We start from the raw sequence: 56920 nt of genomic DNA on the forward strand, positions 1-56920 counted from the left end.
AAGACGCGGCAGGAACAAGTAAGGAAGTGGGCAGATCTCATGGCCACCGGCGGGCAGTTCTGCTGGCCGCCAGCGGGCACTTTCGTGGCCGCCTATGGGCAGTTTTTCATGGCCGCTAACAGATGGTCATGGTGGGGGCGAAGAAGGGATCCCAGCGGTCCGGGAATGGCATGGATCTGCCCAGGGATCTAATGTTCTCGCGTTCCAGTCTCCGGGTGATGGCGTTGATGGTGGTTTCAAGTTTCCGGCTCATCCGGCGGTGGTTGTAGTAGAGGGCTGCGCTGCGGGAGCCCCAGTAGTTGATGACGTCGAAGGGGCGCGTGCCCGCGTTCAGGATTGCGGCGAAGCCCCTGCCCACGGGGGCAGGGAGCATGCTGATGAGATGAACCAGCGGAAGCAGTGCGCGGACGATCATGTAGCCGAAGACCATGTGGAAGAGCAGTTCTTCGTTGGTCCATTTGGTGCCGTTGCTTTTGCGGTGGAGGTCCGCCGTGGTGGCGTTCGTCAGCCAGGCATCAAGGTCGGTCCGGGCCCGGCGGTAGCCGGCTAGGATCTCTTCCTGTTTCGATTCCATCTCGTCCTCCACGGTAGCCGGCCGGCTGTTCCAGAAGCGGCAACGTGACGGTGGCCGGGCAGCCTGTACTGGTCAAACTACTCACCCGGGGGGGCGGGGGATTCAAAGGTCGCGTGCCCGGTGTCGATGCCGTGCTGGTGAATGGCCCGGACCTGAGGCCAGTCCGACGGTTCCATGGCCCGGACCGTCAGGGTCGCGCTCACAGGGCGACCAGGAGGTTTGCGACGTCCTCCAGCGCGCCCGGGGCGAGCGAGAAGTAGGCCCAGGTGCCGCGCTTCTCACGCAGCAGCAGGCCCGCCTCGACCAGGATTTTCAGGTGATGGGACACCGTGGGCTGGCTCAGGTCCAGGGGCTCGGTGAGGTCGCATACGCAGGTCGAACCGGACGATGAGGCCTTGATGATGGACAGCAGACGGAGCCGGCTCGGGTCCGCCAGCGCCTTGAAAACGAGGGCCTTCTGCTGTGCTTCTTCAGCGCTCAGCGCCGGCTTGTCAGCCGGCACGCAGCAGGCGGTGTCGGCCTTGGGCTCAAAAGTTTGCAGAGAGTTCATGCGTCCCATTATGCACACAGATTGACATTCATCGATATAACCGGGAATACTCGCATATCGATCCCCGTCAATTTATTGCGAGCTGCACAGGAGAACCGTGAGCAATCGGACCGATACCCCACCCCTACGCCGGGAAGAAGTTGCCGTCGTAGGTAAACTCTCCACTCTTGACCGCTTCCTGCCCGTATGGATCATCGCCGCCATGGCGCTTGGTCTGCTGCTTGGCAGCCTGATCCCCGGTCTGAACACTGCGCTGGAGGCCGTGAAAGTCGGCGAAGTGTCCCTGCCGATCGCCATCGGCCTTCTCGTGATGATGTATCCGGTCCTCGCCAAGGTCCGCTATGATCAGGCGCACCGGGTGCTGGCCGACCGGAAGCTGATGATCACCTCGCTGGTGATCAACTGGATCCTGGCTCCGGCGTTCATGTTCGCCCTCGCGTGGATCTTCATCCCGGACCTTCCCGAGTACCGCACGGGGCTGATCATTGTCGGCCTCGCCCGGTGCATCGCCATGGTCATGATCTGGAACGACCTTGCCTGTGGTGACCGCGAATCCGCGGCCGTGCTCGTGTTCATCAACTCCGTCTTCCAGGTGCTCGCGTTCGGCGCGCTTGGCTGGTTCTACCTCCAATGGCTGCCGTCCCTCCTGGGCCTGCCCACCACCAGCGCAGATTTCTCGTTCTGGGCCATCACCCTCTCGGTGTTGATCTTCCTGGGCATCCCGCTGCTGGCCGGTTTCCTGACCCGCACCGTTGGCGAGAAGGCCAAGGGGAGGGACTGGTACGAAAGCAAGCTCCTGCCCAGGCTTGGACCCTGGGCTCTCTACGGACTGCTGTTCACCATCACGCTCCTGTTTGCGCTGCAGGGCGGCACGATTACCTCCAGGCCGCTGGACGTGGTCCGCATTGCAGTACCTCTGCTGGTTTACTTCCTCGTGGTCTTCGGGGTGGGCATGGTCCTTGGCCGGCTATTGAACCTTGGTTATGCCAAGACGACGACGCTGGCGTTCACGGCGGCAGGGAACAACTTCGAGCTCGCCATCGCCGTCGCGATTGGCACCTTCGGCGTCACCTCCGGACAGGCCCTCGCCGGCGTCGTCGGGCCGCTGATCGAGGTTCCCGTCCTCGTGGCACTGGTTTACGCGGCGCTATGGGCCCGCAAGCGCTACTTCCCCAGCAGCATCGGAACGAACGCATAACCTCCGCAGGGACGCCCGGATTGACTGAACAAATTAGGTCAGTCAGAATTGAATCAATGAACATTGATCAAGAAGTGACGTTTCAGGCCAGGGTAGCCAAGCATGCCGCCCTGGCCGATCCTGCGCGGCTGCGCATCGTGGACCTGCTGACCCTGGGCGACCTATCGCCCAAGGAGCTGCAATCCGAGTTGGGAATGCCGTCCAACCTGCTCTCCCATCACCTGCGGACATTGGAAGAGGCCGGCCTGGCGGTGCGGCTGCGCTCCGAAGCCGACAAGCGTCGCAGTTACTTCAAGCTCGCGCCCGCGGCCCTGGATGGCCTGGTCCCGGGTCGCGAGCATGATGCGCGCCGGGTCCTGTTCGTCTGCACCCGCAACAGCGCACGTTCGCAGCTGGCCGCTGCACTCTGGCGCAATGTCAGTACCGTTCCCTCGGTGTCGGCGGGAACGCATCCCGCGGAGCACGTGGCCCAGGGCGCCGTTGAGGTAGCGCGCCGCAATGGCCTTGACCTGCGGGATGCCCTGCCCCGCCGTATTGACCAGGTGGCCCTCGATGAAGACCTGATAGTCACCGTTTGCGATAACGCCCACGAGGAACTTTCCGGACTGCGCGGGATTCACTGGTCGGTTCCGGATCCACTGCGGCTGAACAATGACCTCGCGTTCGAGGACGCCTTCGCCGACATTTCACGCCGCGTCCATGATCTGGCTCTCCGCGTGCGGGCAGCCTGACCCGATTCAAAATATTGACAAACATCAATTTATGCGCCGATACTCAGTACATCGATGAATATCAATGTCTTTCGGGTATTGGTTCGGCATGACCACCCAGACCAAGCAACTGATTCCAGGAGATAACCAGTGAGCACTGAAACCGCCAAGAAGCCCTCCGTTCTGTTCGTCTGCGTCCACAACGCCGGCCGCTCCCAGATGGCCGCCGCGTTCCTGACCACCCTCGGCAAGGGCCAGATCGAGGTCCGTTCCGCCGGGTCCCAGCCTGCCGACAAGATCAACCCCGCGGCCGTCGAGGCGATGGCCGAGGTCGGCATCGACATGTCCGCCGAGGTTCCCAAGGTCCTCACCACCGAGGCCGTGAAGGAATCCGACGTCGTCATCACCATGGGCTGCGGTGACGAATGCCCCTACTTCCCGGGCAAGCGCTACGAGGACTGGGTCCTGGAAGACCCGGCCGGCAAGGGCGTCGAATCGGTCCGCCCGATCCGCGACGAGATCAAGACCCGCATCGAGGGCCTGATCGACTCGCTCATCCCCGCCGCCAAGTAACCGGCCCCCGGACACCAGGAGCGACACCCGTGAGCACCAACAACGCACCGGCCACCGCCGAACAGCTGATCATCATCGGATCCGGGCCCGCCGGCTACACCGCCGCCATCTACGCCGCCCGTGCCGGCCTGAACCCCCTGGTCCTCGCCGGCTCCGTCACCGCCGGCGGGGCGCTGATGAACACCACCGAGGTCGAGAACTTCCCGGGCTTCCCCGGAGGCATCCAGGGCCCGGAACTGATGGACGGGCTGCAGGAGCAGGCAGAGAAGTTCGGCGCCAAGGTCGTCTTTGACGACGTCACCGAGGTCCAGCTGACCGGCCACCTCAAACGCGTGGTCACCGGGGGAGGGGAGACCTACGAGGCGCCCGCCGTCATCCTGGCCACCGGCTCCGCGTATAAGGAGCTCGGGTTGCCGGAGGAGAAGAAGTTCAGCGGCCATGGTGTGTCCTGGTGCGCGACCTGCGACGGGTTCTTTTTCCGTGACCAGGACATCATCGTCGTCGGCGGCGGTGACTCGGCGATGGAGGAGGCGATGTTCCTGACCCGGTTCGGCAAGTCCGTCACCGTCGTCGTGCGCAAGAACGAACTCCGCGCCTCCCGCATCATGGCCCAACGGGCCAAGGACAACCCCAAGATCAGCTTCGCCTGGAACTCCGCCGTCACCGCCATCCACGGCGACGGAAAGGTCACCGGCGTGACCCTGACCGACACCGTCACCGGTGGAACCCGGCACCAGGGGGCAACCGGGATCTTCGTGGCCATCGGCCACGTACCGCGCACCGAACTGCTCACCGGCCAGGTGGACCTGGACGACGACGGCTACATCAAGGTCGATGCACCGACCACGGTCACCAACCTGCCGGGTGTGTTCGCGTGCGGCGACGCCGTGGACCACCGCTATCGCCAGGCCATCACCGCGGCCGGCACCGGCTGCGCGGCAGCCCTGGACGCCGAACGCTACCTCGCCGCGCTGGAAGATGCCGACAGCATCGCCACCGCCCTGGTCGAGGAACCCCGTCACGCCTGAAACTCCCACCCCGGGGAGGAGGTGAGTACCCATGGTTACAGACACCGGCTGCTGCGGCGGCACTGACTGCGACGACCAGGACTGCTGCTAAGGCGCACCGCCCTGCCCGGCCCCTTTCCCCCTCTGGGCCGGGCAGGCACCTCACACCACAACCAAACTGCCACCAACGGAAATGAGGAACACCATGGCTGAGAAGAACACGCTGCCCGTCGCCGTGATCGGAGCAGGACCCGTCGGCCTCGCGGCCGCCGCGCACCTGCTCGAACGCGGCCTGGAACCCCTCATCTTCGAAGCCGGCCCCACGGCAGGCGCCGCCATCGAACAATGGCGCCACATCCGACTCTTCTCACCCTGGCGCTACAACACCGACGCCGCCGCCCTCCGCCTGCTCGAAGCCGAAGGCTGGATCGCCCCACGGCCCACCGCCCTGCCCTACGGTGGCGAACTCATCGACAACTACCTCGCCCCGCTGGCCGCGCTGTCTGAGATTTCCTCGCGTCTGCAGGTGGGTGCCCGCGTCACTGCCGTCACCCGGCAGGGCCTGGACAAAACCCATGTCCGGGACCGGGACACCACCCCCTTCACCGTCCGGGTTGAGCACTCCGACGGAGAAACCCGCGACCACACCGTCGCCGCCGTCATCGACGCCTCCGGCACGTGGTCCCGCCGCAACCCGCTGGGCACCTCCGGGCTGCCCGCCATCGGCGAAGACACCGCTGCGGGCCGGATCTCCGCCCCGCTGCCGGACGTGACAGGGCGGGACCGTGCAGCGTTCGCCGGGCGCCGGGTCTTGGTCGTCGGCGCAGGCCACTCCGCAGCGAACACCCTCATCAGCCTCGCCGACCTCACGAAAGACGAACCGGACACCCGCATCCTCTGGGCAGTCCGCGGCGCCACTGCCGAGAAGGTCTACGGCGGCGGCGACGCCGACGGGCTGCCCGCCCGCGGCCAGCTCGGCGGCCGCGTCCGGCGCCTCGTCGAAGCAGGCAAGATCGAACTGCACACCAGCTTCGGCATCGCCGCCCTCAAAACCCTCGACTCCGGCGTGATCGTCGAGGCCGTGGACGGCCGCACGATCGAAGCTGACGTCATCGTGCCGTGCACCGGCTTCCGCCCTGACCTGGACATCCTGCGCGAACTCCGGCTCAACCTGGACCCGGCCGTCGAAGCCCCGGTGGAGCTCGGCCCCCTGATCGACCCCGAATTCCACTCCTGCGGCACCGTCCCGCCCCATGGGGCGCGACTGCTGGCCCATCCCGACAAGGACTTCTACATTGTCGGGATGAAGTCCTACGGCCGGGCCCCCACCTTCCTGCTGGCCACCGGCTACGAACAGGTCCGCTCTGTCGTCGCCGCCCTGGCCGGGGACCACGACGCCGCCGATACCGTCCACCTCGAGCTGCCCGAGACCGGGGTCTGCTCCACGGACGCCGGCACCAGCTGCGACGTCCCCACAACCACCGCCAAGGCAACCGGAGGGGCAGCGGAGGAGAGCGGGTGCTGCGCTGCACCCGAACCGGTACTCGTCGGCTTTCCCACCGGGCTGGCCCACGGCCGTTCCGGAATCAACTGACCCCGCACCGAAAACAACTGGATTGCTGCCATGACTGAGAACCGTGAGACCAGCCTCGGGCTGCAGGACAACACCGAAATCCTGCACCGCATCAGCGCCCGCCTCGGCGAGAAATTCCATGGCATTTTCGCGGCCGAAACGGTGGAGCGGTATGTCTTCGAGTCCTACGCCGCGCTGGCCCGGACGGCAAAAATCAGCAGCTACCTGCCCGCCACGACCGAACACTTCGCCGGCGACCGGCTCGCCGCCCTTGCCAAGTCCAAGGGCGCCATCGCCTCCGAGGTACCCGAGGTTCTGTTCGTCTGCGTACAGAACGCCGGCCGGTCCCAGATGGCCGCCGCGCTGCTCACCGTCGAAGCGAAAGGAAGGATCCACGTCCGCTCGGCCGGTTCCCTCCCGGCGGCGGAGCTGGATCCCGCCGTCGTCGCAGTGATGTCCGAGATGGGCCTGGACCTGACCCGGAACTACCCCAAGCCCCTCACCGACGACGTCGTTAGGGCCTCGGACGTGGTCATCACGATGGGCTGCGGCGACTCCTGCCCCATCTACCCGGGCAAGCGCTACGAGGACTGGGACCTGCCGGACCCCGCAGAGCAGCCCCTCGACAGAGTCCGGGAAATCCGCGACCAGATCCACGACCGGGTTAAAACCCTGGTCGACTCACTCACAAAGGAAACAACGCACCCATGACCACCGAAACACCCGGCCAGCACAGGCCTGCAGTGCTCTTCGTCTGCAGCAAAAACGGCGGCAAATCCCAGCTCGCCGCCGGACTCATGCGCGACCTCGCCGGAGACACCATTGCCGTGTACTCCGCCGGCACCAAACCCGGCAAGGACCTCAACCCCCAGGCCGTGGAATCCTTGACCGAGCTCGGCATCGACATCACCGGTGAACACCCCAAACCGGTCACCGAGGAGGTCCTGGACACGGTCGACGCCGTCGTCGTCCTGGGCACCGAAGCGAAGCTCGAACCCCACGAGGGCACCCGGTTTGAAGTCTGGGAGACCGACGAGCCCTCCGAACGGGGCATTGAAGGCATGGAACGCATGCGCCTGGTCCGGGACGACATCAAGAACCGGGTCCAGAAGCTCTACACGGAGCTCACCGGGAACTAGGCGATGTCCGCCCAGGCGCCGGTACAGGAACTGGTCGCGGAGGGTGCACCCCGCGGCGGCCTGGCCGCGCTCTGCATCACGCAGACCACGGCCTGGGGTGTGCTCTACTACGCGCTGCTGGCGGCAGTCCGGCCCATCAGCGAGGACACCGGCTGGGACGCGGCCCTGGTCACCGCGGCGTTTTCTGCCGGGCTCGTGGTGTCCGCGGCCGCGGGAATCGCGGTCGGCCGAATCCTGGACAGGACCGGCCCCCGCCACCTGATGGCCGGCGGTTCGCTGCTCGGAGCCCTGGCATTGGTCCTGGTCAGTGCCGCACCCAACCTGCCCGTTTTCACGGCGGCGTGGCTGCTGGCCGGGACCGCGCAGGCAGCGGTGCTGTATCAGTCAGCCTTCACCGTGATCAGCCGCTGGTACGGCCCGGCCCGGGTCAGGCCGCTGACGATCCTGACCCTCGTCGCCGGTTTCGCGTCCACGATATTCGCCCCGCTCACGGCGGCGCTGTGCTCAACCTTTGGGTGGCGCGCTGCTTTCCTCATCCTCGCCGGCGTGCTGGTGCTGGTCACCGTTCCGCTGCACGCCCGCTGCCTGAACAGAGCATGGCGGCACGTTGAGCCGGGATTATCACCAGCTGGTGACAGGGCGCGTGTCCGGTCCATCCGGCGCAGCCCGGAATTCCTGGGACTGCAGGCACTCATGGTCCTGCTCAGCCTCGGCCTGTACACCGTGACGCTGAACATCATCCCGCTGCTCATGGAAAAAGGCGCCGACCACACCGCGGCCGCGGTCGGCCTCGGACTCGTCGGGGCAGGACAAGTAGCCGGACGCATGCTCTTCGCCGCCATTCCCGCCACGACGCGCATCATCGCCGTCAGCGGAACTGCCACCGGCGCCATCCTTCTCCTGGCTCTCCTGCCAGGACCGGCGCCCCTGCTGATCGCCGCCGGCATGCTCGCCGGTGCCGTCCGCGGCTGCCAGACACTGCTGCAGGCCACCCTCGTCGCCGACAGATGGGGAAGCACCAGCCTCGGGCTCCTGCAGGGCACGTTCGCCGCACCCCTCACCATCATCACCGCCCTCGCCCCCGCAGCAGGCTCCGCACTGGCCGGCCTGCTTGGCAGCTACACAGCCATGGCCTACGCCATGGCAGCCGCTGCAGGGATGGCCGCGGGCCTGACTGTCCTGGGTCCACTCCGCATCCGCCAAGGACAGCGACATGGACGATAAAGGATGGATCACCGGGCCCATCGTGCTGGGCGTCAAATGGACCTTTTCCCCCCACCTAATCCACACTGCGGCGGAGCTGGCGACCGCGCTGGGACGACATCTTATCTGTGCCTTCGTCGACCCGGCCGGTTACCTCACGGAATGGGAACCGGGTCCGTCCAGGACCGCGCAGTCCCTCGAACCAGCCCCTAATGAAGAGGCCCAATATCCGGCCGACGAACTGCGGCACCGCCTGGAATCACTCCTGGGGCCGCCCGGAAAGCAATGGTCCTTCCGTGTGCTCAACGGTGACGTTTCCAAGGCACTATGCCGCCTGGCCGAAAACACTGGAGCTTGCCTGCTGATCGTCGGAGCTGACCGCCAAGGACCACTGGGAAGGATGGACAGGATCCTCGAAGGGTCCATCTCAGGATCCTTGGCCCGCCGACAGAAACGTCCAGTCCTCATCGTTCCCAACGAAAAATAGCCAAACTCTGGCGGTCACGACGCCTGGCTTCTGGTCTTTCCCCGGACCGGGCGGCCAGGAAAAGGGGCGCCCCGGAAGTCCTCTTCCGGCGGACACAACTCGTCCTGGGCGGTTTATGCCCATTGCGGGCAGGTGGCGCCGTCCAAGCAACTCAACGCTGGCCGTTCAATGCCGCAGGGATCCTCACCTCGGACGGATGACTGTGACAGGTTTGAATGGCCCCGGTAGGACGGTTATCTCTGGCCCCACTTCATGACTCGCCGGGCACCTTGTGACGGTTATATGTGGCCCCACCTTCAACCTTGGATTCATCAGTGTATGGATGCGGCGGAAGGCTGGTCTGGATGGAGTCGAGAGTGGAGTTGTTCGCGCAGATCCGAAGGGATGCCCGGGTCGAGGGCCTCTCGGTCCGTGCACTAGCGGCTAGGCACAGGGTTCACCGAAGGACTGTGAGACAGGCTCTGGAATCTGCTTCCCCTCCCGAACGCAAACCACGACAAGGCGTGGCCTGGCGGTTGGAGCCGTTCAAGCCTGCGATCGATGCCATGCTGACCGAGGATACGACGGCGCCACGGAAGCAACGCCATACTGCCCGCCGGATTCTGGCCCGGCTCATTGAGGAGCGCGGGGCGGAGGAGTTGTCGTATTCGACCGTGCGTGACTATGTGCGGGTCCGTCGGGCTCAGATCGATGTGGAGGCCGGCCGCCGGGTTGAAGTATTCGTCCCGCAGGAGCATGCCCCGGGTGCGGAGGCGGAGGTGGATTTCGGTGAAGTCTGGGTGGTCCTGAATGGTGTGAAGACGAAGTGTCATATGTTCGTCTTCCGGTTATCCCATTCCGGCAAGGCGATCCACCGGATTTACCCGACACAGGCCCAGGAAGCGTTTCTGGAAGGCCACATCGCCGCCTTCCAAGTTTTGGGCGGCATCCCAACGAAGCACATCCGCTACGACAATCTCACCAGCGCGGTCAGTGCCGTGGTGTTCGGGCAGGGCCGGAACCGTGTGGAGAACGATCGGTGGGTGTTGTTCCGCTCGTTCTACCCGTTTACTGAACTACGACACGCGTTTGTGCTGGTTGACGCCTAGATTCTGGTTCGCTGACTACGGTCTGTCTTGTGATGAGCGAAGACGTGGACAGAGACCTGGCTCGACTGTCGGTGCCGCTGGTAGGGGCGGTTGAAAGCACAGGGGACCTGTGTCGGCCGTGTCGGCTAGTTGATGCCGGAGGCGCACCGATCGCGGCGGTATCGGCGTTCTTCGACGAGTTGCAGGCGGCAGGCAGATCGGCCTCGACGCTGCGTTCCTACGGGATGGACCTGCTGCGGTGGTTCCGCTTCCTCTGGGAGATCGACGTCGCCTGGAACCGGGCGAGCCGGGTCGAGGCCCGTGACTTCGCCCGCTGGATGCTGGTATCGGGCAAGCCGCAACGATCGCATTGGCGCAGGCCCGGCGAATCAGTGAAGCGCCGGGCGAAGCCGGTCCCGTATTCGCCCGCGGTCCGGGCACACACCGAGACGGTGCTGCGCCGGTTCTACGACTTCCACCTCGACACAGGAACCGGGCCACTGCTCAACCCGTTCCCGTTGGAGCGTCCACGGCGCGGGGGTCGTGCGCATGCCCATCACAATCCAATGGAGCCCCACCGAAACGAACGCAGCGGCCTGTTCCGGCCGCGACTTGCCTCGAGGATCCCGCGCAGCATTCCTGACGCGAAATTCAACGAGATCTTTGCGCGCCTGCCCTCACATCGGGATCGTGCGCTGGTTGCCTTCTATGTCTCCACCGGGGCCAGGGCCTCGGAGCTGTTGTCGGCCCTGCGCAGCGGTGTTGATCCGGGCCGGCAGGTGATCACAGTGATCCGGAAAGGCTCGGGGGCGAGTCAGGAGCTGCCGGCTTCAACTGACGCGTTCGTTTGGCTCCGGCTCTATGAGCTCGAGATGCAAGGACGCCTGCCGAAAGGGCGATCGATGCCGATCTGGTGGACGCTCCGGGAGCCCTATCGTCCCCTGACTTACCATGCGGCGCACCGAATGTTCGAGCGGGCGGTCCGTGCGGCAGGGAGCGATGCGACGCTCCACGGGCTGCGGCATACGGCGGCCTACCGGATGGCCGAAGACCCGAATCTGCCATTGACCGATGTCCAGTTCGTGCTCGGGCACGCGCTGCTGACGACCACGCAGATCTACCTCACTCCGCGCAAGCAGGAAGTAATCCGGCGGGTCTTGGAGCACCACGAGCAACAGACCCGCCAAGCCGAGCGCCGGGCAGTTCCAGCGCCGGCACCGGGCTATGCGCCCGAGACCCTGCAAATCCTGTTCGGAAGGTCATGACTATGACTGTCCTGGTCGTTGACGATCCCAAAGCTCACCGCAGTACCCAGCAGGTCACCGCACCACTGCTGAGCGAATCACTTCGGGCCCGGCCGACCGCCACGCGCTGGGCTGCAACGATGCTGGACCGGGACGCAGCGTTGACCCGCATGAGATCGCGACATGTAGAGGCGAGCGATCACATCAAGATCCCCCGTCAGGGCAGTCAATGGGTTCTGGACTGGCTTGACGAGCATCCGGGCGCGACGTGGCAGGAACGATGGTCGGCGACCGGCGTTGAAGCAGCAGGTCGGCCCTGGCGGCAGATTCCCCTGGCCTGGCTGCGAAACCTAGGCAGGGAGAGCCAATGGAATGACGAACAGTTCCTCCGCTCGCTCCACATCGTATTCGGCGCCGACCTGATCCGCCCCTCACTCTCCTGGCTCTGCATCGCGGCATTCGGGTCCGGGTCCTTGGCCCGGACTATGGCGGCCATGCGCGACCCTGCCGGATTCGCCGAACTCCGGGCCAAATGCACCGCCGACCCGAACGTCTCCCAGACTGCACTGACCCGCAACCTATACCGCGCCGCCGCGCTGGTCTCGGCCATGGGCGGGACGATCAGCGACATCACCCCCGGTGATGTCGTGGAAGTATTGGACGCCGAAGCCTCCACGCGCGGCACCACTATCGGCTCGACCGGCCTGTTCTACCGGCTGCTGCACGAGATGGGCTCCTTCGGACCCGACGCGCCAGCCACGTTGCGCCACTTGCGCGTCGCCGGACAGAAAACCCCCGAACAGATGATCGACCAGTACCAACTCTCTTCCGACCACATCCGCGGTCTCTTGATCGCTTACCTCAAGGAACGCCAGGCAAGCCTCGACTACAGTAGTCTGACCTCGATCACCTACCACTTGGCGGGGCTGTTCTGGGCCGATCTGGAACGCCATCACCCGGGCATTGACAGCCTCGACCTCCCCGCCGGCGTCGCCGCGGCCTGGAAGCGGAGACTGCGCACCATCACCCGTTCCGTCACCGACTCCGATGGCCGTAAACGTGATGCCGAAGTCGAGCGGGTCAGTTACCGCGAATGCCTGACTCCTGTCCGGGCGCTCTACCTCGACCTGGCTCAGTGGGCCGTCGAGGACCCGGCCCGCTGGGCGCACTGGGTCGCCCCTTGCCCGATCGGAAGGGAGGAGATCGACCGCCGGAAGGCCAAGCGCCACCTGAAGTCCCGCATGGACGCCCGCACGCGAGAACGCCTACCGGTCCTGCCAGTCCTGGTCGAGAGCGTGAACCGGCGCCGGAAGGAAGCCGCCGAACTGTTCGAATCAGCAACCCGGACGGCCCCGGGAGCGACGTTCACCGCGGCCGGTCAAAACCTGATGCGAGTGGCTCCATCCCGAGCGGCTGCCGTGAAGATCTGGGCAGTCGAACCCGACACCGGTCAGCGGCGCGATTTGGGTCGCGAGGAAGAACACGCGTTCTGGGCTTTCGCCGCCGTCGAGACCCTTCGGGCTACCGGGATCCGCGTCGAGGAACTCACCGAACTGTCCCACCACAGTCTGATCCAATACCGGCTGCCCACCACCGGAGAAATCGTTCCCTTGCTGCAGATCGCGCCGTCAAAGACCGATACCGAGCGGCTGCTGGTGGTCAGTCCCGAACTAGCCGACGTCCTCAGCCTGATCATCCGCCGCGTCCAGAACCCGAAGACCGGAGCCATTCCGCTGGTCGAAGCATACGACGACCACGAGCGAGTCTGGAGACCAGCGGCGCCTCTCCTTTTCCAGCGCCGCGTCGTGGGCGAGCACCGCGCGATGAGCGCGGGACTGATCCGCAAACTGCTCACCGCAGCCTTGGAACATTCCGGCCTGGTCAATCCCGTCACGGGAGAACCGCTGCACTTCACACCGCACGACTTTAGAAGGCTGTTCATCACCGAAGCCGTCCTCAGTGGGCTGCCGCCACACATCGCGCAGATCATTGCCGGCCACCGAGACATCAACGTCACCATGGGCTACAAGGCCGTCTACCCCACCGAGGCCATCGACGCCCACCTGGCATTCCTCGCCCGCAGACGGTCGCTACGGCCCAGCGAGGAATACCGCACCCCCACCGAAGAAGAATGGAAAGAGTTCCTCGGGCACTTCGAGAAACGCAAAGTCGCGGCCGGGACCTGCGGACGAGCGTTCGGAACACCTTGCATCCACGAGCACGCCTGCATCCGCTGCCCGATGCTTTGGCCCGACCCTGCCCAGCATGGCCGGCTCCTCGAGATCCGCGACAACCTCCTTGCCCGCATCGCCGAGGCTGAACGGGAAGGATGGATCGGCGAGATCGAAGGCCTGCAAGTCAGTCTCGCAGGAGCCGAAGACAAACTCGCCCAGGCTCAACGGCGCCGGACGGGCCAACCGACTGTCTCTCTCGGGTTGCCCTCCGCCAAGAAAATTTGATCATCACCGACAGCGCCAGCCATCCCTTTCGAGCGAGTTCAGAGAATACGGCTTCGATGCCTTCTACTGCCAGCCCGGCATCGCCGGAGCCCACGAGAAGGGCGGGGTCGAGGGCGAAGTGGGCTGGTTCCGCCGCAACCGGCTTTCCCCAATGCCTGTTGCTGAATGCCTGGGCGAGCTCAACGACCGGATCCGGGAGTGGGAAGCCTGGGACGACCGCCGGCGGATCAATGACCGGATCCGCACCATCGGCCAGGACTTCACCGACGAGCAGCCGTTCCTGGCTCCGCTGCCCGGAGAGGTTTTCGACCCGGGTCTGGTGCTGACGCCGCGGGTGGACCGGTCTTCGATGATCACGGTGCGGATGGTGAAGTATTCCGTCCCGGCCCGGCTCATCGGCAGAAGGGTCCGGGTGTCCTTGCGGGCATCTGAGGTCGTGGTGTTCGACGGCCGTGCCGTGGCCGCTAGGCATCAACGGATCGTGGCCAAGAACGGACAATCCGTGCAACTGGACCACTACCTGGAGGTCCTCAAGGCCAAACCCGGCGCGCTGCCCGGTTCCACCGCGCTGGCCAGGGCGCGGGAGTCCGGCGCGTTCACCAGCGCGCACGAGGCTTTCTGGGCTGCCTCCCGGCGCGTCAACGGCGATGCGGACGGGACCCGTGAACTCATCGATGTCCTGCTGCTCCACCGCTCCATGGACCCCGGCGACATCCAGGCGGGGATCGCCGCTGCCCTAGGAGTGGGTGCTGTCGGCGCCGACGTCGTCGCGGTCGAAGCCCGTAGACACGCCTCAAACATCCCCGCGGGTGGGCCCGGTTCGGATAGTCATCCCGGTGCTCATGTGGAAGTGAATGTGCAACGGGTTGTCAGTCTTACCCAGCGCCGTCTCATGGACCCCGCCGCGGTCATCGCAGGACTCCCGCCGGACACCCGGCCAATGCCCTCGATCAGCGCCTATGACGAGCTGCTGGCCAAACGCACCCATACCGAAGGAACAGTGTCGAAGGAGAACATCTCATGAGCCCCAGCGTCCCTGGAACAAGCATCACTCCGACCCTGCGCCGGCGGCGTGGCCTGACCGAGCAGGCGGCGGTCGCGGCCGTGGACCAGGCCTGCCGGCGGCTCCGGCTGCCAACGATCCGGGCCGTCCTGGACGAAGCCCTCACCGTCGCGGGGAAGGAACAACTGTCCTATCAGGGGTTCCTGGCGGAGCTGTTGCTGGCCGAGTGTGATGACCGGGACCGGCGCTCCTCCATCCGCAGGGTCAAAGCCGCGGGCTTCCCGCGGGATAAGTGGCTCGGGGATTTCGATTTCGACGCGAACCCAAATATTAACCCCGCCACGATCCACACGCTGGCCACCGGGGACTGGATCCGCAAAGGCGCGCCCCTCTGTCTCATCGGCGATTCCGGGACCGGTAAATCCCACCTGCTCATCGGGCTCGGCACCGCAGCGGCCGAGAAGGGCTACCGGGTCAAATACACCCTCGCCACCCGGCTCGTGAACGAACTCGTCGAGGCCTCTGATGAGAAAGTCTTGGCCAAGACCATTGCCCGCTACGGGCGCGTGGACTTGTTGTGTATTGACGAACTTGGCTATATGGAACTGGACCGGCGCGGTGCAGAGCTGTTGTTCCAGGTCCTCACCGAACGCGAAGAAAAGAACTCCGTGGCCATCGCCAGCAACGAGTCGTTCTCCGGCTGGACCAAGACATTTACGGATCCACGACTCTGTGCAGCCATCGTGGACCGTCTGACATTCAACGGCACCATCATCGAAACCGGCACTGACTCTTACCGACTCGCCCGCAGTCTCGCAACGGCCCAGGGCCAGTAAGCGCGGTCCAGGCCCTCCGTCCGAGAACGTGTCCTCGGGCTCGGAGAAGACGCGGAGCGGAGGTATCGTAGAACCCAGACCAGATATCGGATTTCGATATCTGTATTCGACATTGGGAGTGCGATGCGTGAATTGATGCGTGCAGCCGTGCGACTCCACATCCTCCACCACGCCGCCGAGGAAGACATCCACGGCGCCTGGATGTCCGAAGAGCTGGCCAACCACGGGTATTCCATTTCTCCCGGAACCCTGTATCCGACACTGCACCGGATGGAGCAGGACGGCCTGCTGGTCTCCCGCCAGGAAGTAGTCGGCGGCAGGCCCCGCCGCGTCTACCGGGCTACGACAGCAGGCCTTGACGCCCTGGCTGAAGGCCGCAGGTCCATTGCTGAACTCGCCGCCGAAGTCCTCCCCACGTCCCCGAAGGAGAACCCGTATGAGTAACCCTCAGGCCCTGGCCCGCCGGTTGGGAACATTCGACGCGTCCGTCATCGGTCTTGGCTCGATGATCGGCGCCGGTGTGTTCGCGGCATTCACCCCTGCAGCGGCCGCGGCAGGGTCCGGCCTGCTGGTTGGTCTGGTCGTCGCGGCCTTCGTGGCGTTCTGCAACGCCACATCCTCCTCCCAGCTCGCCGCCGTCTACCCGACCTCAGGCGGAACCTACGTCTACGGCCGTGAACGGCTCGGTCCCTGGTCCGGATTCCTGGCAGGGTGGGGATTCGTGATCGGCAAAACCGCCAGCGCCGCGGCCATGGCCATGACCTTCGCCGCCTACGCCGCCCCGGCAGGGTGGGAACGTCCCGTGGCCATCGCCGCCGTGATCGTTCTCGCCGCCGTGAACTACCACGGCGTAACAAGGACAGCCGGGCTGACCCGCATCCTCGTCGTCGCCGTGCTGGCAGCCCTCGCGATCGCCGTTGCGGCCTGCTGGGGAGGCTCCTCCCCGGACCCGGCAAGGATTCTCGGGGACGGGCTGCTGGCTCACGGCTGGTACGGGATCCTGCAATCCGCGGGGCTGTTGTTCTTCGCCTTCGCCGGCTACGCCAGAATCGCGACCATGGGCGAAGAAGTCCGTGACCCCAAACGCACCATCCCCCGCGCTATCGGTATCGCCCTGGGCATCACCATCATCGTCTACGCCGTCATTGCCGTCACCCTCCTGGCGACCATCGGCCCCGAAGGAGTGGCAACCAACCCCACACCCCTCGCCGCCGCGGTAGAAGCCGGGTCGATGTCATGGGCTGGCCCCGTAGTCCGGGCAGGAGCAGCTGTCGCGGCACTGGGCGCCCTGCTGGCCCTCATTGCCGGGCTGGGACGAACCAGCCTGGCCATGGCCCGCGAACACGACCTTCCGCACTGGCTCTCCGCCGTCCACCCCCGCTACAAAGTTCCCCACCGGGCCGAGACCACCCTGGCCGTGGTGATCTGCGCGATCATCTCCGTCGCCGACCTGCGAGGCGCGATCGGTTTCTCCTCGTTCGGCGTGCTGATCTACTACCTGGTCGCCAACATCGCCGCTTTCACGCAGCCGGACACGGACCGCCGTTATCCCAAAGCACTGCAAGTACTTGGCGCCGTGGCATGCGTTGCCCTGGTTACCACCCTCCCGCCGCTGTCTGTGGTGCTCGGCATCCTCATGTTCGCGGCAGGAATCATCCTGCGCCTGGTCAGGCTAAGCAGAAAATCCTGACCCGGACGGGGCCGGATATGGCCGCCCTAACGGGGCCAAAAATAGTTGACATACTCAGACGGATCCAGCTCCGGCCGGGCCCTGAGCACCCGTAAGGGGTGCCGGAAGGACCTGCCGGACCACGCAGTGTCGGCGGAGACTTCAACAACCACCGGTTCCACCAAAGTCAGTGCCACGGGTTCCTTGTCCCTGTTGAACCTGTCCAGGGCCGTACCTTTCACACTGGTTGGCCAAGGATGCTCGCCCTTCGGAGGGTGAAGCCACCGTGCCAGCTCCCTGCCCTCCCTCGCCTTAAGCGGCGTGGACCGGCCCACGATCCGCAGCTCGCCGTCCAGGACGAGGCCGGCAACGACCTCAGAGGGTTGGGTTATCGGCCCGATCACCGCGCCGCAAATGATTTCCACGGTTTCCCTGTGCTTGAGCTTCAACCAGGAGCGGACACCGGGCGTGTACGCCTGATTCGTGCTCTTGATGACCAGCCCCTCGATCCCGGTATGGGGCAGGTCTTCGAACCACTGCTCGGCAACACTATGGTCCGTGGTGGTGGGGGAGAGGGACAGCGGCGGCTCCCACCCGTTGGCCAGTTCTTCAAGGAGCGCCCGCCGCTGGGACAAGGGCAGGTCCCGCGCGTCATGACCCGCAACGGCCAGCACATCGAACGCCACGTAATTGGCCGGCGCTGCTGCCACCAGGCCGGGAAGAGTTTTTGGCCCGGCGCCCAGACGCTGCTGCAGTGCGTCGAAGTTAAGCCGGCCCTTGCTCCAGACCACGGCTTCGCCGTCGATCACGCATCCCGGAGGAACGGCCGCAGCCACCGCCGAACAAAGTTCGGGGAAGTACCCCGTCAGTTCCTTCCCCTGCCGGGACCACAGCGTGGCTCCGGCTTCATCCCGGACCGTGACGCACCTGTACCCGTCCCACTTGGGTTCAAAAAGCAGGTCCCCGTGTGCTGCATCTCGGCGGGGCATCTTGTCGATGGCGCGGGCCAGTGCAACTTTGACCGGCGGGGTAAGCCCTGCCGGTAGCCCGGCCCTGATTTCCATGGCCCTACGCTACGCAGGAGCTGGCTCAGATGTCAGTGATGGCCTCCAGCAGCCACTGCTCAGCGAGGGGTTCACGGCGCAGTTCAAAGGTCCGCAGCTGTGAATCCGACGTATGCCGGATTATCTCCCCTTGTGGATCGTATGGGCTGGTCAGGAGCTGGTGCTGGTGTGAGCCACGTTGGGCACGTCGGTGCTGTTGTAGCTACTTCCATCAGTTCCAGAGGTCTTGTGCTGTTCGTAGTGTGGCTTTTGTCCAGAAATGGCCGTTTTTCTTCACGGCGTGGTTGGGCGGTTAGAGGTTCACATGAGGAGGGCTTGAGCGCGCAGCTTCAATGACGTCGTTTGGTGATGGCGCTAGTTCATTGATTTTCATGACTTAGCTCCCACCCCGCTGTAAGGGTCGGTCAGTGTGGCGGACGTGCGAAAGCGCCTGCATGAATCGTCACACTAGTTCAGCTCCCGATTTCGGCGGCGGTCGCTTCCTGTGCCTTCTGATGGAACCACTCGATGTGCTCTTGCAGGAGTCGGGCTGCGAGCTCTCCTTCGTGTGACTGGACGGCGTCGAAGATGCCGTGATGCTGGTTTCGAAGTGTGGAGATTACGTCGGGCCAGGCGTCCATGGCGTCCATTGCGCCTTTAACGTAGCCAACAATGGCGCCGCTGAGTGATTCCATCATGGTTGCGACCACAGCGTTCCCTGCCAGGGAGCTCAGGGCGACATGGAACCTGGCGTCCAGTTCATGGAACGTTTCACGACTGATGCCGGGATTGTCCATGGCTTGCAGGAGCTGGGCTGCCTGTTCTAGGTCCTCGTCGCCTCCTGTACGGTTCGCGCCGGCCCGGGCGGTCCAGGTTTCGAGCAGGATGCGGGTCTCGACAATGTCTTCGACCGGCAGTGTGCTGCTGGCGACGTGCAGTCGTAGGGCCGATGACAGGCCCGCGGAGGGGTCGGAGACGACGATTGCCCCGGAGGAGGGTCCGGATCCGACCGAGCTGCGCAGTATTCCCATGGCGTCCAGTACCCGGATGGCCTCCCGCACCGACGCCCTGGAAATCCCGTAGCTTTCGGCGAGGGTGCGTTCTCCCGGGAGCCGGTCCCCGACTTTGATTTTGCCCGAGCGGAGGTCCGCCTCGATGTCCTTCAGGAGCGCGTCATGGGTACGACGGCGGGGTGTTGCTCCTGCTTCGGCGGTGATCACGGGCGGTTCCTTACGGGCGGGCAGTGTGCGGGCCAGGGGGCGGCCCGCACACTGCGTCTTGAGTAGGCTGGACGCTAAGGCAGCATCCAGCCGAGGATGGGAGTGGACTGGAGGTAGGAGAGGGTGCACAGCACCAGCAGCAGCGCCACGCTCCACCCGACTACTTTACGCAGGATCACCGATTCCTTGCCTTCAAGGTTGACCGCGGACGCCGCGATGGCGAGGTTCTGTGGGCTGATCAGCTTGCCCACAACACCACCGGAGGTATTGCCGGCCACGAGAAGGTTCGGATCGATTCCTGCTTTCATGCCGGCGGTCTGCTGCAGCTTGGCGAACAGGGCATTCGCGGAGGTGTCGGAGCCCGTGACGGCGGTGCCAATCCAGCCCAGGACGGGTGAGAGGAACGCGAAGAAGGTGCCAGTGCCGGCGAGCCAGGTGCCGATGGATACTGTCTGCCCGGAGAAGTTCATCACGTAGGCGAGTGCGAGGACGGTGATGATGGTCAGTCCGGCCCAGCGCATCCTGTAGATGGTGCGGCCGATCTCCTTCACCGCGTTAGCCACCGTGATGGGGTAGCGGCCGCCGTCGTTGTACTTCGAGTACACGAAGGCGACGATCAGGCCGGTGATTAGCAGCAGGGTTCCAGGGGTGGAGAGCCATTGGAAGGAGTAGATGGTGGAGGAGACGGGTTTGCCTTCGGCATTGACCAGAGCGTCGTGCAGGATCGGCCAGGGGATTCTGACGTCGGTCGAGGCGAGGAATGCGGGCACGTCCGCACCGAGTTTCCATAGCTTGGCGATGCCGAAGACGACGATCACGAGGAAGTACGGGAACAGGGCGAGCCACGTCCGGGTCGGGGTCAACCGGTCTGCAGCGGCCTCGCTGACGGCGACAGCCGTAGCCCGCCGGGAGCCGCCGCCGGCGGTGGTGGAGGCTGTGTTCTTCGAGGCTGCATCAAAGGCTGCTCCGAGACGCTCGCGTGCTGCGACGCTTCCCTTGGGCGTCCAGACGCGGAAGAACAGCACGGCCGCGCCGAGGCCTACGAGGGAGGCGACGATATCGGTGAGTTCGTAGGAGAAGAAGTTGGAGCACAGGAACTGTGCCGTGGCGAATGAAAAGCCAACCACCAGCGCTGCGGGCCAGCAGTCTTTCAGGCCCTTGCGGCCATCGAGGATGAAGAGCAGGATCAGCGGCACGATGGTGGCCAGTAGCGGAGCCTGACGTCCAACGACGGAGGCAATGTCCGTGGCATGCAGTCCGGTGAGGCCGGCCGCGGTGGTGATCGGGATGGCCATGGCGCCAAAGGCAACAGGTGCCGTGTTGGCAACCAGCACCGCGGCGGCAGCGCGCAGCGGCGGCAGTCCGAGCGCCAGCAGCATGGTGGCCGTGATAGCCACCGGCGCACCGAAACCGGCGAGGGCTTCGAGCAGCCCGCCGAAGCAGAAGGCAATCAGGACCGCCTGGAGGCGCACGTCGCCTTTGCCGATTACATCGAAGACGCGGCGGAGGTCCTCAAAGCGTCCGCTGAGGACCGTGACCTGATAGAGCCAGACGGCCATGATGACGATCCACAAGACAGGGAAGGCGCCGAAAACCCCGCCCTGGGTAGCGGAGAGCAGCGCCAGCCCGGCCGGCATCTGGAACGCGAATATTCCGACCAGGAGGGCAGCCAGGAGCGCAAAGGCACCGGCGACATGGGCGCGGGTTTTGACGACGGCAAGCAGGATGAAGAACGTCAGCAGCGGCAGCAGGGCGACGATGGCCGACCACATGACGCTGTTGAGCACCGGGTCGGTGCTGGGTGTGAACTGATCCACGGAGTTCCTCCACATTGAGGGGGACGGCAGGGGGGTATGGTCAGACCTTTGTGGTCGGACCATCAGAGTGTAGCGTAGATTTTTCTGAAAGTGTGAGCAGCTTCACTTGGAGCCGCCGGTTGCCAGTGGCGTCGGTCACGTGATCTACTATGGTCAGACCACAACCCCTTAGCCCGAAAGGCTGCCATGCGAATCGCTTTGTTCGCTACGTGCATCGTGGATGCGATGTACCCCGCCACAGCGCGGGCTACCGTGAAAATCCTGGAACGGCTGGGACACGAAGTTGTGTTCCCGTCCGGCCAGGCCTGCTGCGGGCAGATGCACGTCAACAGCGGCTACCTCAAAGAGGCGGTTCCCGTGATCGCCAACCACGTCGCCGCCTTTGATACCGAGGACTACGACGTCGCGGTTGCCCCGTCCGGTTCCTGCGTCGCCTCCGTGAAGCACCAGCACCCTATGGTCGCCCGCTCGTGCGGCGACAAGGATCTGGAAACACGTGCAACCGCAGTCGGCGCCAAAACTTACGAGCTCTCCGAATTGCTGGTGGACGTGCTCGGCGTGACCGATGCTGGCGCGCAGCTCGGTTCCTACTTCCCGCACCGCGTCACCTACCACCCGAGCTGCCATGGCATGCGCCTGCTCCGGCTCGGGGACCGGCAGGCGCGGTTGCTGGGCAGTGTCGCAGGGATCGACATGGCCGAACTTCCGGAAGCTGACCAATGCTGTGGCTTCGGCGGCACGTTCTCGATGAAGAACGCCGACGTCTCCTCCGCCATGCTCGAGGACAAGACGGCGAATATCGCGGCAACAGGGGCAAGCCTGTGCGCCGGAGGGGACGCCTCCTGCCTCATGCACATCGGCGGCGGCCTCTCCCGCCAGGGCAGCGACGTCACCACCCTGCACCTGGCCGAAATCCTCGCCAGCACCCTGGAAGAACCGGCCTCTGTCACCGGCGAAGTCCGCGTCACCACCGGAAAGGCCACACGATGAGCACCTACCTGGGCATGCCCTCACTCCCCGTTCATGGCACGGGCAACCTGCACGCCTCCGAATCCTTCCCCCAGGCCGCGCACCGCGAACTCGCCAACACCCAGCTCCGGGCCAACCTCGGCCACGCCACCCACACCATCCGAGACAAACGCATCCAAGTGGTCTCCGAACTGCCGGACTGGGAACAACTGCGCGACGCCGGATCCGCAATCAAGGAATCCGTGATGGCCCGCCTTCCCGAACTCCTCGAACAGTTCGAGAAAAACTTCACCGCCCGAGGCGGCGTGATCCACTGGGCCCGCGACGCCGATGAGGCCAACGGGATCGTCGCCGGTCTGATCCGGGAAACCGGGGAAACCGAAGCGGTCAAGATCAAATCCATGGCCACCCAGGAAATCGGCCTCAACGAATACCTTGAAGAGCAGGGCATCGCGGCCTACGAAACCGATCTGGCCGAGCTGATCGTCCAGCTGGACCACGACAAGCCCAGCCACATCCTCGTCCCGGCGATCCATAAGAACCGGACCCAGGTCAGGGACATCTTCCTGCGCGAAATGGAGGGCGTCGACCGGGAGCTGACCGACGAACCGGCCCGCCTCGCCGGTGCCGCCAGGGCGCACCTGCGCCGGAAGTTCCTTACCGCCAAGGTCGCCGTTTCCGGGGCCAACTTCGCACTGGCAGATTCGGGCACCCTCGCTGTTGTTGAATCTGAAGGTAACGGCCGGATGTGTCTGACACTGCCCGAGACACTGATTACGGTGATGGGCGTGGAGAAGCTTCTCCCCACCTGGCAGGACCTTGAAGTGTTCATGCAGCTGCTGCCGCGTTCCTCCACCGGGGAACGGATGAACCCCTATACCTCGCTCTGGACCGGCGTCACCGAAGGCGACGGGCCGCAGAACGTGCACCTGGTGCTTTTGGATAACGGCCGCAGCGCCGCGCTGGCAGATGAAATGGGCCGGTCCGCGCTGCACTGCATCCGCTGCAGCGCCTGCATGAACGTCTGCCCGGTTTATGAGCGCACGGGCGGCCACGCCTACGGCTCCACCTACCCCGGGCCTATCGGGGCGATTCTCTCACCGCTGATGACCGGCATCCAGGCCGAGGAGAACAACTCGCTGCCCTACGCGTCCTCACTCTGCGGGGCCTGCTATGACGCCTGCCCGGTAAAGATCAACATCCCCGACATCCTGGTGCACCTGCGCAGCGTCGATGTGGACAGCAAACGCGGCAAGAAGAAGATCCCCACCCAGATGGATGTCGGCATGAACGCCGCCTCCTGGGCGCTGTCCTCAGGAAAACGTCTCGGCCTTCTCGAAAAGGGGCTGCCGCTGGGACGCCTGGCCGCCGGCCCGGACAAGAAGATCACCAAGCTGCCCGGCATCGCCGCCGGCTGGACCCAAAGCCGCGACATCCCGGCACCCCCCTCGCAGTCCTTCCGGGACTGGTGGAAAAAGGAACACCGGACACCAGAGCCAGACGCTGCCCCCGCCGCGTCCCAAGATCAGGAAAACCAGCCATGAGCGCACGCGAAGAAATCCTCGAGCGGATCCGCACCGCCCTGAAAGACAGCCCCGTGGCGCCCGAGATCCCGCGGGAGTACCGGGCGGCATCCCAGCTGGATGAGGAGGCACTGATCGAGCTGCTGGTGGACCGCCTGATCGACTACAAAGCACAGGTCTCGGTCGTGGACAACGCAGAGGTCCCGGCGCGGATCGCGGAACTCCTCGCCGACGCCGGCAGCTACGTCGTGCCCACAGGGCTCGACGCCGGCTGGCTCACAGGACTCGAACTCGAACACGACAGCCGGCGCCGCCAGGACTCGGCCGCAGCGCCGCTGTCCGTCGCCGAGCTCGACGGCATCGACGCCGTCGTGACCGGCAGCGCCGTCGCCGTCGCCGAGACCGGGACCATCATCCTGGACGGCAGCCCCAACCAGGGCCGCCGCGCGATCACCCTGGTCCCGGACCACCACATCTGCATCGTCAAAACCACTGATATAACCGGGATCCTGCCCGAAGCGCTGCGCCGGATCGACGGCACTCGGCCCCTGACCATGATCAGCGGCCCGAGTGCCACCAGCGACATCGAACTTGAACGCGTCGAGGGAGTCCACGGCCCCCGCAAGCTCGACGTCATTATCGCCCGGTAGGATCCGGGCCGAAAGGCACCAACGCAGTTTCCGTTCCCCTCCGCAGTTGAACGAAAGGTACCCGCATGACTTTCTACCGCCATGACCTCTGGCACACCCTTCTCGGCGCCCTCGTGGAAGTCCGGAAAAACGGCACGGTCGTTCGGGAAGGACTCGTTGAGGATGTCATGCCCGATTCCTCGGCGCTCTGGATCGCCGCCGACGGGCTCACCGGCCGTGTTCTGATCGAAGCCGCTGAAGGACACGAGGTGTGGGTCGAGCCCAGAAAGCTTGAGGGTCAGCGCTCCTACCGGATGACATCGCTAGCACTTCAGGACGGGAGCGGACATCGGGCACGCAGGAACGCCGGCCATGGACGGCACCGCTACCGCGTCAGAACTGCAGTGACGGACAAGGCGTCGTAGACACCTTGCTCCGGCTTTCCAATACCTTCGCCACGAAATGACCGCCTGACCGTAACTAGGGCAGTTATGGCAACAGCCACGGCAGCACGGACAGGGGATCTATCCGCGTTGCCGTGGCCGCACCCCGCGCCGGGACGGCAGACACGCGTCTAGCCAGTCATCTTCTATGAATCAACGCGACTGGTTGTGACGGAACCCTGACGGGAGCACCATGATCTTATGGATCCTCAAACAGCTAATGGCGGAGAGCTGAGCCTTCCACAGGCGTTCCTCCTGCTGGCAACGAACGATATCGACGGCGAACCGGAGCTGCCGTCTTACGTACTCAGGACCACGGTGGCGGGGGCAATCCTGGCCGAACTGGACCTGCTTGGCGCAATCGAACTGCAGGGCAAGAATGTCCGGGCCACCGGTACAGAGCCACAAACACACCTCCAGCACGAACTGGAGATCATCCGCCACAAATCCCGTCCGCACCCACCTAAAAAGTGGGTCTCCATGCTCGAGGGCCGTGCCGAGGTGCAGCGCGTCTACGAGAGCATGGCCTCCCGAGGCATCCTGGATCAAGTCGGCGAAAAGCACCTCGGCGTGTTCAAGAGCGTGCGGTACCCGGAGAAGGACCATACTCCAGAAGCGGCGCTCCTGAAGAGGATCGAGTCGGCGCTGAGCGGTGGCCGCGCCGAATCGGCGTCCGGTTCCCGTGCCGAGCAGTTGGAGCCTTCAGAAACTGCCCGCGCGGAAACAGATCCCAGGAACCGGGCGCTGATCGCACTCCTGCACGCAGCGCGCTTGCTTGAGAAGCTATTCCCGGCAGCCGATCGGAACCGGATTCAGGACCTGACGCATGACCACTGGCCGGCCCGTGCGGTGGAGGACGAACTTCGCGAGCTCAGGGTGGCTGCTGAACCGCTCGTCTAGGAGACCGTGCTACAGCTTGTAACGGCAGGCCCTCCCTCCCGGGAATATCTTGTCTGTGCCTTCGTGGGCCCGGCCAGTTACTGACGAATGGGAGCCGGAGCGCGACAGGACAGCTTGTTCCCTCGGCCCGAGTCCAGACCAGAAGAGGTAGCTGCAACCGAAGCTGTAAGACTGAAGTTTAAGTTCGGCCGGGGCGGGTTCGTTCTGGGCGGTTTAGTTCGGTCATCAGGGAACGGTTAACGCTGTGGGCTGCTTGCAGGTCTGATGAGAGTGCTGCGACTTGCTGCTGAGCGTGATGAAGCTCTTGGGTTCTCTCGCTGGTTTGTTTGGAGAGGATGGCGTTTTGATCTGTCAGTTCCTGGACGCGAAGGCTTTGGGAGTGGGCGTCCGTGCCGTCGATTTGGTCCCCGAGCAGTTCGGAGATGCGTCGCTGGTGCCTCTGTAGTTCGTGCCTGAGCCGTTGGTTCTCCTGGCGCAGAAGATCACGTTCGACTTGGAGCGAGCCCGTCGTTGATTTTGTTGTTTCCGGGGATGTCACGGAGCCCGTGGCATGTCGTTTCTGTGCTTTCCTGACCTCGTCCAGGAGGGGTTCCTGTCGGACGAGCCACGGGCTGACACCGGCGAGGCGTGCAACCTCGGCTACCGTGATGGGGCTGCGCGTACGTTCCATGGCCTCAAGGGTTGCCAGAACCGCACCTCGTTTGTTATTGCTGTCCTTCTTTCGTTGCCGGACCATGGCGGCCGCGTTGCCCGGATGTTTGCTCACTCGATCTCCTTGCCGTTATCGGTCCTGAGTCTGAGGCTTCCGACCGGGATGAAGGGCTTCTCGACGGCGGTCGGGACGCTGGCGCGGACCCGGCGGAGCACAGCGGAGGCCTCGGCCAGTGACTCCCGCTCGATGGAAGGCAGGTCGGCAAGGCGTGATTCCTGTGCCTGGATAAGGCCCGTGAACGCTTCTATTTCATTCTTGGTGTCCGTGATTAACGAGGGGCGCAGGTTCTGGGCGATCTGCCACGCGAGGTCTTCTTTCATGCGTTCCAGATGCGCCTTGAGGTCAGGCAGGTGGGAAGGATCCGATCTGAAGAACGTACAGCCGCCGCATTGGAAGCGGGCGGGGCATGCCTTGCCTCCTGCTTTGATGTTGGTCGGTTCGGTGCAGTTGCCGAACGGGACGGCCACGGCGGCCATTGAGTAGAGCTCTTCAGCGACGGGGGCGTGGGTGCCGTGGGTGTCGAAGGAGAGTCTTTTGACGGATTCGATGGCTTTACGTTTTCGTGCGTTGGTCACCGTGTAGTACCTGGCTGTGGTGTCCGCGGATCGGTGGTCCATGAGGCGGCGGAGGGTTTCCTGGGCGACTCCTGCGTCGGCCAGCCGTTGGCAGTAGGAGTGGCGGAATGCATAGGCGAAGACGGAGGTTTTGCCGAAAGGAGTCCCCGTTCCGGGGCCGTTTGCCGGGCCGGGCAGGTCCGGGAGCCGGTTATCGATCCAGTCACGGAGCCGGCGGTTGAACCAGGCCGTTTTGAGGTGTTTGTCCCGGGCGCGGGAGCGGAACGTGGGAAACAGCCAGTCCTGCTGCCCGGCAGGCATCGCCTCGATGTGGCGGTCGCGGATGATGAACCACGACTCCAGGGCGTGGGCGGTTTCTGCCCAGATGGGGAGGCGCCTGCCCCTGCGTCTGCCTTTGTCGTTGTGCCACAGCAGGGTGGCTTGACCGGTCCTGTCGTAGCTCAGGCATTCCCTTCGGAGGCTTGCCGTCTCGTTCGGCCGCCTCCCGGCGTCGCGCAGCAGGGTCATGTAGCAGGTGAAGGCTGCTTTATAGACGTCATTGGGGACCGCGGCCGAGGTCGGACTGGCGACACGGGCCGTGGGTAACTGTTTGAAGAGGTACTCGATGACGGGTTCGGGGATTGCCCGTCCGGTCTCGTCGTCAGCGTCTGTCCCTGGGGCGTCTTCTAGCGGGATTTGCAGGTCGTAGTCGAGGGAGAAGGAGAGCGTGGTGTGTTCGAACAGGTCAGAGTTCTTCCGGGTGTAGTCGATCATGCCCGCCACGGTTGACCCGAGAAAGCGTTTGTAGGCGTTGGTCAGGGGTTTTCCGTCGAGCCGCGTCAGGCCGGCCAGTGCATGTGCGAGCACCTTGCCATGCTCGCGGGTCAGTCCGGATGCGTTGGTCGGCGCGGGAAGGCGTCGCGCCGAGCATTGGACGATGAAGTCGGTGCATAGTCTTGCGACGTGAGTGATGAGGGTCGTCGAGGAGGTTTCGGTGGTGGACCGCTCCAGGATCCAGAGCTTGGTCATGTGCCGGGCCCAGTCCAGAGGGATCGGGCGGAAATCCAGGGCAGCCATGGATCGTGCGGAGCCGGATCTGTTTGAAGAGGTCATGAGCAGACCGAACGGGATGAGGTCCGATTGCAGCAGATCACCGTCCGTGGACCACGGGACGTAGCGTTCCAGCAACCTCGCCCGCACCACCCGGAACATGGACCAGGCATTTACGGAACACAGCATATTGCCCTCAGCAAGTGCGTGGGTGTCGGCGTTCAGGAAGGACTTCGTGGCCTGAGGGAATTCCAGCGCCGACTTGATGAGGGCCTTGGTCGTGGTGATGTTGATCGGGAAGCCAATGCGGTCCTGATGCTGAAGGGACCACAGCAGTTCCGTGGCCAGTCCCGGGTGCCGGCGGCGTAGAGGGGCCAGGTTGAGTTCGTACCCGTCGGTTCTCGCCGGCGGCGCGTGGATTTCCCGGTAGCCGTCAGGTTCCAGAGAGACGACAGCTTCGCGTTCAAGATGCAGCGCAAGCTCACTCGGGTCGTGGATCAGCTTGGCGTGCATTCTGCAGATGCCCGTCTGGTTGGCGTGGTGACGTTTGTAGCCGCACCACGGAACTGCGCAATACTCTGGCGCTGCTACCGGATTGGCGGCTTGGGACGCGATCCATTCCTTGATGTCTTCGACTGTGTGGCGTGGTTGGTGGCCCAGACACAGGGGAGGGAGCCGGTCTTTTTGCTGGTGCCATCGTTTGGGGTTCCCCTCCGTCGGGGTCATCAAGGGCACACCAAGTCCCTTGCTACGGTTTGTGCAGTTCGTCACCGAACACAGGATCGGGACGACGCGGGATGCCCAGTTGGTGTCCTGCAGCTGGACTGCCCTTTCGACCCAGGCCTCGGCGGTCATGGCGCCGAGGCGTCTGGTGTGCCGGAGGTAGCGGCCGGTGCAGACGTTGCACAGCCCGCTGCGGCGTGTAAATGAGGGGCCATGGCAGCCAGGGAACCTGCACTGGTTGACGAGCGTGCCCAAGTGGCCAGGAACTCCGGTGAAGACCCAGGCCTCGCTGTCCCATTCCTCCGGCCGCCAATCGTCCCGGATTTCCTGGGCAAGCATGTGCTGGAAGCCTGCAAGGTCCGCGGCCGGGTCGACTGGTTCCGGCCGCGGTAGGACCGGAGAAACATCGAAGATGACTGATTGTCCGCCGCTCATGTGGGCTCCGACGAACGGAACCGGACACGTTCGATGGCCTCGCGCAGGTCCTGGTCGGAGGAGTGCTCATACACGAGCTGGGATGAGGGACTGCGGTGCCCGAGCAGTGCCTGAACGTCCCGCGTCGGCACTCCTGCCCTCTTCCAGCGGGTCGCCGCGGTGTGCCGTGTCATGTGCGGGTTTACCCGGAGCCCAGCACGGCCTGAAGAGCGGTAGAACATCTTCACGGCGTTGGAGTACTTCAACGCTTTCCCGACATGGGACCGGGAATACAGGTTGACGAAGACCATCGGGTTGGAATCCTGGGCCAACCGGTCGATGCGGTCCTCAAGGTACAGGTAATACAGGGTGCAGACCGCTTCAGTGACCGGGACTGTGCGTGGGTTCGAGGATTTGGACAGCGCAGCGTTGGGATTCTGTCGCCGCCGGACGTGGATATGTGGCCCAACGGACACACAACCGACGGCACGCGAGTCATGGAAAAGGTGCAGATCCTCTGTCCGCAGCCCCAAGGCCTCACCGATCCGGACGCCCGTTTCGACCATCAGTGCCACCAGGAAACGGTCACGGTGGTTGGAGACCGCCTCCAGCAACGACTCCGCACCGGTTTCATTCAGCAACTTCGGGGCTTCTTCGATTTCCTTGACGCGAACTGCCCGGGACCTCAACACCTGGCCCGGCAGGAGTCTGTCACCGGAATAGCCGTAGGCGATTCTGGTTTCGTAGAAGCCTGCGGCTGTCTTCTCACTGACCAGATCACTGCGCGCGGCCCACATGTAGAACTGGGTTATTGCCGCGGCATACTGGTTCATTGTTTTCCCGCTCCGGTAGCGCGGCTCACGATATTCCGCGTTTCCCTCCGGGGCGTTCAACGCGGTGACGGCGAGCTCCCGGATGAACCGGGAAACGACAGGAACACCGTCAGTCCAGTCCAACCTCGCCGGACCGAGCCAGGTGAAGAAAGCGGCCAGGCGCTGCGCGTAGGCCCGGATGGTGTTGGCGGACCGGGCAGAACCCAGAAGGTAGTGAAGGTAGGCGCTGGCCTCAGAATGCAACTCGTAGGTGGAGGAGTCCACTACTGCCCAGGACGGGCCTCCAGCCTTGTGGATGACGCTGAACGCGATCCAGCGCCGTGAAATCGGGACGATCGGGTGGGTGGTCGACGGAAACGGAATCAGGGACTGCGGCATACGAACGTACCTCGTCAGGGTAGATAATCCGTGCGTTCCGAGACGACCCTAATGCAGAACCTACATCGCTGTGAACCCCACTTGAGGGCAGATAAGCCGCACCTGCACCCGCCAGTATTCGACACTTACGACGTCCCCTGTGCCCAGCGCTGCGGTCCGCCTGGTGTTCCACCAGTCGTTCCTGGCGAACCAGTGCACCGGGTCTGCGCCCACGGCCCAGATACGGCCGTCGAACCTGACGGCCAGGGGAGCGCCGGCCGCGGTAAAGCGGACGTCGACCTCGACGTCCAGAGTTGTTTCATTCGCTACTGCTGTCACGGTTTACGCGCTCTCCCAAGTTCCTCGCTCGGCCCGGTGCCGCCATGCCAATTCATAGGTGTCCCGGTAAGCGGCGGTTCCCAGCTGGGCAAGTGTCTTCATGCCGGGGTCAACGCCCGCAGTGATGGAGCGGACGGTGCTGTAGGAGAGAGGTGGCCAGCCGTGGTCGGCGGCGACGCGGTTGGCTTTGCGGGCGATGGCAGCCACAGACAGGGGCGGTTTCACCAATGCCAGGCCTTCGACGAGTGCGACAAGCTCGGAGGTGCTTCTGCGTCGGGTGGTCCCTCGGTTTGCAGTAGCCAGTCCGGCGATGCCGTTGCGTTTGTGGGCCGCGTGCCAGCGCTGCAGTGTCCGAAGTCCGATGCCTTCGTGCTCAGCAAGGGCAGTAAGGGGCACGCCGTCTTCGATATGCCGGCGCAGGATCCGCCAGCGCATAAACGCTGTCTGGTCAGGCATGGAGGCAGTGTTACCGGTGAGGGTGCCGCTGCCTCCGGCCGTCACCGGACTGTTTTCTGCCCTGAACGGCGCCGCGGCACGGCAGGGGCCGGTTCGCGCCGGAGTGCCCGGTAGACGGTGGTCCGGCTGACGCCCAGAACCTCGCCGATCTTCTCGACCGTCATGTCCTTCTGCTCATACATCCGGCGGGCGGTCCGGAGCTTGTCCTTGGTCAGCAACGGGGGCCGGCCACCAAAGCGCCCGCGAGCCCGTGCCGCCTGAAGCCCTGCGTTAGTCCGCTCACGGATCAGATCCCGCTCGAACTCCGCCAGCGCCGCAAACACATGGAAAACGAGACGTCCGCCCGAGGAAGTTGTATCGATCGCCTCTTGCAGGGACCGGAACCCGATGCCACGCTCCTGGAGATCGGCCAGCTGGTCAATCAGGTGTCGGATGGACCGGCCAAGCCGGTCCAGCCGCCACACAACCAAAGTGTCCCCGGGCCGTAGCTGATCCAGAACCTTGGTCAGTTCCGGCCGGGACTCCAGAGACCCGGAAGCCGTGTCCGTGAAGATGCGGTAGCAGCCGGCCGCCTTCAACGCGTCCTGCTGCAGAGCCGCGTCTTGGTCCCCGGTCGATACCCGGGCATAGCCCAACAGATGTCCCATGCGCCCAAATGTACCAATACCCGTCAACCAGCAGAAGAACCGGCACATAGAATCCGGCACTGGGTTCCGCTACAAAATTCGGGGGTGCATCGAATCTCTTCATTGAGTCGGTTGGTTTGTCGCAGATACGGTCGTTTTAGGTAGCCGAACCTCCCTGCTTCGCGAAGTCGCCTGGTTTCATGACTTTCGGCGGGTGGCGGTTCCTGGGGCCGCTCTGGCGGCGATGGCTGCCAGGTCACGGGCCGGTCCGGGCGGTGGTGTGGTGCCGGTCTGCCAGATGGCGGTCAGGGTGCGGCGCAGGGGCAGCCCGCGGACGGGAACGGCGATGAGCCGTTGCAGGGCGAGGTCGTCGCGGACGGCCAGTGCGCTGAGTACTCCGGGGGCCGTGCCGGCTGCGATGGCGGAGCGGACGGCCGCCGTCGTGGACAGTTCCACCAGCGGATCTGCCAGGGGCGGGGCCCCTGCGGCGGTGAGCAGGTGTTCGAGGGCGTCCCGGGTTCCGCTGCCGTGTTCCCGGGTGACCAGCGCGGTTGTAGCCAGTTCGGCTGCCGTGACGGGGATCCGGCGCCGGGCCCAGGGGTGCTCCGGGGCGACGACCAGGACCATGTCATCGTTCTGCACCGCCGCTGCGCTCAGGTCAGGGGGAAGGTGCGGGCTTTCGATGAAGCCGATGGCTGCCTGTCCGGATCGGACCAGGGCTACGGTGGCTTCACTGTTGTTCACCGTCAGCTCCACGACGGTGGGGACGAGTCCGAGGCTCTCCTGCTGGCGGCGCAGCGCGACCAGCCAGAGCGGCAGCAGGTGTTCGGCGATGGTCTGGCTGGCCGCGACCTTCAGTTGCCGGGCGGTGTCGGATCGCAGCGAGGCGATCCCGGCGTCCAGCCGTTCCGCGGCTGCGAGGACCTCCGCCGCCCACCCTGCGACCAGTGCACCTGATTCTGTCAGGGTGGATCCCCGCGGTGTCCGGGTCAGCAGGGCGGACCCGATCTGGGACTCCAGGGAACGCATCCGGGAGGAGACAGCCTGCTGGGACAGTCCAAGGCGTTTCCCGGCGGCGGAGAGGGATCCCAGATCATGGACCGCGGCGAGCATTTCCAGGGCGGAGAGATCCGGTATCCGGGGGCTGAGCATCGGGGAATCTCCTTCAGAAACGTCACATGTGATACAAGTCCGGCTTGTACCCTGACAAGTGTATGCCCCCTACTGCGGCAGGTCCCGGTCCGGGAGCATAGAAGGTATGGAATCTCTGCTGCTGACCGCCGACGAACACCACTCCACACCACCGGCACAGACCCATGGTCGCCGTGCTGGGGGCCGGCGCGTCCTGCGCCGTCTGGATAGGTCCTCGGAGCTGTTCGCGAACCTGACCCCGAACTGGTTCGCCTCCATCATGGGTACCGGGATCGTCGCGACCGCAGCCGCGACGCTGCCCCTGCAGTTTCCCGGCCTGCGCACTGGCGCCACCGTCGTCTGGGCTCTGGCGTCCCTGCTGCTGATCCTGCTGAGTGCCGCGACCGGGGTGCACTGGATCCGGCACCGGGAAACCGCCCGAAGCCACCACAGCCATCCGGTGATGGCGCACTTCTACGGCGCACCGCCCATGGCGCTGCTCACCGTCGGCGCCGGTACCCTGCTGCTGGGCAAAGACGTCCTGGGCGAACAGCTGGCACTCGGCATCGACGCGGTGCTCTGGATCGCCGGGACCCTGCTGGGGCTGGCCAGCGCCGTCGCTGTCCCGTACCTGCAGTTCACCCGGCACCAGGTCACACAGGACAGTGCGTTCGGCGGCTGGCTTATGCCCGTCGTCCCGCCCATGGTTTCGGCCTCCACCGGGGCCCTGCTGCTGCCCTACGTCCCGGCCGGGCAAGCACGCCTGACCCTGCTGATGGGCTGCTACGCGATGTTCGGACTGAGCCTGCTGGCCTCCATCATAATCACCACACTGATCTGGAACCGCCTCGCCGGGCACAAGATCGGGGCCGCCGCGGCAGTGCCCACCTTGTGGATCGTGCTGGGCCCGCTGGGCCAGTCCATCACCGCCGCGAACCTCCTGGGCGGGAACGCCCACCTCGCCGTGTCCGGGACCCTGGCCCGGGCGATGGAAGCCTTCGGCGTCTTGTACGGGGTGCCGGTTCTGGGCTTCGCGCTCATGTGGGCCGCCCTCGCAACCGCCATCACGATCCGCACCGCCCGTCAGGGCCTGCCGTTCTCCCTGACCTGGTGGTCCTTCACCTTCCCCATCGGAACCTGCGTCACCGGCCTGACCGGCCTCGCCGCCCACACCCACCTCGCCGTGTTCGACGCAATGGCCGTCGCAGGCTACACCCTGCTGGTCGTCGCCTGGATCATCGTCGCCGCGCGGACCTTCCACGGCAGCATCCTCGAAGGCACCCTCTTCCAGAAGCCCGCAACGACCGCACCGTAGGCGGGCCGCAGCGGACCAGCAACCCCTCACGCAAACAAGCAACCGTTAACAGCGCCCGAAGGTGGCCTCATGAAACCCCGGACAACACCCGGTTCACAGCAACGCTCACCCACCAACACAAAAGGGTCCAGGTCGCCCGCCCGATTGCAGCGGCCATTGATCGCCGTCGGCGTGCCACTCCTCCTCGCAGCCGGCGCGCTCACCTACGGAATCACCGCAAACGGCACCGGCCAACCGACCCCGCCAGCAGAGAAGGGCCCGACCATGATCGAAGGAGTCATCAGCTATGCCGGCCTGAGCAGGAACCACGTCCAGACTGCGGTGACCTATCCGCAACGTCCCGGCGTCGGCGGAGACCACTCACCGGTGTGGACGAACTGCGGAGCCTACGACCGGCCCGTGCAGGAAGCCCGGGCAGTGCACTCCCTTGAACACGGTGCCGTCTGGATCAGCTACCAACCCGGGCTTCCCGCCGATGACATCGCCAAACTCGCCCGGCTTGCAACCAACCAGAGCCACGTGTTGGTCAGTCCCTTTCCCGGACAGGGATCCCTCATCGAAGCAACCGCCTGGGGAAAACAACTAAGCGTCACAGACCCGGCAGATCCGCGGCTGTTCGCATTCATCAAAGCATTTCAGCAGGGTCCGCAGACACCCGAACCCGGCGAGACCTGCAGCGGCGGAGTCAACGGATAAATCAGGAGACATACCGCCGCTCGACCGGTCAGCCCCCAACGCGCGCTGTCCCATGAACTGCCGCTCACCCGTTGATGGCTCCCGGGCGGGACGACAAACCGCCAATCTAAACTGCGATTTAACCGCCAACTCCGACTAAAAGTCACAAACGGGCTAAGTGACATATTTTGATTCCGGCCCGGTTTGGAATCGACCTGTCACTTAAACGAACGTATAGATGACAGAGGAGAAATCGGTGCTGGTCGGATACATGCGCGTCTCGAAAGCAGACGGATCCCAAGCCACGGACCTGCAGCGGGACGCGCTCCTGGCCGCCGGCGTCGACGCCGGTTTGCTCTACGAAGACATGGCATCCGGAACGAAGGATAACCGGCCCCAGCTCGCAGCATGCCTCAAGGCTCTACGCCACGGCGACACCCTCATGGTCTGGAAGCTCGATCGGCTCGGCCGAGACCTGCGGCACCTGGTCAACATCGTCCACGACCTCACCGAACGGGGAATCGGGCTCAAGGTCCTGACGGGCCAGGGCGCTGCGATCGACACCACCACCGCGTCAGGGAAGCTCGTCTTCGGAATTTTCGCCGCCCTTGCCGAGTTCGAGCGTGAACTCATTTCCGAACGAACCCTTGCCGGCCTCGCCGCCGCCCGCGCCCGCGGCAGGAACGGCGGACGTCCCTACAAGATGACCCCCGCGAAACTCCGGCTCGCCATGGCATCCATGGGCCGACCAGGCACCAAAGTCGGCGAACTTTGCACCGAGCTGGGCATCACGCGGCAAACCTTGTACCGTCATGTTTCGCCCTCAGGAGAGCTGCGGCCGGATGGCGAAAGGCTTCTTTCCCGATAGGTTTATTCGCGGCTCCCTTGCGCACGCCCCCTGCCGCTGAGTGCCCACGGACGATGTCGGCTCCTGTTCTGGCTGCCCCCTGGTGCGATATGACGGGCCGGACCGGGATCAGGTAGCGTTTCACCGGCTCCACTTCGATCCGTCAACTGAGGCTGGTCCTTTTTGGGCCGGAAAGTGATCAGCGAAAGAATGAACCTGCTTCAAGCAATCGTCCTGGGTGTCGTCGAAGGAGTGACTGAGTTCCTGCCCGTCTCCAGCACCGGACATCTGACGATCGTTGAGAAGCTCCTCGGTCTGCAGGTCGACGACGGCGGAGTAACAGCATTCACGGCGATCATCCAGGTCGGTGCGATCCTGTCCGTCGTCGTCGTGTATTTCCGAGCCGATATTGCCCGGTTGTTCCTCGCCTGGGCCCAGGGGCTGCGCCGGGCCGAAGCCCGCACCCATCCCGACTACCGTTTCGCCTGGTACGTAATTATCGGTTCCATTCCGATCGGTGTGATCGGTTTTCTCGGCAAGGATCTCATCGCCGGGTCTCTGCGGAACCTCTGGGTTGTCGTTGCCGCCCTCATCGGCTGGAGCATCGTCATGGCAGCGGCTGAACGGACGGGCCGGCAGACACGCCCCGAGCGGGCGGTCACCCTCAAAGACACGCTGGTCATCGGCCTCATGCAGTGCATCGCTCTCATTCCCGGCATCTCCCGCTCCGGAGCAACCATCAGCGCCGGTCTATTCCGGGATCTGGACAGGGTAGCGGCCACCAGAATTTCGTTCTTTTTGTCCATCCCCGCGCTCACCGCCGCCGGAGCCTACGAGGGTCTTACCCAGGCCGGGGAGATCAGTGCGACGGTTGGCTGGATACCCACCATCGTCGGTACTGCCGTTAGTTTCATCGTTGCGTACGCATCGATCGCCTGGCTCCTGCGCCTGGTCGCCAAACACAGCATCACGGTCTTCATCGGATACCGCATCGGGCTCGGCGTCGTCCTCGCGGCGCTTCTTGGCTTCGGGATCATCGCCGCCACGTAGCTCCGCCCTGTTCGGTTCCGCTCCCCGACATACGTGCCCACAGCCGGCGGCTCGAACGGGCAAGCCCGCGAAAGTCTGTCGTCCCGCACGTTCCCCGGCTGGCCTGTCCAGAAAATCGGTCCGCGAGGCAGGAAGCTCCACGTGCACTAAGACCGGGCATGGCCCGGGCAGCTGTAAGCATCCCCCATGGCTCGCCGTGATGACACGGCGGGCAAGTCCTTGCCAGCGGGCCTCGTCATGTGGTTGATTACAGGGACGGTGATGGATCTCGCCGGGGCGGGCCACCGTCCGAACCGCCGCACCCGGCTGATAGTTCCTGTTTAGTGCCACGCACAGACGGAGAACTATGCCTAATTTCGCCACCGCCTCACATATGCGGGATGAGCGTCCCCAAGCGGACCGTAAAGACTCTCGCCCTGCATCGACCCAGGTTGCCGACATGGGGTGCTCTCATGACTGACTACAACGCCCTCCTCGGGTGCGGGGACTACAACCGTGGCCTGGTCATCGGTGTTATTGACATTCCGATGGGATCGAGCCACAAGATCGAATGGGACCGCACCACGGGCCTCTTCCACCTAGACCGGGTAGACCCGCGAATTTTCGCCAAACCGGTGAACTACGGATTCATCCCGCAAACGTTGGACGAGGACGGCGATGAACTGGACATTCTGTGCGTGACCCGCGAACCGCTGCCCACTGGGCTCGTCGTGCGCGGCCGGATTCTGGGCGTCCTGAACTTCCGCGACGGGGACGATATGGACTATAAGATCGTCGCAGTCCCGGCAGATGACCGCGACGAGGGGGACCGTATCCGCACCATCGAAGATCTCGGTACCAGGTGGCAGGAACAGATCACCCACCACTTCAATCACTACAAGGACCTCCAGCCCGGAACCCGCGCCCAGGTCCTGGGCTGGGGCACGCCTGAGGAAGCCGCCAGGATTCTCGGCGAATGCAGCCAACGCTGGCAGGACCGAATGGGCGGCGGACCGCAACCACGAGGCCCCCTCCTGGCATGAACCGAAGCCCATGCCCCAGGCACAGCCTCGGCGGCAGGAGGCGTGACCGGCTAGCTCCCCTTTGCCGTCGGTGCTCTGGGAGTACTCTTGCTCTGCGTCTGCTCTGCATCCGCGCGTCCAGCGCGGAATCTGTCCGGCTGGCCCTTATCTTTCGTAGATTCGCTGAGCGATCGTCCGCGGGATGGTATCGATGGGAACGGTCAGGAGGAATTCCGGGGTTCGTAGGCGTCGGGGATGCCGTCGTGGTCTGAATCGATCAGCTCCGCTTCGTGGGCCTGCCGGTACTGCCGGTTCCTGGTCCGCAACACGGCGACAGCCAGCAGTGCGGCCAGGACGGACGCTGTGAGGATACCCACCTTCGCATGATCATCGTGCAGGCTTCCGTTACCGAAACTCAGTTCGGCCACGAGCAGCGAGACGGTGAATCCGATGCCCGCCAGGAGTGATACCCCGAGCACGTCTATCCATTTAAAGGTGCTGTCCAGTCGCGCTCTGGTGAACTTGGTGAGGAGCCAGGTGGTTCCGAGAATTCCGGCCGGCTTGCCCAGGACCAGCGCCAGGATGATGCCGGCGGCCACCGGGTCCGTCAGCGCCGAGACCAGACCGTCCCAGCCGCCGACGGCCACGCCGGCGGAGAAGAACGCGAACACGGGTACGGCAACACCGGCGGAGATCGGGCGGAACCTGTGCTCGAAGACTTCGGCAAGGCCGGGGCCCGCGTCCGGACCGCCGCTGGCCTTGGAACGAAGGACGGGGACGGCGAACCCCAGCAGCACGCCGGCGACGGTGGCGTGGACGCCCGAGGCGTGCACCAGCGCCCACGCGAGCGTGCCTAACGGCAAAAGGATCAGCCACGCCGCAGGGGCTTTCATCTTGAAGAACCGCCGGTATTTCTGTGCCAGGAACGTGTAGAGGGCCAGCGGGATGAGTGCCCACAGCAGCGGCCCGGTCTGGATTTCGGTGGTGTAGAAGAACGCGATGATGCTGATGGCGAGGAGGTCATCGACCACGGCCAGGGTCAGGAGGAAGATCCGCAGGGCGCTGGGCAGGTGCGAGCCAATAATGGCCAGAACGGCGACAGCGAACGCTATGTCAGTGGCGGTGGGGATGGCCCAACCGCGAAGCGTCTCGGGGCTCGTGATGTTGATAGCGGCGTAGATGAGTGCGGGGACCACCACGCCGCCCACGGCGGCAGTGACCGGGACGATCGCTTTATTGAGCTGGCGCAAGTCTCCGGCGACGAATTCCCGTTTGAGTTCCAGGCCTACTAGGAAGAAGAAAATGGCCAGCAGCCCGTCTGCGGCCCAGGCGCCGAGGCTCAGTTGCAGGTGCCATGGCTCGTAGCCGATCTTGAAGTCCCGGAGGGCAAAGTAACTCTCGGACACCGGAGAGTTGGCCCAGATCAACGCGATGGCGGCGGCCGCCACCAGGAGCACGCCGCCGACGGTTTCTTTGCGCAGGATCTCGCCGATGCGCAATGACTCCGCGTAACTGCCCCGTCCGAAGATGGTGAACCGGGGCGGCGGTGAGGGGAGTTTCTGGCCCATGAAGGACTCCTAAAAGTTAGGTCGACAAAAAATACTGCCGACCAGACTTCCCGGCTCACCTTCATATAGTCTACGGGGCGCCTGCGTCATCAGGCAGTCCGCGCCCGGCTACGCAGCGGGTCCCTGCGTGGGCGCGGGCACGGATTTGAGCAACGGGATGAAGGCGATCAGCGCGACGAGCTGGGTGCCGATGGTGAAGATGATGAGCCCGGTGAGGGACGTTGAGTAGAGGGCTCCGATGATGGTGGATCCGGCGAGCCAGGCGATGCCGTAGATGGCGGTGAAGATGCCGTATCCGGTGCCCCGGGTGGCGGAGGGGACGAGGTCTGCGACGGCGGCGCGGAGGGTGGATTCGTGAATGCCCAGGGCCGCTCCCCAGACGACGGCACCAACCCAGACCAGGACGGGCGTGTTGCTGAAGGACAGGAAAGGGACGGCCGCGGTCAGCGGAAGGGCGATGAGCAGCCCGCGCAGCCCGATCCGGTCATAGAGCGCCCCGGAGCCCAGGGCTGCCAGCGCTGCTGCGCCCATGGACACCGCATAGGTCACCGGAATCAGCGCCGAGGGCATCACGTTCTGGACTTCCAGGTGGTAGGAGATAACCCCGAAGGTGGAGAACCCGAACATCGACACGGCGGTGAAGGCGCTGTACCACCAGAACCGGGCCGGCAACGGGACCCGGACCCGTACCTGCCCGGGCGCGGGGGCTGGTTCGCTGACCGTGTGTGTGTCGTAGCGTGCAGGATCGGGCGCGGCCCGGCGGAGCAGGATCACGGCAACGAGTGCCGCTGCACCCGGGATGGCGAGGACACCGAATCCGAGTTGGAAACCGGAGACGGCGACCATGAGTCCGACGAGCAGGGGCCCCAGCAGTGCCCCGGACTGGTCGAGGGCCTCGTGGATGGCGAAGGCTTTTCCGCGGCCCATTTCGGCCCCTGCGTGGGAGAGCATGGTGTCCCTGGCCGGGGTGCGAACTGCCTTGCCGAAACGCTCCGTGATGACCAAGGCCGAGGCCTGCCACAGTGAGCTTGTCAGGGCCATGAAGGGGACAGCGATCACGGTCAGGGCGTAACCGGCGATGGTCAGCGGCCAGTATTTGCGGGTCCTATCCGCCAGGGGGCCGGTGCCCAGGCGCAGCACGAGGGCCACAGCTTCCCCGAAGCCGGTGATGAAGCCGACCATGACCGCGGACGCGCCGAGGGTGGCCAGGAACGGTCCCGTGATGGACCGGGCTCCTTCGTAGACGACGTCGGCGAGCATGCTGACTACGCCGAAGGCCAGCACGAAGCCCATGGGTCCGAGCCTGTGCAGGCGGGTTTTCGGTGTTCCGTCCGTGCTGAGGTGGTCTTGATTCATTTCCGGCACTGCTTCTCCTTGGGCTGGTTCGTGGAGATGGTTCCGTGGCTGGCCGGTTTCATAGGAGGCTTGCCGCCGCGAGGCCTGCGGCTGCGGCGCCGATGGCGGCGGCGGCGGTGCCGATCCCGTTCAGGAGGGCCAGCCCGGTCCGGCGGGACTGGATGAGCCGTACGGTCTCGAAGCTGGCCGTGCTGAAGGTCGTGTATCCGCCCAGGAATCCGGTACCGGCGATGGTCTGCAGCTCGACCGGGGCGGCGTGGGCTATCACGAACCCGGCGACGAGTCCCAATAGGAAGGATCCGGTGACGTTGATAGCGATCGTGCCGATGGGCAGTGCGGCGCGGATTGTGGAGCGGACCAGCCCGTCGACGACGAAGCGGGTTCCGGCGCCGAGGCCGCCTGCGAGGCCCAGCAGCAGAATGGTCAGGACGTTCACTGATGGCCTTCCTGCCGGTCGGGGCGGAGGGTCGCGTCCCGGCGCCGGGTGGTCATCCGGGTGTGGTGGCCGGCGGCAGCCCGGATCCCCGCCACCGTCGCGACAGTGCCGCCCAGCAGCGAGGCAGCCACATAGATCAAAGCATCGGTGGTCCGTCCGGAGCCGAGCAGGGTGTTCGTTTCCAGGGCCAGGGTGCTGTAGGTGGTGAAGGCGCCCATGAACCCGGTCCCGGCGAGCAGTCGGATCACCCTGAGCCTGCCGGTGTCGGGGCCGCGGCGGACCAACGCCTCGAGCAGGACCCCGAGCAGGAATGCCCCGGCCAGGTTGATGATCAGGGTGGGCAGCGGCCACCCGCCCGGGGCGGGCAGGACAATGCTGAGACCGTAACGGGCCAGGGCCCCAACCACGCCTCCGGTGATGACGACCAGCACGAACCCGGGGTGCAGGTGCACCGGGCGGTGTGCGCTCACCTCGCCGAGGGTCCCGGCGTCCGCGTCATCCGCCACTACCTGTTCAGGGTCGCTATCGATGGGCAACCGGTCCATGGCCGTGGTGTCGGGTCCTGCCGAAGGGGGGTCGGTTGCTGTGATCTCCGGGATGCGCGGTTCCATCAGTGGTGGCCCTCCTGCCGGGGGTGTCTGGTGTGCGGGGCGAGCGGGACGACCAGCACGGGGCGGTGCTGGCGGTGGGTGAGATGGACCGCGACGGAGCCGACCAGCACCTCCTCGAGGCGGGCGCCGAGGCCGCGTTCGCGCGTGCCGACGACGATGACCGAGGCATCCGTGGACTCGGCCAGCCGTCCCAGCGCCCGGGCCGGTTCCCCGGAGAGAGTCGCGAAGGACCAATCGATGCCGGTTCCGTCCAGGGCGTCCTGGAGGCGTTCCCTGATGGCGGCGGCGATGCCTTCGATGTCGTCATCGATGCCGTCCGGATCAATCGGCCGTGCCTCGATCCGCCCGTCGGGTTCCTCGGCGAGGTAGGTGGTGACGTCCACGTAGGCGCAGATGAGCTTCACGTCCAGGCTGTAGGCCAGTTCCGCGGCGCGGTGTGCCACGGCCAGGGGCTGGCCGGGGACCACCCCCATCAGCACCGGCCCGGAAATCCGGCGCGGTACGTAGGCGATGGGTCCGGTGCCGGGCCGGGGTTCCTTTGCGGGCTCATTCATGGGCGTTCCTAACGTGGCGGTGTCTACTGGTCGTTGAGGTGGGTGCCGGTCGGCCCGTAAGGCAGCTCCGGATACTCGTCGGTGATCTCCAGGAGACGGTTGTATTTGGCGACGCGTTCCCCCCGGGCAGGTGCCCCGGATTTCAGCTGACCGCAGCCTGAACCTACGACAAGGTCCGCGACAAACGTATCGTCGGTTTCACCGGACCGGTGCGAAACCATCGCCCCGAAACCTCCCTCGGAGGCGGCCGTGAGGGTGTCGAAGGTTTCGCTCACGGTTCCGGCCTGGTTGGGTTTGATCAGCACCGCGGTCGCGGACGCGGTCCGGATACCTTCCCTCACCCGGTCCGCGGAGGTGACGAACAGGTCATCGCCGACCACCTGCACCCGGCTCCCGAGGGCCGCGGTCAGTGCCGGCCACCCCTCGGGGTCGTCTTCGGCCAGGGGGTCTTCGAGGCTCCAGATCGGGTAGTCGGTGATCAGCCTGTCGTAGTAGGCGATCATCTGCTCCGGGGTGTAGCCCCGTCCCGCCACCGTGTAGGTCCCGTCCCCGAAGAAGGAGTTCGCCGCCGGATCCAGGGCGATCGCGACCCCGTGCCGCCCCAGGGCGTAGCCGGCATCCCCGATGGCGGCCACAATCAAGTCCAGTGCCTCCTCAGGGCGGGCGATGTCAGGGGCGTAGCCGCCCTCATCGCCCAGTCCGGTCGAGAGGCCCTGTTTGCGCAGCCGCCGGGACAGCGCATGATAAACATCAGATCCCCAGCGCACCCCGTCAGCGAACGACGGCGCCCCGGCGGGGGCGATCATGAACTCTTGAAACTCCAGCGGGTTCGCCGCATGCTCTCCGCCGTTCAGGACGTTGAAGTGCGGCACCGGCAGCCGCCCTGCCCGGCCCAGGCCGTGGCCGATCCAGGTATGCAGCGGGGTTCCTGCCGCGGCCGCGAAGGCCCGGGCAGCGGCCATGGAGACCGCCACGATCGCGTTTGCGCCCAGCCGGGAGCGGCCCGGTGTGCCATCCAGAGATATGAGAGCGTGATCCAGATCGGTCAGGCTTGCCCAGCTCCGGGAGGTCAGCAGCCCGGCGATTTCACCGCGGACATTCGCCACGGCCTTCTGCACGCCCCTGCCGGAGTATTCCTGGCCGCCGTCGCGCAACTCGACCGCCTCATGGGCACCGGTGGACGCCCCCGAGGGTGCCGAAGCGGCGGAGACTGTGCCATCCGCCGCGGTGAGCCAGACTTTCACCGTGGGGTAGCCGCGGGAGTCCAGGATCTGCAGGGCACGCACCCCGGTGATCTGAAGTTCATTCATGATGATTTTCTCCATTTCCTCGTCCTCATCTCAGGTCCCGCCGGCGGCGGCGACCAGGGCGGCGGCAGTCCGCGCCGCCAGCGGATTCAAGTACTCCCCGCCCCGCACCAGCGGCACCAGGTCTGGGCTGAAACGGTAGAGCAAGGGCTGCCCGGTGGGAATGTTCAGCGATTCGACTTCTGCTTCCGAGAGCCGGTCCAGGACCCGGCAGAGCGCCCGCAGAGAGTTCCCGTGGGCGATCACGAGCACATCCTCCCCTTCCCGAAGCCGGGGGCGAAGATGCTGGTGCCAGAACGTCCTGACCCTCTTGACGACTCCACAAAGAGACTCGGTGGCTTGGACGGCTTCGGGAGGCTGCCCTGCCATAGCCGGGCTGCGCCGGATCGCGGCCAGTTCGGCCCGTGGCATCGGCGGCGGCGCACCGTAGTACGAGCGGCGCCAGAAGTGGAAGACCTCCGGCCCGAGCTCGCTCAGCAGTTCGCTGCGGTTCCGCCCGGTGAGGGAGCCGTAGCTACGCTCATTCATCTCCCACGCCGCTGTGGCCGGCGCCGTAGCCTGCCCCAGCACAGACAGGACGATGCGGGCTGTGTCCCGGGTTCGGGAAAGGGTGGACGTGTAAACGGCATCGGGATGGAAGTCAGCGGAAGCCATGAGCTTCCCGGCTGCCTCAGCCTCGCCTTTGCCAGCTGCGGTCAGCGGCGGGTCCAGCAGACCGGTGAACCGGTCCTGGGCATTCAGGACGCTTTGACCGTGGCGGAGCAGGATCAGCGAGCCGGGTGCGGGCATGGGCCACCTACCTTCGATTAAGCAAAGGTAGGAACCATCAGCCAGGAGGCGGTTCGAACGCCCGGCACCTTCTGAGCGGGCTGTTCCGGCGGGATCCATCACCGTGAACAGAGACTACAGGCACAGCGGCGGTGCCCGCCAGCATATGACGCGGTTACTCGCTGCGCTCGGCTCCTGTCGTTTCCGGACCGGGTTCCGCCTCCCGCGGGTTGCTGGCCAGGTACAGGGGCAGGCCCCAGCCGGCAAAGAAGCCAACGGCCTCGATCCAGGAAGCATTTTCTTCACCGCCGACCGGGGCGCCGTAGTCCGTCATCGAGTCGGTCAGGTGCCTCATCCGTCCCCTGATCTCGCGCAACCGCGAGGCAACTGCGTGACGCAGCTGCTCCGGCAAGGGACGTCGCGCCGTCAAATGGAAACGGCACAACAGCACCGGGTCGCCAGCCCCTTTCGACGTCTCAGGATCACAGGCGGGGCAGACCCTGTCCCGCCACAGCGGGAATGTCTCCCTGCACCAGGCTGTCGTGTGTGCCAGCCCGTTCGCTTCAACGGTGAGAGCCTCGGTGTTGGAGTTCGCGTAACCCATCCGCAATCCGGGCAGGGACGGGGAGGCCATATCCTCACAGATCCGGCACGGCCCCACCGGCAGGAGCACTTCGTCCGGATGCCGGTGCAGCAGCGAGCCTTTCCGGCCCAGCCCGGCAGCGACGTGTTCGAGGAGATCCTCATAGAGAACCGTGACGTCAAAGGGCTGGTGGCCGCCGCGGACCCCTGCGCCCGCCTGCCAGAGCTCAATCTCCACCACCGCGTACGCCCAGGTGTGCCGGGGACACAACCCAAGCGAGGCACGCAACAGTCGCCGCATGCTCCCGTCCATAATGTCTCCGTGGATGAAAGACCACAGCTGGCGCACTTCCTCCGCCGACAGCTCCAGCGGGCGCACGGGCAACAAAGCGCCGGTGACGTTGTCCCGTTCGCGCGTCTCCAGGGTGCCGGACCCGTTCCGATTTCCAGTCATGCGAATGACCCGCCCTCCGTATTCGGGGCAGGACCCATCAGCCACCTCGGCGGTCCGAACCGGCAAACAACCGGTCCCGGCGGGATCCATCACCGTTACAACAAGGCTAAACCCCTTCCACTTCCCGTACTACGTCCCATTTGTCGGGGAACGCCCCACAGCGCAGAAGCGATCAGAAACTCTCGCGGTCCAACGCCAAGCCGAAGCCCCGAAGAGCAGGAATAAACCCTGGAGGACGGCTCGGGAACCTCATGAATCAGCGCTATGTCCGAAAAGTGCAGACGACTTCTGACATTCCGTGCAGACGACTTCTGAATCTGACAAGACAGCCGGACGCCCGGCCGGCGGCACGGCGTGTCGTGTCTCATGACCCGTGTCCGTGATGTATATAAACGAAGCGACGTTGGCAATACACTGACGGCATGGCTTTGGTCGGTTACGCGCGGGTGTCGACCCGGGAGCAGCACCCCGAGGGCCAGACGGACGCGTTGAGCGCGGCCGGGTGCCGGAAGGTGTTCGTTGAGCACGCCTCCGGGGTTCTCGCGCGCCGCCCGGTCTTGGACGAGACGCTGCGGTATCTCCGGGACGGTGACACGCTCGTGGTGACCAAGCTGGACCGGCTGGGCCGCTCGGTGCGGAATCTGAAGCAGATCGCCGACGATCTTCAGGAGCGCGGCGTCGGACTGCGCGCCTTGTCCCAGGGGATCGACACCACCACGCCGGGAGGACGGCTGTTCTTCCACATGCTCGCCGCGATCGCCGAGTTCGAGCACGACCTCATCGTCGAGCGCACCCAGGACGGACTGGCGGCCGCCCGGGCCAGGGGCCGGAAGGGCGGTCCGAAGTTCAAGATGACGGCGACGAAGATCGCCCAGGCACGGGCCATGTATGACGCGGGCGGTGGCACCTGGCCCGGGTCAATCCGCCGGCCGCGAAGCAGGCGTGAGACGGCCATGGCGGGTCAGCGGCTGACTCCCGAAGAGAAGATCGGGCTGCTGCGCCGCCACTTCGACGACGGGGCACCGCTGACCCGGCTCGCCGACGAGTCCGGCATCCCGGCGCGGACGCTGCGCCGATGGGCGGCCGCGTTCGCCCGGACCGGCACCACTGCCGGGCTGGAACGGAAGGACCGGTCGGACCGCGGCATCCGGCAGCTGCCGGCGGATCTCGTCGGGGCGGTGGAGGGTCTCGCACTGCGCCATCCCGCCCCGACGGTCGCGTTCATCCACCGCCGGATCGCCGACATCGCCGCGGACCGCCGGCCTTCCCGCGCCCAGCTATTCGACGGTCAGGGCGATCGTGGCCGGCATCGACCCCGGGCTCAGGACCCTGGCACACGAGGGAGAGACCGCCTACCGGGACCGGTTCGAGCTGGTCTACCGCCGCACCGCGAAGCGTCCGAACGGGCAGTGGCAATGCGACCACACCCTGCTCGATGTCATGGTCATCGACGGGCAGGGAAAGACCGCGCGGCCGTGGCTGACCGTCGTCCTGGACGACTACTCCCGTGCCGTCGCCGGGTACACCGTGTTCCTCGGCGCGCCGGACGCGGAGCGCACCGCCCTGGCGCTGCACCAGGCCGTGAACCGGAAGGCGAACCCGGCCTGGCCGGTCCTGGGCCTGCCCGACGTCCTCTACAGCGACCACGGCTCCGACTTCACCAGCGCCCGCCTCGAACGCGTTTGTCTCGATACCCACGTCCGGCTTATCCACTCCCGCCCCGGCGTGCCGCAGGGCCGGGGCAAGATCGAACGCTTCTACCGCACCGTCACCGAGGAACTGCTGCCCCACCTGCCCGGGTTCATTCCGCACGGCACCGGCGGCGAACCCGCCTCGGCCCCGGCCCTGACCCTCGAGCAACTCGATGCCGCGCTCGAAACGTTCATCGTCTCCACCTACCACCGCCGCCCGCATTCGGAAACAGGCCGGCCGCCGGCCGAACACTGGGCCGCCGGCGGCTGGCTGCCGCGCCTGCCCGAGCATGCCGAAGACCTCGACCTGCTGCTGCTCACCGTGGCGAAGGCACGGACCGTGCACCGGGACGGCATCCGCTTCAGCGGCGTCCGCTACATCTCCCCGACCCTCGCCGCCTACGTCGGCGAACCCGTCACGATCCGCTACGACCCCCGGGACCTGGCCGAGATCCGAGTCTGGCACGAGGACACGTTCCTGTGCCGGGCCATCGCACCCGAACTGGCGGCCGGAACCGTCTCCCTCAAACAGCTGCAGGCCGCGCGGAACGAACGGCGCAAGGCACTCAAGGGACAGCTGCGCCGCAAGCTGTCCCTCGCCGACGCCCTTCCGCCCGACACCCGATACACCGCCGTGCCGGCGCCGGACGTCACGGAACCTCCCGCCGCCCCGGCAGCGAAGCTGCGCCTGTACGAAACCGACTGAACGGAGCACACCCATGTCGATCCTGGACGAAGGCGACGATGGCCGCAGGTTCCTCACCGGGCCCTTCGGCGAGCTCTCATCCGTCCCGCCGCGCCCTCCCACCGGTGCACCGGTGTTCCTGGTCACCAAGGAACACCGCCGGTTCGAAGAGTTCGCCGACACCGTGCGGAAGAACCGCTACATCGGGGTCTGCTACGGCCCGCCCGGCGTCGGCAAGACACTCTCCGCCCGCCGCTACGCCGGCACCGCCGAATGGGAGCAATGGCACCGCAACGGCGAGGCCGACCCGGCCCCCATCCCGGCACGGATCCTCGAAGCCCGCACCGCGTTCTGGACTCCCACCGTCACCGCAAGCCCACGCCAGATCGACCAGGCCCTGCCCCGCATCTGCCAGCAGATTTCCTGGATGATCGACTATCACGACCACGGCGTCATCGATCCGTTCGCACCGCGTGACTCACGCAGCTCGGGACTGACCGAACTGCTCATCATCGACGAAGCCGACCGGCTCAAGGCCGGCGGTCTCGAACAGGTCCGCGACTACTACGACCGCCACACCATGGGCGTCATCCTCATCGGCATGCCCGGCATCGAAAAACGCCTCGCCCGCTACCCGCAGCTCTACAGCCGCATCGGCTTCGCCCATCAATACCGGACCCTCAACACCGGCGAACTGGCCTTCGTCCTCCAAAACCGCTGGCACGAACTCGGCCTGCCCCTGGATCCCGGCGAATTCACCGACGCCGAAGCCATAGCGGCCGTCGCCCGCATCACCAACGGCAACTTCCGCCTCGTCCAACGCCTCTTCACCCAGATCAGGCGCATCCGCGACATCAACCAGCTCAACACCATCACCGCCGAGGTCGTCGAAGCCGCCCGCGAAACCCTCCTCATCGGATCCTGACGATCTGGCCAAATAGCGCTGCAAAATCAAGGCCATATAGCGCTGAGAATCACAGCCGACCAGAACCCCGACCACCAAATAGACGCTCTCACCCGCGCCGGCGTCGATCCGGCAAACATTTATCTCGACCACGCCAGCGGGGCTAAAGCCAGCAGGCCAGAGCTCGACAAAGCCCTTGCCTCGGCCAACCGGGTCGGCGACCAGCTCGTCATCACCCGCCTCGACCGGCTCGGCCGCTCCGTCCTCCACCTCGTCACCCTGGGCGCAACCCTCAGGGAGCGTGGTGTGGGATTACGCGTCCTTGAGCAAGGCATCGACACAACGACCGCGGAAGGACGGGCGATGTTCGGAATGCTCTCCGTCCTCGCCGAACTCCAACGAGAACTCATCATCGCCAACACCCGCGACGGGCTCGCAGCCGCCCGCGCCCGCGGACGAACCGGAGGAAGACGCCCGAAACTCACCCCCGACCAGGCCCTCCACGCCCAACAGCTCTACGACGCAGGGGACCACACCGTCCAACGCATCGCCGACCTGCTCCAGGTACCCCGCTCCACAATCTACGGCCACCTCAACAAAACAAGCATCGGACGGCGAGCCGCCGGCGGCGCCCCCGGCCCGGCGTAACAGCAGCTCCGGCCAGAACCCCTGCTACCTGGCTCAATCGACGCCGCTGACTGCTCCAGTAAGCGCTACTTTTCGCCGACTTTGGAGGCCCCGTCGGCGCCCCTGCCCTTGACTGGCCTAGCCGAGGCTAAGGCAACTCAAGGGAGTGACCATGAGACGTCGCCTTGCCATCAGTGACTGACATACGCCTTTGCGTAGTTCCGATACTGAGCCAGAACTTCCGGCGCGCTGACGGTGGCGGAGACTTCACTGATGCTGGGGGTCCAGTCGGGCCATGATCCCCTGAGGATGGCCGCCGCCTGGCGGGCGGCGCCGTCTGCCACATATTCGCCGGGTTCGGGTACCACCACCGGCAGCCCGAAGACTGCTGCGGCAACCTGCTGGACGGCCGGGGACTGCGCCCCGCCGCCCACCAGGATGATCCGCACGGCCGTAACACCCTGGGCCTCCAGCTGGGCGAGGCCGTCTGCTAGGGAGCACACCACACCTTCAATGGCAGCTCTGGCCATGTTGGCAGGGGTGAAATTGCCCAGTGTCAGCCCGTACGCGGAGCCTTTGGCCTGGGGGAGGTTAGGCGTGCGCTCACCCTCGAAATAGGGAACCAAGGTCAGGCCGTCCGCGCCAGCGGGAGCGGAGAGGGCGAGCTCGGAGAGCCCGTCAAGCGTCACGCCCAACAGCCCGGCGGTTGCATCGAAAATCCGCGTGGCATTCAGCGTGCAGGCCAGCGGCAGGAAGTTCCCTGAGGCGTCGGCGAAGCCGGCGACGAGGCCCGAAGGATCCGCCGCCGGCGTCGGCGAAACAGCAAAGACGACCCCGGATGTACCGAGTGACACAACTACGTCGCCGGGGCCAGCCTGGACTCCCAGTGCAGCCGCGGCGTTGTCTCCGGCGCCGGGTCCGATGAGCGTTCCGGACGGTGTCTTGCCGGCAGCTTCCAGCGGGCCGACCACTGCAGGCAGCACCGGTACGTGGCCGAGCGCCTGTTCCACGAGGTCCGTACGGTAGGCTCCGCTTGCCGTGGAAAAGTAGCCGGTGCCCGAAGCATCTGAGCGATCGGTTCTCAGCAGCTGGAGTGACGACGGGCCTGTTCCGGGACCGTGGCCGGCCAGACGCCAGCTGAGCCAATCGTGAGGTAGGCAGACGGCTGCGACCCGCCGGGCATTGCCAGGTTCATGGCGTGCAAGCCACCGGAGCTTCGTGATCGTCAGGGAGGCAACCGGTACAGTGCCTGTGGACTGCGCCCAGAAAACGGAACCGGCGTCGACGTCTCCGTTTCCGGCCTCAACGATAAGCTGGCGCGCATCCTCAGAAGAACGCATGTCATTCCACAACAGAGCGGGGCGGACCACCTCGCCGGCCGAATCCAGGCACACCATGCCATGCTGCTGGCCGCCGATAGAGACGGCGTCGACGTCGTCCAGGCCCCCTGCCAGAGCTACTGCCTCCTGAAGGGCAGTCCACCAGTACTCGGGGTGGACCTCAGTGCCCGCGGGGTGAGCGGCGCGGCCATGTCGGACTAGGTGGCCGGTGAGGGCATCACGGATCACCACTTTGCATGACTGGGTGGAACTGTCGATACCTGCTACCAACGGCATGGATAGGTTCTTTCTGAAAAGCTGCCGCCGGATCGGGGATCCGGCGGCAGCGGAACGACGATTCGGTTGGGTTTCGGTTTAGCGGGCGCCGAGCAGGTGCTCGATGGCCAGCTGGTTCAGCTGGACGAACGCGAAAGAACGCTCTGCAGCCTTGTCGGCGTCAAACTCCGCAAACGCGGAGGCGTCCGCCAGCAGATCGGCGGTGGTCTCGCCGGTGCTCAGCGTCGGTTCGCCCAATTCAAAGACACCGGAGGCGGCCAGCGCGTCCTGGACTTCGGGGTCGGCGCGGAAGGCCAGGGCGCGCTCCTTCAGCATCAGGTACATGGACATGTTCGCTTTGGCGGAGTTCCAGACGCCGTCGTAACCGTCTGTGCGGGAGGGCTTGTAGTCGAAATGACGGGGACCGTCATACTTCGGGCCGCCGTTGGGGAAGCCGTTCTCCAGGAGGTCCACGGTGAAGAAGGCGCTGGTGAGGTCGCCGTGGCCGAAGACAAGGTCCTGGTCGAACTTGATGCCGCGCTGGCCGTTGAGGTCGATGTGGAACAGCTTGCCCGCCCACAGTGCCTGGGCGATGCCATGGGTGAAGTTCAGGCCAGCCATCTGCTCGTGGCCGGTTTCCGGGTTGAGGCCCACGATGTCGCCATGCTCAAGCTGGGCGATGAAAGCCAGACCGTGGCCCACGGTAGGCAGGAAGATGTCGCCCCGGGGTTCGTTGGGCTTGGGCTCCAACGCGATGCGCAGGCCGTAACCCTTCTCCTTGATGTAGGCGGCGGCAGTGTCGACGCCCTCCTTCATGCGGTCCAGTGCGGCGGAGAGATCCTTAGAGCCGTCATATTCGCTGCCTTCGCGGCCGCCCCACATCACGAACGTGTCTGCACCGAGCTCGGCGGCGAGGTCAATGTTGGTCAGGACCTTGCTGAGCGCGAAACGCCGGATGGAACGGTCGTTGGAGGTGAATCCCCCGTCCTTGAAGACCGGGTGGCTGAAGAGATTAGTGGTGACCATCGGAACCTTCAAACCGGTCTCGGCGAGGGCTGCCGTGAAGTTCTTCAGGATCAGCTCCCGCTCGGCTGCGCTGGCATCAAAGGGAATCAGGTCGTTGTCATGGAAAGTGATGCCGTAGGCGCCAAGTTCACTGAACTTGTGAACGGCTTCCACAGGGTCCAGAGCTGCTCGGGTGGCTTGGCCAAAAGGATCTGCCCCGGTCCACCCCACTGTCCAAAGTCCGAAAGTGAAGCGGTCCTGAGGCGTAGGCGTCGTTGTCATGTGTCTCCAAGGGTTAGTTGTTGATGACAACTTATGTGCACGTATAGACGTTGTCAAGAGGTCTTTTGCCGACGGGACACCACGATGTGGGCAATGTGCAGCAGTGGAAGTGCGGCACTTTTTCACGCAAGGAGACTTGCATCACTAATGGTTAGAAAGTAAGTTGTGTCTAGCAACATTCTAAAAGCAGGGTTTCGTCATGAACCCTGAGCATCGGCCGGCCAGCTTCCTCCGCTTACGATGGGCGACGTGCGCGGCGACCCAACAATTCAATTTGTTGTCCTGTTCAGAGAAGAAAGAAACAACAACATGTCACTATCCAAATCCTTGGCCGCCGTCGGTACGGTAGCGGTCCTGAGTCTTTCGCTAGCCGCGTGCGGTGGCAGTGCAGCCCCCCAGACAGCCGGATGCAACGTGGGAATCTCCATGCCTACCCGGAGTCTCGAGCGGTGGATCAACGACGGTGAGGGCCTGCGGTCCAAGCTCGCGGCCGCGGGCTGCACCGTCGATCTCCAGTACGCGGACAACAAGACCGACCAGCAGATCAGCCAAATCCAGAATCAGGTGGCTGGCGGGTCAAAGATATTGGTCGTTGCTGCCATCGACGGCGCTGCCCTGGCCCCTGTCCTCGCTCAGGCCAAGAAGCAGGACGCGACCGTCATCGCCTATGACCGTCTGATCAACGGCACCGAGGACGTTGACTACTATGCAACGTTTGACAACTACAAAGTGGGCCAGCTGCAGGGCCAGTACATCGTGGACACCTTGAAACTCAAGGACGGCAAGGGGCCCTTCAACCTTGAAGCGTTTGCCGGCAGTCCTGATGACAACAACGCGAAGTTCTTCTTTGCCGGCGCTTGGGATGTACTTTCTCCCTACATCCAGAAGGGCCAGCTGACAGTTCCGTCGGGCAAGGCGCCGAAATCCGCTGCCGAATGGGCGTCCATCGGCATTCAGGGGTGGGCCAGCGACAAGGCCCAGGCGGAAATGGACAACCGCCTGTCTTCCTTCTACGGCGGAGGCAAGAAAGTGGACGTCGTTCTGTCCCCGAACGACAGCCTTGCCATTGGCATCGAGGCATCCCTGAAATCGGCAGGCTACGCCCCCGGCGCGAACTACCCGATCATCACCGGCCAGGACGCAGACAAGGCCAACGTCAAGGCAATGCTTGCAGGCGAGCAGTCGATGACCGTATGGAAGGACACCCGCGCACTGGGTGAGCAGGTCTTCAAAATGGTGAAGTCGATTGCCGACGGGCAGAAGCCCGAGGTGAATGACACGAAGACCTACGACAACGGAAAGAAAGTCGTTCCCTCCTACCTGCTGGTCCCCGAAGTGGTTACCAAGGACACCGTCAAGGCAAAGCTCGTCGACTCAGGCTTCCTGAAGTCTTCCGACGTGGGTCTCTGACCGAAAACCCATGCCCGGGTGGCCCTGACCGTCGTCTCTAGGTCAGGGCCACCCGGGTCTCCGGAATATTGAGACCACAACGAAAGGGAGAAGCCATGAATGTGCCCATCCTGAGGATGCTGGACATCACCAAAGATTTCAATGGAGTAAAGGCGCTGGACGGGGTTTCGCTCGAGGTGGCCCGCGGTGAAGTCCATGCCATCTGTGGAGAAAACGGCGCAGGCAAGTCAACGCTGATGAAGGTCCTGTCCGGGGTCTACGGACACGGAACCTACGGCGGCGTCATTGAGTTCGAAGCGGAAGAGGCCGCCTTCAGGTCGATCAATGACAGCGAGGCCCGGGGAATCGTGATTATCCATCAGGAACTTGCGCTCAGCCCCTACCTGTCCATCGCTGAGAACATCTTCCTGGGCAATGAATGCGCGCGAAACGGCATTGTGGACTGGAACAGAACGAACCTGGAAGCGGCCGCTCTCCTTGCCCGCGTAGGGCTTAGGGAAAGCCCCGCCACCCCGGTCCTCCAACTTGGGGTCGGGAAACAGCAGCTGGTGGAGATCGCCAAAGCGCTGTCCAAGAGAGTGAAGCTGCTCATCCTCGACGAACCGACCGCGGCCCTGAATGACGAAGACTCCGAGCACCTGCTCAACCTCCTTGAACACCTTCGCCAACAGGGAGTAACCAGCATCATCATTTCCCACAAGCTCAAAGAAATACGCAGCATCGCTGACCGGGTCACCATCATCCGGGACGGAAAGTCGATCGAAACGATCGACATGCACGGCCCCGATGGCACCGAAGGCCGCATCATCCGGTCCATGGTAGGCCGGGAACTGACCAGTATGTTCCCGCCGAGGAAGCCCGAAATCAGCGAAGAGATCTTCCGGGTCGAAAACTGGACCGTTTACCACCCTGTCGATCACACCCGACGTGTCGTGGACGACGCGTCCTTTTATGTTCGGGCAGGAGAAATCGTCGGATTCGCCGGGCTGATGGGGGCCGGCCGCACGGAGCTGGCGATGAGTATCTTCGGGCGGCTGTACGGAAGAAACATCTCCGGGACGGTTTTCAAGCACGGGAAGCCCATAGACGTCCGCACCGTGGAAGCGGCAATAGCGAACGGCCTCGCCTACGCCACAGAGGACCGGAAAAGGTACGGCCTGAACCTGATCGGAAACATAACCGTGAACGTCTCAGCTGCCGCCTTGTCCAAACTGGCACGGTGGGGGGTCATCGACCGCCACCGGGAATACCAGGTCGCCGAGTCATACCGGGAACGGATGAATATCAAGGCCCCCGGTGTCGAGGCCATCACCGGGAAACTGTCCGGCGGGAACCAGCAAAAAGTTGTCCTCAGCAAATGGATCTTCTCCGGGCCCGACATCCTCATTCTCGATGAGCCCACCCGGGGCATCGACGTCGGGGCGAAATACGAAATCTACGGCATCATCAACGAACTCGCAGCACAAGGAAAAGCTGTCATCGTCATCTCCTCAGAACTCCCGGAACTCTTGGGACTTTCGGACCGGATATACGCGATCTCGGAAGGCCGCATCACCGGCGAAGTTCCACGCGAAGCAGCGGACCAGGAAGTGCTGATGCACTACATGACTGCTGGAAAGGACTAACCATGAGTACCGACACCACCCTCAAGCCCACGCCCAAGGCCTCCCCCCGAAAAGCCGCGATCAACCTACGCCAGTACGGACTCCTGGCGGCGCTGGTCATCATCGTCGCCTTGTTCCAGTTCCTCACCAACGGCCGGCTCCTCATGCCGGGCAACGTGAACAACCTCATCCAACAAAACGCTTACGTTCTGATCCTTGCCATCGGAATGGTAATCGTCATCGTCGCCGGACACATCGATCTATCAGTTGGCTCCGTGGTGGCAATGGTCGGGGCGGTGACCGCCATTGCGATGAACAACTGGGGATTACCCTGGTGGGCCGCGGTGATTCTCGGCTTGCTTATGGGGGCAGCGATCGGCGCGTGGCAGGGGTTCTGGATAGCCTTCGTGGAGATACCGGCATTCATCGTCACCCTCGCGGGAATGCTGCTGTTCCGCGGGCTGACCCTTGTCCTGCTGACCGGGGGAACCATCAACGGACTGCCCGCGCCGTTCACCGCCATCGGCGCAGGCTGGCTGCCTCCAATCTTTGGCGAGGTCGCAAAGAAGGACAGCCTCACGCTCCTGATCGGGATTGTCGCCTCTGCGGCCCTCGTGCTCCAACTTATCCGTACCCGGAAGACGCTCAAACGACTTGACCTGCCCAGAGAGCCCGTCACGTCATTCAACATCAAGGCCGCAGGCGCCGTCATCGGCATCATGGCACTGGCCTGGCTGCTCGCCGGCTACAACGGCACGCCGATCATCCTGATCATCCTGGCGGCCCTCATCCTGGTGTACACGTTCGTCCTGAACCGCACAGTGTTCGGCCGCCACATCTACGCAATGGGCGGCAACCTCTTTGCCGCTGAGATGTCAGGCGTCAAGACAAAATGGGTCAACTTCCTCATCTTCGTCAACATCGGAGTACTCTCAGGCCTGGCGGGTGTTGTCAGCACGGCCAGAGCGGGCGGCGCTGTCGCCTCTGCCGGGCAGAACTATGAGCTGGACGCCATCGCAGCCGTATTCATCGGTGGTGCTGCAGTCCAGGGCGGAATAGGCACGATCATCGGGGCGGTCATCGGAGGCCTCGTCATGGGCGTGCTTAATATGGGCCTGTCGATTCTCTCCGTCGATGCTGCCTGGCAAATGGCCATCAAGGGCCTCGTGCTTCTCCTCGCCGTCGCTTTCGATATTTTCAACAAGCGCCGTTCCGGAGGACGATGAGCAGAGACTACAACTAATTTCGAGAGGCAAAGAGTGACCGTTCCACACCTGACCCCGCTCCAGGGCGCGCAAAGACCCACCACGAAGGCACTCCAGAGCACGGACACAATCAGACGCAACAACCTGTCGTTGATTCTGGGCCTGCTCCACAGGGAAGGACCGCTATCGCGTGCCCACCTGACGAAGCAGACGGGGTTGAACCGGTCAACTATAAGCGCCCTTGTCGGCGAGCTCGGCGACCTCGGACTTGCCTACGAAACAGAACCGCCTGCCATCGGGCGCGCAGGACGGCCAAGCCCCCTCGTTCATCCCAACGAAAAGGTCGCGGCCTTAGCC

The 56920-nt window shown here is 64.7% G+C and carries 54 protein-coding genes, 3 pseudogenes and 3 riboswitches (1 of these 60 cut by a window edge); of the genes and pseudogenes, 34 read left to right on the forward strand and 23 right to left on the reverse strand.

Annotated features, from left to right (window positions below):
- Positions 1–115 precede the first annotated feature (115 nt).
- The gene (locus tag ACETK3_RS18130; RefSeq protein WP_237429424.1) at positions 116–574 is read right to left on the reverse strand and encodes a DinB family protein; all 459 of its coding nucleotides are present in this window, start codon (positions 572–574) and stop codon (positions 116–118) included.
- A gap of 199 nt (positions 575–773) precedes the next feature.
- Positions 774–1124: a helix-turn-helix transcriptional regulator gene (locus ACETK3_RS18135; RefSeq protein WP_237429425.1), complete on the reverse strand. Its 351-nt coding sequence runs from the start codon at positions 1122–1124 to the stop codon at positions 774–776.
- Positions 1125–1221: 97 nt separating this feature from the next.
- Here ACETK3_RS18135 and arsB point away from each other — a divergent pair, with 97 nt between their 5' ends.
- The 16 genes and pseudogenes from arsB (at position 1222) to ACETK3_RS18215 (ending at position 17313) form a co-directional block, all read left to right on the forward strand.
- Complete coding sequence (gene arsB, locus ACETK3_RS18140; RefSeq protein ID WP_306971849.1) at positions 1222–2322, forward strand: ACR3 family arsenite efflux transporter; 1101 nt, start codon at positions 1222–1224, stop codon at positions 2320–2322.
- A 56-nt stretch (positions 2323–2378) separates the two neighbouring features.
- Entirely contained in the window at positions 2379–3053 is a 675-nt protein-coding gene (locus tag ACETK3_RS18145) for a helix-turn-helix domain-containing protein (RefSeq protein ID WP_237429426.1), read from the forward strand.
- 129 nt (positions 3054–3182) lie between these two features.
- The gene (locus tag ACETK3_RS18150; protein WP_237429427.1) at positions 3183–3605 is read left to right on the forward strand and encodes an arsenate reductase ArsC; all 423 of its coding nucleotides are present in this window, start codon (positions 3183–3185) and stop codon (positions 3603–3605) included.
- A gap of 29 nt (positions 3606–3634) precedes the next feature.
- Positions 3635–4633, forward strand: coding sequence for a thioredoxin-disulfide reductase (gene trxB, locus ACETK3_RS18155; protein WP_237429428.1), 999 nt, complete (start codon positions 3635–3637; stop codon positions 4631–4633).
- Between the two features lie 184 nt (positions 4634–4817).
- Positions 4818–6206, forward strand: coding sequence for an FAD-dependent oxidoreductase (locus ACETK3_RS18160; RefSeq protein WP_237429429.1), 1389 nt, complete (start codon positions 4818–4820; stop codon positions 6204–6206).
- 30 nt (positions 6207–6236) lie between these two features.
- Positions 6237–6896, forward strand: a complete 660-nt coding sequence (locus ACETK3_RS18165; protein WP_237429430.1) for an arsenate reductase ArsC — start codon at positions 6237–6239, stop codon at positions 6894–6896.
- Positions 6893–7324, forward strand: coding sequence for a low molecular weight phosphatase family protein (locus ACETK3_RS18170; RefSeq protein WP_237429431.1), 432 nt, complete (start codon positions 6893–6895; stop codon positions 7322–7324). Before ACETK3_RS18165 ends, ACETK3_RS18170 begins: the two co-directional genes overlap by 4 nt.
- 3 nt (positions 7325–7327) lie before the next feature.
- Positions 7328–8548: an MFS transporter gene (locus tag ACETK3_RS18175; RefSeq protein WP_237429432.1), complete on the forward strand. Its 1221-nt coding sequence runs from the start codon at positions 7328–7330 to the stop codon at positions 8546–8548.
- Complete coding sequence (locus tag ACETK3_RS18180) at positions 8538–9014, forward strand: universal stress protein (RefSeq protein WP_237429433.1); 477 nt, start codon at positions 8538–8540, stop codon at positions 9012–9014. The genes ACETK3_RS18175 and ACETK3_RS18180 overlap by 11 nt, the downstream gene beginning before the upstream one ends.
- Before the next feature lie 344 nt (positions 9015–9358).
- Positions 9359–10063: pseudogene (gene istA, locus ACETK3_RS18185) on the forward strand (IS21 family transposase); the annotation flags it as partial.
- A 71-nt stretch (positions 10064–10134) separates the two neighbouring features.
- On the forward strand, positions 10135–11346 hold the full coding sequence (locus ACETK3_RS18190; RefSeq protein WP_028264596.1) for a site-specific integrase: 1212 nt from the start codon (positions 10135–10137) through the stop codon (positions 11344–11346).
- Between the two features lie 2 nt (positions 11347–11348).
- Positions 11349–13784 carry a site-specific integrase gene (locus tag ACETK3_RS18195; RefSeq protein WP_028264595.1) on the forward strand — a complete coding sequence of 812 codons (2436 nt, stop codon included), beginning with the start codon at positions 11349–11351 and terminating at the stop codon, positions 13782–13784.
- 46 nt (positions 13785–13830) lie between these two features.
- Positions 13831–14808, forward strand: a pseudogene (locus tag ACETK3_RS18200) (IS21 family transposase); the annotation flags it as partial.
- Positions 14805–15623: an IS21-like element helper ATPase IstB gene (gene istB / locus ACETK3_RS18205; protein ID WP_373993306.1), complete on the forward strand. Its 819-nt coding sequence runs from the start codon at positions 14805–14807 to the stop codon at positions 15621–15623. The pseudogene ACETK3_RS18200 and the gene istB, both read left to right, overlap by 4 nt.
- A gap of 123 nt (positions 15624–15746) precedes the next feature.
- Positions 15747–16067: a PadR family transcriptional regulator gene (locus ACETK3_RS18210; protein WP_094180403.1), complete on the forward strand. Its 321-nt coding sequence runs from the start codon at positions 15747–15749 to the stop codon at positions 16065–16067.
- A complete protein-coding gene (locus tag ACETK3_RS18215) occupies positions 16060–17313 on the forward strand; it encodes an APC family permease (RefSeq protein WP_094180404.1) in 1254 nt (417 codons plus the stop codon). The genes ACETK3_RS18210 and ACETK3_RS18215 overlap by 8 nt, the downstream gene beginning before the upstream one ends.
- A 26-nt stretch (positions 17314–17339) precedes the next feature.
- Here the strand turns inward: ACETK3_RS18215 and ACETK3_RS18220 are convergent, their stop codons facing one another.
- From ACETK3_RS18220 to ACETK3_RS18230, 3 genes are all read right to left on the reverse strand, one after another.
- On the reverse strand, positions 17340–18356 hold the full coding sequence (locus ACETK3_RS18220) for an ATP-dependent DNA ligase (RefSeq protein ID WP_306971984.1): 1017 nt from the start codon (positions 18354–18356) through the stop codon (positions 17340–17342).
- 452 nt (positions 18357–18808) lie between these two features.
- A complete protein-coding gene (locus ACETK3_RS18225) occupies positions 18809–19555 on the reverse strand; it encodes a FadR/GntR family transcriptional regulator (RefSeq protein ID WP_237429435.1) in 747 nt (248 codons plus the stop codon).
- Between the two features lie 74 nt (positions 19556–19629).
- The gene (locus ACETK3_RS18230; RefSeq protein WP_237429436.1) at positions 19630–21372 is read right to left on the reverse strand and encodes an L-lactate permease; all 1743 of its coding nucleotides are present in this window, start codon (positions 21370–21372) and stop codon (positions 19630–19632) included.
- Positions 21373–21558: 186 nt separating this feature from the next.
- On the opposite strand from ACETK3_RS18230, the gene ACETK3_RS18235 reads away from it, so the two are divergent.
- The 5 genes from ACETK3_RS18235 to ACETK3_RS18255 all read left to right on the forward strand — a co-directional run bounded on the left by ACETK3_RS18235 (position 21559) and on the right by ACETK3_RS18255 (position 25836).
- The gene (locus ACETK3_RS18235; RefSeq protein ID WP_237429437.1) at positions 21559–22362 is read left to right on the forward strand and encodes a (Fe-S)-binding protein; all 804 of its coding nucleotides are present in this window, start codon (positions 21559–21561) and stop codon (positions 22360–22362) included.
- Complete coding sequence (locus tag ACETK3_RS18240; protein WP_237429438.1) at positions 22359–23885, forward strand: LutB/LldF family L-lactate oxidation iron-sulfur protein; 1527 nt, start codon at positions 22359–22361, stop codon at positions 23883–23885. The genes ACETK3_RS18235 and ACETK3_RS18240 overlap by 4 nt, the downstream gene beginning before the upstream one ends.
- Positions 23882–24514 (forward strand): lactate utilization protein C, encoded by a 633-nt coding sequence (locus tag ACETK3_RS18245; RefSeq protein ID WP_157238331.1) that lies wholly within the window; start codon positions 23882–23884, stop codon positions 24512–24514. Before ACETK3_RS18240 ends, ACETK3_RS18245 begins: the two co-directional genes overlap by 4 nt.
- Before the next feature lie 65 nt (positions 24515–24579).
- A complete protein-coding gene (locus tag ACETK3_RS18250; RefSeq protein ID WP_157238330.1) occupies positions 24580–24918 on the forward strand; it encodes a hypothetical protein in 339 nt (112 codons plus the stop codon).
- A 219-nt stretch (positions 24919–25137) separates the two neighbouring features.
- Entirely contained in the window at positions 25138–25836 is a 699-nt protein-coding gene (locus ACETK3_RS18255; protein ID WP_157238329.1) for a GPP34 family phosphoprotein, read from the forward strand.
- Between the two features lie 178 nt (positions 25837–26014).
- Here ACETK3_RS18255 and ACETK3_RS18260 read toward each other — a convergent pair whose 3' ends face one another.
- The 7 genes from ACETK3_RS18260 to ACETK3_RS18290 all read right to left on the reverse strand — a co-directional run bounded on the left by ACETK3_RS18260 (position 26015) and on the right by ACETK3_RS18290 (position 33052).
- Positions 26015–26602, reverse strand: coding sequence for a hypothetical protein (locus ACETK3_RS18260; RefSeq protein ID WP_157238328.1), 588 nt, complete (start codon positions 26600–26602; stop codon positions 26015–26017).
- Positions 26599–29310 (reverse strand): tyrosine-type recombinase/integrase, encoded by a 2712-nt coding sequence (locus tag ACETK3_RS18265; RefSeq protein ID WP_237429439.1) that lies wholly within the window; start codon positions 29308–29310, stop codon positions 26599–26601. The genes ACETK3_RS18260 and ACETK3_RS18265 overlap by 4 nt, the downstream gene beginning before the upstream one ends.
- On the reverse strand, positions 29307–30500 hold the full coding sequence (locus tag ACETK3_RS18270) for a tyrosine-type recombinase/integrase (RefSeq protein WP_373993307.1): 1194 nt from the start codon (positions 30498–30500) through the stop codon (positions 29307–29309). The genes ACETK3_RS18265 and ACETK3_RS18270 overlap by 4 nt, the downstream gene beginning before the upstream one ends.
- Before the next feature lie 60 nt (positions 30501–30560).
- A complete protein-coding gene (locus ACETK3_RS18275) occupies positions 30561–30818 on the reverse strand; it encodes a hypothetical protein (protein ID WP_306971917.1) in 258 nt (85 codons plus the stop codon).
- Between the two features lie 3 nt (positions 30819–30821).
- On the reverse strand, positions 30822–31274 hold the full coding sequence (locus ACETK3_RS18280) for a helix-turn-helix domain-containing protein (protein WP_237429440.1): 453 nt from the start codon (positions 31272–31274) through the stop codon (positions 30822–30824).
- 41 nt (positions 31275–31315) lie between these two features.
- The gene (locus ACETK3_RS18285; protein ID WP_237429441.1) at positions 31316–31921 is read right to left on the reverse strand and encodes a recombinase family protein; all 606 of its coding nucleotides are present in this window, start codon (positions 31919–31921) and stop codon (positions 31316–31318) included.
- 177 nt (positions 31922–32098) lie between these two features.
- Positions 32099–33052 (reverse strand): LysR family transcriptional regulator, encoded by a 954-nt coding sequence (locus ACETK3_RS18290; RefSeq protein ID WP_237429442.1) that lies wholly within the window; start codon positions 33050–33052, stop codon positions 32099–32101.
- A 106-nt stretch (positions 33053–33158) separates the two neighbouring features.
- On the opposite strand from ACETK3_RS18290, the gene ACETK3_RS18295 reads away from it, so the two are divergent.
- The 5 genes from ACETK3_RS18295 to ACETK3_RS18315 all read left to right on the forward strand — a co-directional run bounded on the left by ACETK3_RS18295 (position 33159) and on the right by ACETK3_RS18315 (position 37940).
- Positions 33159–34346 (forward strand): TDT family transporter, encoded by a 1188-nt coding sequence (locus ACETK3_RS18295; RefSeq protein ID WP_237429443.1) that lies wholly within the window; start codon positions 33159–33161, stop codon positions 34344–34346.
- 264 nt (positions 34347–34610) lie between these two features.
- Entirely contained in the window at positions 34611–35042 is a 432-nt protein-coding gene (locus ACETK3_RS18300; RefSeq protein ID WP_237429444.1) for a DUF3105 domain-containing protein, read from the forward strand.
- Between the two features lie 235 nt (positions 35043–35277).
- Positions 35278–35889, forward strand: coding sequence for a recombinase family protein (locus ACETK3_RS18305; protein ID WP_237430581.1), 612 nt, complete (start codon positions 35278–35280; stop codon positions 35887–35889).
- A 189-nt stretch (positions 35890–36078) separates the two neighbouring features.
- On the forward strand, positions 36079–36918 hold the full coding sequence (locus ACETK3_RS18310) for an undecaprenyl-diphosphate phosphatase (protein WP_237429445.1): 840 nt from the start codon (positions 36079–36081) through the stop codon (positions 36916–36918).
- Positions 36919–37166: 248 nt separating this feature from the next.
- A riboswitch (Fluoride riboswitch) is annotated at positions 37167–37244 on the forward strand.
- Between the two features lie 126 nt (positions 37245–37370).
- The gene (locus ACETK3_RS18315; RefSeq protein WP_237429446.1) at positions 37371–37940 is read left to right on the forward strand and encodes an inorganic diphosphatase; all 570 of its coding nucleotides are present in this window, start codon (positions 37371–37373) and stop codon (positions 37938–37940) included.
- A gap of 200 nt (positions 37941–38140) precedes the next feature.
- On the opposite strand, the gene nhaA is transcribed toward ACETK3_RS18315, so the two are convergent.
- The 8 genes from nhaA to ACETK3_RS18355 form a co-directional block, all read right to left on the reverse strand.
- Complete coding sequence (gene nhaA, locus ACETK3_RS18320) at positions 38141–39487, reverse strand: Na+/H+ antiporter NhaA (protein ID WP_237429447.1); 1347 nt, start codon at positions 39485–39487, stop codon at positions 38141–38143.
- 108 nt (positions 39488–39595) lie between these two features.
- Positions 39596–40843: an MFS transporter gene (locus tag ACETK3_RS18325; protein ID WP_237429448.1), complete on the reverse strand. Its 1248-nt coding sequence runs from the start codon at positions 40841–40843 to the stop codon at positions 39596–39598.
- 58 nt (positions 40844–40901) lie between these two features.
- Positions 40902–41270: a CrcB family protein gene (locus tag ACETK3_RS18330; protein WP_237430582.1), complete on the reverse strand. Its 369-nt coding sequence runs from the start codon at positions 41268–41270 to the stop codon at positions 40902–40904.
- A gap of 5 nt (positions 41271–41275) precedes the next feature.
- Complete coding sequence (locus ACETK3_RS18335) at positions 41276–41890, reverse strand: CrcB family protein (RefSeq protein WP_237429449.1); 615 nt, start codon at positions 41888–41890, stop codon at positions 41276–41278.
- Entirely contained in the window at positions 41890–42444 is a 555-nt protein-coding gene (locus tag ACETK3_RS18340; protein ID WP_237429450.1) for a universal stress protein, read from the reverse strand. Before ACETK3_RS18340 ends, ACETK3_RS18335 begins: the two co-directional genes overlap by 1 nt.
- 23 nt (positions 42445–42467) lie before the next feature.
- Positions 42468–43754: a phosphopyruvate hydratase gene (gene eno, locus ACETK3_RS18345; protein ID WP_237429451.1), complete on the reverse strand. Its 1287-nt coding sequence runs from the start codon at positions 43752–43754 to the stop codon at positions 42468–42470.
- Between the two features lie 30 nt (positions 43755–43784).
- A complete protein-coding gene (locus tag ACETK3_RS18350) occupies positions 43785–44540 on the reverse strand; it encodes a 2,3-diphosphoglycerate-dependent phosphoglycerate mutase (protein ID WP_237429452.1) in 756 nt (251 codons plus the stop codon).
- Between the two features lie 21 nt (positions 44541–44561).
- Positions 44562–44652, reverse strand: a riboswitch (Fluoride riboswitch).
- Between the two features lie 42 nt (positions 44653–44694).
- Positions 44695–45555 carry a hypothetical protein gene (locus tag ACETK3_RS18355; protein ID WP_237429453.1) on the reverse strand — a complete coding sequence of 287 codons (861 nt, stop codon included), beginning with the start codon at positions 45553–45555 and terminating at the stop codon, positions 44695–44697.
- A gap of 21 nt (positions 45556–45576) precedes the next feature.
- Positions 45577–45658, reverse strand: a riboswitch (Fluoride riboswitch).
- A gap of 319 nt (positions 45659–45977) precedes the next feature.
- Here ACETK3_RS18355 and ACETK3_RS18360 point away from each other — a divergent pair.
- Positions 45978–46373: pseudogene (locus ACETK3_RS18360) on the forward strand (recombinase family protein); the annotation flags it as partial.
- A 99-nt stretch (positions 46374–46472) separates the two neighbouring features.
- On the opposite strand, the gene ACETK3_RS18365 reads toward ACETK3_RS18360, so the two are convergent.
- Positions 46473–46757, reverse strand: coding sequence for a hypothetical protein (locus ACETK3_RS18365; RefSeq protein ID WP_373993308.1), 285 nt, complete (start codon positions 46755–46757; stop codon positions 46473–46475).
- 97 nt (positions 46758–46854) lie between these two features.
- On the opposite strand from ACETK3_RS18365, the gene ACETK3_RS18370 reads away from it, so the two are divergent.
- From ACETK3_RS18370 to ACETK3_RS18380, 3 genes are read left to right on the forward strand one after another with little or no spacing between them, the layout of a single operon-like run.
- The gene (locus ACETK3_RS18370) at positions 46855–47952 is read left to right on the forward strand and encodes a Mu transposase C-terminal domain-containing protein (protein WP_237429455.1); all 1098 of its coding nucleotides are present in this window, start codon (positions 46855–46857) and stop codon (positions 47950–47952) included.
- Positions 47953–47965: 13 nt separating this feature from the next.
- Complete coding sequence (locus tag ACETK3_RS18375) at positions 47966–48856, forward strand: AAA family ATPase (protein ID WP_237429456.1); 891 nt, start codon at positions 47966–47968, stop codon at positions 48854–48856.
- Positions 48857–48904: 48 nt separating this feature from the next.
- On the forward strand, positions 48905–49483 hold the full coding sequence (locus ACETK3_RS18380; protein WP_306971284.1) for a recombinase family protein: 579 nt from the start codon (positions 48905–48907) through the stop codon (positions 49481–49483).
- 170 nt (positions 49484–49653) lie between these two features.
- On the opposite strand, the gene ACETK3_RS18385 is transcribed toward ACETK3_RS18380, so the two are convergent.
- Positions 49654–51078, reverse strand: coding sequence for a xylulokinase (locus tag ACETK3_RS18385; RefSeq protein WP_237429457.1), 1425 nt, complete (start codon positions 51076–51078; stop codon positions 49654–49656).
- Positions 51079–51156: 78 nt separating this feature from the next.
- Positions 51157–52344, reverse strand: a complete 1188-nt coding sequence (gene xylA / locus ACETK3_RS18390; protein WP_237429458.1) for a xylose isomerase — start codon at positions 52342–52344, stop codon at positions 51157–51159.
- A gap of 309 nt (positions 52345–52653) precedes the next feature.
- On the opposite strand from xylA, the gene chvE reads away from it, so the two are divergent.
- From chvE to ACETK3_RS18410, 4 genes are all read left to right on the forward strand, one after another.
- Positions 52654–53754 (forward strand): multiple monosaccharide ABC transporter substrate-binding protein, encoded by a 1101-nt coding sequence (chvE, locus tag ACETK3_RS18395; RefSeq protein ID WP_237429459.1) that lies wholly within the window; start codon positions 52654–52656, stop codon positions 53752–53754.
- A 95-nt stretch (positions 53755–53849) separates the two neighbouring features.
- Positions 53850–55379 carry a multiple monosaccharide ABC transporter ATP-binding protein gene (mmsA, locus tag ACETK3_RS18400; RefSeq protein ID WP_237429460.1) on the forward strand — a complete coding sequence of 510 codons (1530 nt, stop codon included), beginning with the start codon at positions 53850–53852 and terminating at the stop codon, positions 55377–55379.
- A gap of 2 nt (positions 55380–55381) precedes the next feature.
- Positions 55382–56584 (forward strand): multiple monosaccharide ABC transporter permease, encoded by a 1203-nt coding sequence (mmsB, locus tag ACETK3_RS18405; protein WP_237429461.1) that lies wholly within the window; start codon positions 55382–55384, stop codon positions 56582–56584.
- 33 nt (positions 56585–56617) lie between these two features.
- A protein-coding gene (locus ACETK3_RS18410) for an ROK family transcriptional regulator (protein ID WP_237429462.1) crosses the window boundary here: on the forward strand, positions 56618–56920 show its 5' portion. Its footprint extends 912 nt past the window's final position; only the first 303 of its 1215 coding nucleotides appear in the window; it begins with the start codon at positions 56618–56620; its stop codon lies beyond the right edge, outside the window.

It is taken from the genome of Arthrobacter sp. E44 (genome assembly GCF_041877125.1).
GTDB lineage: Bacteria > Actinomycetota > Actinomycetes > Actinomycetales > Micrococcaceae > Arthrobacter.

Bases quoted from the DNA above. Each gene is read 5' to 3' on its own strand.
- ACETK3_RS18385 (WP_237429457.1), bottom strand. From the start codon at position 51,078: ATGCCGTTGGTAGCAGGTATCGACAGTTCCACCCAGTCATGCAAAGTG.
- ACETK3_RS18215 (WP_094180404.1), top strand. From the start codon at position 16,060: ATGAGTAACCCTCAGGCCCTGGCCCGCCGGTTGGGAACATTCGACGCG.
- ACETK3_RS18325 (WP_237429448.1), bottom strand. From the start codon at position 40,843: ATGAATCAAGACCACCTCAGCACGGACGGAACACCGAAAACCCGCCTG.
- ACETK3_RS18130 (WP_237429424.1), bottom strand. From the start codon at position 574: ATGGAATCGAAACAGGAAGAGATCCTAGCCGGCTACCGCCGGGCCCGG.
- istB (WP_373993306.1), top strand. From the start codon at position 14,805: ATGAGCCCCAGCGTCCCTGGAACAAGCATCACTCCGACCCTGCGCCGG.
- ACETK3_RS18180 (WP_237429433.1), top strand. From the start codon at position 8,538: ATGGACGATAAAGGATGGATCACCGGGCCCATCGTGCTGGGCGTCAAA.
- eno (WP_237429451.1), bottom strand. From the start codon at position 43,754: ATGAATGAACTTCAGATCACCGGGGTGCGTGCCCTGCAGATCCTGGAC.
- ACETK3_RS18160 (WP_237429429.1), top strand. From the start codon at position 4,818: ATGGCTGAGAAGAACACGCTGCCCGTCGCCGTGATCGGAGCAGGACCC.
- ACETK3_RS18295 (WP_237429443.1), top strand. From the start codon at position 33,159: ATGGAATCTCTGCTGCTGACCGCCGACGAACACCACTCCACACCACCG.
- mmsA (WP_237429460.1), top strand. From the start codon at position 53,850: ATGAATGTGCCCATCCTGAGGATGCTGGACATCACCAAAGATTTCAAT.
- ACETK3_RS18210 (WP_094180403.1), top strand. From the start codon at position 15,747: ATGCGTGAATTGATGCGTGCAGCCGTGCGACTCCACATCCTCCACCAC.
- ACETK3_RS18175 (WP_237429432.1), top strand. From the start codon at position 7,328: ATGTCCGCCCAGGCGCCGGTACAGGAACTGGTCGCGGAGGGTGCACCC.
- ACETK3_RS18350 (WP_237429452.1), bottom strand. From the start codon at position 44,540: ATGCCCGCACCCGGCTCGCTGATCCTGCTCCGCCACGGTCAAAGCGTC.
- ACETK3_RS18270 (WP_373993307.1), bottom strand. From the start codon at position 30,500: ATGCCGCAGTCCCTGATTCCGTTTCCGTCGACCACCCACCCGATCGTC.
- chvE (WP_237429459.1), top strand. From the start codon at position 52,654: ATGTCACTATCCAAATCCTTGGCCGCCGTCGGTACGGTAGCGGTCCTG.
- ACETK3_RS18365 (WP_373993308.1), bottom strand. From the start codon at position 46,757: ATGGCGCAGTGCGAGACCCTCCACCGCCCCGACGAGATCCGCCGGCAG.
- ACETK3_RS18290 (WP_237429442.1), bottom strand. From the start codon at position 33,052: ATGCTCAGCCCCCGGATACCGGATCTCTCCGCCCTGGAAATGCTCGCC.
- ACETK3_RS18250 (WP_157238330.1), top strand. From the start codon at position 24,580: ATGACTTTCTACCGCCATGACCTCTGGCACACCCTTCTCGGCGCCCTC.
- ACETK3_RS18255 (WP_157238329.1), top strand. From the start codon at position 25,138: ATGGATCCTCAAACAGCTAATGGCGGAGAGCTGAGCCTTCCACAGGCG.
- ACETK3_RS18300 (WP_237429444.1), top strand. From the start codon at position 34,611: ATGATCGAAGGAGTCATCAGCTATGCCGGCCTGAGCAGGAACCACGTC.
- ACETK3_RS18135 (WP_237429425.1), bottom strand. From the start codon at position 1,124: ATGAACTCTCTGCAAACTTTTGAGCCCAAGGCCGACACCGCCTGCTGC.
- ACETK3_RS18280 (WP_237429440.1), bottom strand. From the start codon at position 31,274: ATGCCTGACCAGACAGCGTTTATGCGCTGGCGGATCCTGCGCCGGCAT.
- ACETK3_RS18165 (WP_237429430.1), top strand. From the start codon at position 6,237: ATGACTGAGAACCGTGAGACCAGCCTCGGGCTGCAGGACAACACCGAA.
- ACETK3_RS18245 (WP_157238331.1), top strand. From the start codon at position 23,882: ATGAGCGCACGCGAAGAAATCCTCGAGCGGATCCGCACCGCCCTGAAA.
- ACETK3_RS18340 (WP_237429450.1), bottom strand. From the start codon at position 42,444: ATGAATGAGCCCGCAAAGGAACCCCGGCCCGGCACCGGACCCATCGCC.
- ACETK3_RS18310 (WP_237429445.1), top strand. From the start codon at position 36,079: ATGAACCTGCTTCAAGCAATCGTCCTGGGTGTCGTCGAAGGAGTGACT.
- xylA (WP_237429458.1), bottom strand. From the start codon at position 52,344: ATGACAACGACGCCTACGCCTCAGGACCGCTTCACTTTCGGACTTTGG.
- ACETK3_RS18235 (WP_237429437.1), top strand. From the start codon at position 21,559: ATGCGAATCGCTTTGTTCGCTACGTGCATCGTGGATGCGATGTACCCC.
- ACETK3_RS18145 (WP_237429426.1), top strand. From the start codon at position 2,379: ATGAACATTGATCAAGAAGTGACGTTTCAGGCCAGGGTAGCCAAGCAT.
- ACETK3_RS18265 (WP_237429439.1), bottom strand. From the start codon at position 29,310: ATGAGCGGCGGACAATCAGTCATCTTCGATGTTTCTCCGGTCCTACCG.
- nhaA (WP_237429447.1), bottom strand. From the start codon at position 39,487: ATGGGCCAGAAACTCCCCTCACCGCCGCCCCGGTTCACCATCTTCGGA.
- ACETK3_RS18220 (WP_306971984.1), bottom strand. From the start codon at position 18,356: ATGGAAATCAGGGCCGGGCTACCGGCAGGGCTTACCCCGCCGGTCAAA.
- ACETK3_RS18240 (WP_237429438.1), top strand. From the start codon at position 22,359: ATGAGCACCTACCTGGGCATGCCCTCACTCCCCGTTCATGGCACGGGC.
- ACETK3_RS18190 (WP_028264596.1), top strand. From the start codon at position 10,135: ATGAGCGAAGACGTGGACAGAGACCTGGCTCGACTGTCGGTGCCGCTG.
- ACETK3_RS18375 (WP_237429456.1), top strand. From the start codon at position 47,966: ATGTCGATCCTGGACGAAGGCGACGATGGCCGCAGGTTCCTCACCGGG.
- ACETK3_RS18315 (WP_237429446.1), top strand. From the start codon at position 37,371: ATGACTGACTACAACGCCCTCCTCGGGTGCGGGGACTACAACCGTGGC.
- ACETK3_RS18170 (WP_237429431.1), top strand. From the start codon at position 6,893: ATGACCACCGAAACACCCGGCCAGCACAGGCCTGCAGTGCTCTTCGTC.
- ACETK3_RS18355 (WP_237429453.1), bottom strand. From the start codon at position 45,555: ATGACTGGAAATCGGAACGGGTCCGGCACCCTGGAGACGCGCGAACGG.
- ACETK3_RS18285 (WP_237429441.1), bottom strand. From the start codon at position 31,921: ATGGGACATCTGTTGGGCTATGCCCGGGTATCGACCGGGGACCAAGAC.
- ACETK3_RS18335 (WP_237429449.1), bottom strand. From the start codon at position 41,890: ATGGAACCGCGCATCCCGGAGATCACAGCAACCGACCCCCCTTCGGCA.
- mmsB (WP_237429461.1), top strand. From the start codon at position 55,382: ATGAGTACCGACACCACCCTCAAGCCCACGCCCAAGGCCTCCCCCCGA.
- ACETK3_RS18195 (WP_028264595.1), top strand. From the start codon at position 11,349: ATGACTGTCCTGGTCGTTGACGATCCCAAAGCTCACCGCAGTACCCAG.